Raw genomic sequence first — 54,968 nt, 5'->3', positions numbered from 1 at the left:
CGTGATAAACATCTTCGAACCCGTTATGGCGCATCCAGGCGCTGGCTTTTTCACAGCGAATCCCCCCGGTGCAGTACATGACGATTTTTTTATCCTTCTTATCCTTCAGCATGTCCACCGCCATCGGCAACTGGTCACGGAACGTATCGGCAGGCACCTCAAGCGCATTATCAAAGCGCCCGACTTCATACTCGTAATGATTTCGCATATCCACGAATACCGCATCGGGATCGTCAAGCATAGCGTTCACTTCCGCCGCTTTCAGATAGTTGCCGACGTCGCTGGCATCAAAAGTTTCATCGTCGATGCCGTCCGCGACAATGCGGTCACGTACTTTCAGACGCAATACCCAAAACGATTTGCCATCGTCGTCGAGCGCGATATTCATACGCAGATGATTTAACGCCGGATCAAAACCGTACAAATAGGCCTTCATCGCCTCGTACTGGCTGGCGGGCACGCTCAGTTGTGCGTTGATGCCTTCGTGCGCAACGTAAATACGCCCAAACACCTTCAATGCGGTTAACCCGAGATAGAGTTCGTCGCGAAACGCTTTTGGATCGGCAATAGTGAAATACTTGTAAAAAGAGACTGTGGTGCGCGGCTCGGTTTCCGCCAGCATGCGCGCCTTCAGCTCTTTATTGGAAACAAGGTTGTGTAACACTGGCATGGTGTTCGTTCCTGTTATCAATAGAAGAAATTTAGCGCGCACATGATACCTGAATTGAAAAAAATGCGAAGCGTATAAGAAAAATTGATAGTTTAACCTGTACATTTTCGCCGGTCCGGGTATTCATACTTCTCTTTTTGCTCCCGACAACAACCTGCGAAATGCTGTAACATTTCAGCAGTGGGAAAAAAATGGCACAATAACCGCAACTGACGAAAAACAGCACCGCTGGTGCACGACGCAGGATAATAATATTTAAGATGACCCAATTGCCCCAATTTTCACGCGCGCTTTTGCATCCCCGCTATTGGTTAACCTGGCTGGGCATAATTCTGTTGTATATCCTGGTATTGCTGCCCTATCCACTACTCTATGCACTTGGTTGCCGTATTGGTCGCCTTGGTATGCGCTTCATGAAGCGACGCGTGGCCATTGCGCGCCGTAATCTGGAGCTCAGCTTTCCCGAGATGCCGGAAGTCGATCGCGAAGCCATGATTAAGCATAACTTTGAATCGGTAGGGATGGGGCTGATTGAAACCGGCATGGCCTGGTTCTGGCCCGACTGGCGCATCCACAAATGGCACAAACCTTCTGGTCTGGAACATATTCAGCAGGCCCATGATAGCCAGCGCGGCGTGCTGTTAATTGGCATGCATTTCTTAACGCTGGAGATCGGTGCTCGCATGTTTGGCATCCATAATCCCGGCATTGGCGTCTACCGGCCTAACGACAATAAATTAATCGACTGGCTGCAGACGCGCGGTCGTATGCGCTCAAACAAAGGGATGTTAGATCGTAAAGATCTCAAAGGCATGATTCGGGCGTTAAAGCGCGGCGATATCATCTGGTACGCGCCCGACCATGATTATGGCCCGCGCAGCAGCGTATTTGTGCCCTTCTTTGGCGTGGAAAAGGCGGCAACAACCGTGGGTACGCATATGCTGATCCGCACCGGTAAACCCGCCGTCATCCCCTTTGTTCCACGTCGCCTGCCCGAAGGACGCGGCTACGAACTGATTATTCTGCCTGACGTCAGCGCGAATTTCCCCCTGACCAGCGACGAAGACACGGCTCTGCGCATGAACAAGGTGGTTGAAGAAGGCGTGCTCATCGCCCCTGAACAGTACATGTGGCTGCACCGCCGTTTCAAAACCCGGCCAGAAGGTGAGCCTTCACGCTATTAGATCCGCTGCTCAGCCGCTGTTCGCGTTTACTGCGAGCAGCGGCTGCCGGGCGATAACGGACTGAACAGTTCCAACGTAATCAGGCGATGAATATGATTATCCGAGGCGGCGATGTCCAGCCCTGGCATGTTGAGTATGCAAAGCCCGTCGAGCCCACAGACCAGACTAATTAGCCGCCAGGCAATATTGTCCGCTTTATCAAGTAGCCTGAACTCACCGGCTTCCTCCCCCGCCTTGATGACGGCGACGGTTTCCTGCTGCCACATCTCCATTGCAACGATATAGGCGCCGCGCATTTCTGCATCGCGTCCTGCCAGGATCTGGGCTTCGCGCCACAACCGAATGTAGGGCTCAAACCGGCCATCATCGCTACCCAGCATGGAGAAGAGTCGCTCACGCCAGCTGGCGTTTTTCGTTACGGTTTCGGTGTCCAGTATTCTTCGGCTCAGGCGAATAAACGCCTGGGACTTAAGCTCGCCAATACCCGAGAAGTGATGGTGCACCTGACCAACGGCAACCTGCGCCTCTGCGGCGATACGTCTTACCGTCATGGCCGCATAGCCTTCCTGAAGGGCAACGGTCATTGCGGCCTGCAGTATGCCTTCCCGGCGCTCATCGCGACTTAAATAGTTCATCTCAACCTACCTGAAACGGTAAAGCAACGAGTCTAACAAAAAGTTGGACAAGCGTTCAACATTAAGTAGGATCCGTTTTGGACATGTGTTCAACTTTATTTCAAAGGGATCGTAATGCTTCGTCAGTGGGTCGCGTTGGTGATTATCGTCATGCTGTATATCCCGGTCGCAATCGATGCCACGGTGCTGCATGTTGCCGTACCGACGCTGAGCATGACGCTAAACGCCAGTGGCAACCAGCTGCTGTGGATCATTGATATCTACTCACTGGTCATGGCCGGTATGGTGTTACCTATGGGTGCACTGGGCGATCGTATCGGATTTAAACGCCTGCTGATAACGGGTAGCCTGCTGTTTGGCCTGTCATCGCTGGCGGCGGCGCTGGCCCCTTCGGCTGCGTGGCTGATAGCAACCCGCGCGTCACTGGCCATCGGGGCAGCCATGATAATCCCGGCAACGCTTGCCGGGATCCGGACACTGTTTGTTGAAGCGCGCGATCGCAATATTGCGCTGGGCGTCTGGGCCGCCGTCGGTTCCGGTGGCGCCGCGTTTGGCCCGCTGATTGGCGGTGCCGTACTGGAACATTATGACTGGGGGGCGATTTTTTTCATTAACGTCCCGCTTGTCGTGGTGATAGTTGCGCTCGCCGTCTGGCTGATTCCGGGACAGCCGGGGCGACCGGAGCAAAAACTGAATCTGCCCCATGCGCTGCTGTTGATCGTCGCCATACTGCTGTTGGTCTACAGCGCCAAAACGGCGCTCAAGGGTGATGTATCGCCGTCGCAGGTCACGGCAGCCCTGATCGCAGGCGCCGCGATGCTTGCCTTGTTTATCCGTCTTCAACGGCGAGCGGAACAGCCGATGATCGATTTGCAGCTGTTTTGCCATCGCATAATTTTAAGTGGTGTGGTGATGGCCCTGACCGCGATGATCGCGCTGGTGGGGTTTGAACTACTTATGGCGCAGGAGCTGCAGTTTGTCCATGGCTTCACGCCCTTCGAAGCCGGAAAATTTATGTTGCCGGTCATGATTGCCAGCGGTTTCAGCGGCCCCATCGCAGGGATACTGGTCGGCAAGCTGGGTCTGAGGCCGGTCGCAGTTGGCGGCATGGGATTCAGCGGTATCAGCTTTCTGGGGCTGTCGATGCTGGACTTCAGTACCCAGCAGTGGCAGGCCTGGAGCCTGATGGTGCTGCTGGGCTTTAGCGCATCCAGTGCCCTGCTGGCGTCGACCTCTGCCATTATGGCGGCCGCGCCAAAAGAAAAAGCCGCCGCAGCCGGCGCCATTGAAACCATGTCCTATGAGCTGGGTGCCGGACTGGGCATTGCCCTCTTTGGTCTGCTGCTGACCCGTAGCTTTACCGCTTCGATTGTGCTGCCGTCGGCACTGGACCCTGGGCTTGCAGAAAAAGCCTCATCCTCCATCGGTGAGGCCATTAAAGTGGCACAGACGCTGGAGCCTGCACTCGCCGGGGCAACGATTCAGGCGGCAAAAGCGGCCTTTATCACCTCTCACAGCGTGGCGCTGGTCAGCGCGGCTGTGCTGTTACTCCTGCTGGCTGCGGGTATTGGATTTAGCCTGGCAAAGAGCGCGCAGAAGTAACCGATGCGTTGCCGCGAACCGGCGCTGCAACGGGAGAACGATCCCGCAGTAACGATCGTGATAATATTCGCGATCGTTACTGCCTGAAGCCCTGTGATCAGGCTGGCGATAGCGCCGCTGAGCGGCTCAACAACGGAAAAATCTATGCTCTGGCTTATCTCTAAATATGCGATAACTGCCCTGATGGTGGTGATTATTTCTGAAGCGGCTAAACGCAGCGATCGCCTGGGTGGGCTCCTGGCCGCCCTGCCGCTTGTCACCATCCTGGTGTTGATCTGGATGAAACTTGAAGGACAGAGCCAGACAAAGATCGCCGCTCATGCCTGGTATACATTCTGGTATGTGGTACCGACCCTGCCAATGTTTATCCTCTTCCCGTTTTTGTACCAACGTACCGGCTTCTGGCTCACGCTGGGGCTGAGTTGCCTGATCACGATCGTCCTGTTCATGCTGTGGGCAGGTTTTCTGAAAAGGTTTGGTATTGACCTGTTGTAGCCTGCCGATATGGCCAGCAGGTGTTCAGCTATAGCAGCTAACGGATGCGATTCAGGACTGGCTGTATGTGCAGAACGTTCGTCCGCTAAAGTGGCCCGACTTTCCCTCCTGAGATTTTCGTCTATTCTTCACTGAAATCACGTTAATCAGGCAAGGAGAGAAGCATGAGTATGTTCACTACACTGGAAGAAGCGATTGATGCTGCGCGTGAAGAGTTTCTCGCCAGCCATCCGGATATTGAGCAAGACGATGCGGCCATCAACCAGTTTGGCCTGCAAAAATATGTGATGCAGGACGGTGACATCATGTGGCAGGCAGAGTTCTTCGAAGACGAAGGGGATTCGGGCGAGTGTTTGCCTGTGCGCAGCAATGAAGCCGCTCAGGCTATCTTTGACGGCGATTTTGATGAGATTGAACTGCGTCAGGAGTGGTTAGCAGAAAATACGCTGCACGAGTGGGATGACGGTGAGTTTCAACTTGAACCTCCGCTGGACAGCGAAGAAGGTAAAGCCGCGGCGCAGGAATGGGAAGACGATAACAGCGACTCTGACCGCAGTTACTCATAAGGTCCATGGCTGGCATCTACCGGAATCAGCAGCGTGTCGACCACCAGTGACAGCGGCAGGTCGAGAATGGTGATAACCCGCCATGCGCCATCACGGATATCCCACTTTACGCCGGGGTAAAACTGATTACCGTGTCCCTGCCCGGGCACGGTGCGGCTGATGATACTGCCACAGCCGCTCAGCGTAACGACGGCGAGGGATAACAGGATGACTTTAGCGAATGTATTCACAATAGCGACTCAGGTTAAACAGGCGCTATTTTAATCATGAGTTGAGCCGGGTTGCCATCCCCATTCGTGCAAAGTGCAAAATAATGTTGCCGTCTGTAACCGGCGACGGGCGTAAAAAAAGCGGCATTTCTGCCGCTTTCTTCGTTGCTACGCCTGATGCGGTAAGGCATCGGGGTTGAGAGGCATTTTTTGATAGCTCTCTACCCACTGATGATACTTTTCACCACTTTCCCACAGGCGAGTATGTACACGCGCCAGCACCACCGGATCGCTGATCAGCTGCAAGCGCTGCTCTCGATTCAGTTTTTCCGGCGCATCGCTCAGTGCCTGATCGACGCGGCGATCGCGCGCATGATCAAGTAACTGACTCTGCTTGTGGCGTGAGGTCGCAAGCGCGGTCGCCAGGGCGTTAAACGCAGGATGGAACAGCGCATGCATAAAGCCATTTTTCAGCACGCGCTGACGGTTGAGTTCCACATAGCGATCGGTATCCACCAGCTCTTTCGGCGGATCGTACTCTTCCGGGATCAGGAACAGCTTCGCTTTCTTACTCTTGATGCCGAGGCCAGAGCGGCTCGACATCACCGATACAAACGGCGACAGAATAAGCGAGAACACGATTGGCGCCAGCCACCACAGGAAGTTGAGATCCAGCCACCCCATCCCGGCAGCCCAGACAATGCCCAGGGCCATCTGCGAACCGTGACGCTTGAAGGCTTCGCTCCAGGGTGTGGCATCATCGTCACGCTGCGGTGAGTTCCAGACCACTTCCCAGCCCAGGAACGCGCTTACCACAAATACGGTGTGGAACAGCATACGCACCGGTGCCAGCAGCACCGAGAACAGCATCTCCAGCAGCAGCGAGACGAACAGACGTAGCGCACCGCCGTAGGGTTTCGCCCCCTTACACCAGATCAGCACGACGCTGAGCAGTTTCGGCAGGAACAGCAGCACCAGCGTGGTCGAGAACAGCGCAATCGCCAGTTCAGGACGCCACTGGGGCCAGACCGGGAACAGCTGCCTTGGCTGCAGGAAGTAAGTGGGCTCCATGAGCGTATGCACCACCTGTAACGCGGTGGACAGTGCCAGGAACAGGAACCACAGCGGTGCCGACAGATAAGACATCACGCCCGTCAGGAAGACGGCACGGTGCACCGGGTGCATCCCTTTCACCAGAAACAGGCGAAAGTTCATCAGGTTACCGTGACACCAGCGGCGATCGCGCTTAAGTTCGTCCAGCAGGTTTGGCGGGAGCTCCTCATAGGAACCCGGCAAATCATAGGCGATCCATACGCCCCAGCCAGCACGGCGCATCAGTGCCGCTTCCACGAAGTCATGCGACAGGATGGAACCGGCAAACGAGCCTTCACCCGGCAGCGGTGCCAGTGCGCAGTGCTCGATAAACGGCTTCACACGAATGATGGCGTTATGGCCCCAGTAGTGCGACTCACCCAACTGCCAGAAGTGCAGACCGGCGGTAAACAACGGGCCGTAAACGCGGGTCGCAAACTGCTGACAACGCGCATAAAGCGTGTCCATGCCCGAGGCTTTTGGCGAAGACTGGATGATACCGGCATTAGGGTTAGCATCCATCATGCGCACCAGGCCCGTCAGACATTCACCGCTCATGACGCTGTCGGCGTCCAGCACCACCATGTAGCTATAGTTGCTGCCCCAGCGACGGCAAAAGTCATCGATGTTGCCGCTTTTACGCTTCACACGGCGACGACGACGGCGATAGAATATCTTGCCCGCGCCACCGACGTCACGTACCAGCTCCATCCAGGCTTTCTGCTCAGCGATAGCGATATCGGCATCGTAACTGTCACTCAGGATGTAAACATCAAAGTGCTCAGCATTTCCGGTACGCACCACTGATTCCCAGGTCGCCCGTAAACCAGCAAAAACGCGTCCTACATCTTCATTACAGATCGGCATGATCAGCGCGGTACGGTGCGCAGGATTAAGGGGTTCATCGCCGACGGTAGAATAGGAAATGCTGTATTTATCCCGACCAATCAGCAGTTGCAGGAAGCCCATCAACGCCGTCCAGAAACCCGCCGACACCCAGCAGAACAGGATCGCAAACAGGAACAGAATCCCGGTCTGCAACACATAAGGCAGAATCTGCATAACAGACTGCTGCCAGTTCTGGTTGATCATGTCCATGGGATCCAGCAGCGTCCAGCCCTGGTAAGGCAAAATGGTTTTCATGTACCACGTCGCCACCACGGTCTGCATAATCGTGAGGATCAACAGAATATAACGACGAATGGACCCCACGTGGCGCCACTTCTCTTCCGCGCGCTGCTCTTCGGCCGAAGCATAACGGGGAACAGACTTGTGTCCCCGTAGCGAGTCCCAGGCGCGAGCCAGCGGGTTAGTGCGCCAGGCTTCCGGGAACATCAATGAACGCTTCACTTTTGGCATCGCCTTTAACGTGGTGCGATCAAGATAGTCCTTGCCTAGCTGCTGTCCCCCGGCAAGTGAATCGGGCCAGGCCATTTCCACTCGCGACGACACCGATTTTAAAGGTGCATCCTCAGGGCGATCGCTGGCAGCCACATCCTGGCCCAGCGATTCGTGTAACTGGTGAAACGTCTGCGCATTTTGCAACGAAGCGGCCAGACGCGTTTTTCCTGCCGCATCCAGCGGCAGGGCTTCTACATAGCGTTGAGGTGTAAAAGTCAAATTATTCATTGGCAGGTAACTGATAGCTCCAGGTTTCCGTCAATGTCTTGTCACCGCTGACCAGCGCTGCACGCATCTCTGTCGCCTGCTTGTTATCTTTCACGCGCAGACGCAATACCAGACGCCAGCCTTTGGTGACCGGATTGTAGCGAACGCTTTGTTCGACCACTTCGGCGTTCTTGCCTACGCTGACCTGCGGCGCAACCTGACTGTCGGCAGGCATTTCACTCATGTCTTTGCCGACGAAATCGATGGTGAAGGCAACAGTGCCATCCGGTTGACGGACTAAATTCGACTGCTTCACATCGCCCGCTGAACGCAGCGTATCTTTCACCCAGGCAACATCGTCAGAATGCAGTTTGTTTTCATTACGGCCAAAGTGCAGACGGTATTTGAAATCCATCGCTTTACCCGGTTCCGGCAGGTTTTCCGGTGTCCAGAACGTCACGATGTTATCGTTCGTCTCATCTGCGGTAGGAATCTCAACCAGCTCAACGCGTCCTTTACCCCAGTCGCCGATTGGCTCAACCCAGCCGCTTGGACGCAGGTCGTAACGGTCATCCAGGTCCTGATAGTTATTGAAATCACGTCCGCGCTGTAACAGCCCGAAGCCTTTTGGATTTTCAATGGTATAGGTGCTGACGGCCAGGTGACGCGGGTTATTCAGCGGACGCCAAATCCACTCACCGTTGCCGCTGTGAATCGACAGACCGTCTGAATCATGCAGTTCAGGACGGAAATTAGACACTGGCGACGGCTGATTGCGACCAAACAGGAACATGCTGGTTAACGGTGCAATACCCAGTTTACCTACGTTGTCGCGTAAATAGACTTTGGTCTGCACATCAACCGTGGATTCCTGGCCTGGATGGATGGTAAAGCGATAAGCACCGGTCGCGCGTGGAGAATCCAGCAGTGCGTAGATCACCAGCTGTTTGTCCTGCGGTTTGGGTCGTTCAATCCAGAACTCTTTAAAACGCGGGAACTCTTCGCCTGATGGCAGCGCGGTGTCGATAGCCAGACCACGGGCAGACAGGCCATAAACCTGACCGGCACCGATCACGCGGAAATAGCTGGCACCGAGGAAGCTGGCGATTTCGTCATCTTTCTTGTTCTTGCTGTTCAACGGATACAGCACTTTAAAACCCGCAAAGCCGAGGTTTTTCACCGCATCGGCATCGTGTTTCACATTGCCGAAGTTGAAATAATCAGGACTGTATTTGATTTCGCGAACGGTATTGGCGGTGATCTCGTTAATTTTCACCGGCAGATCAAAGTACATCCCCTGATGGTAGAATTCGAGTTTGAACGGCGTACGCAGTTTGCCCCAATACGCTTTATCGTGGTTGAACTGAATCTGCTGGTAGTCAGCAAATTTCATATCACGAAATTGAGAGGGTAAATTGCTTTTTGGCGCTTCGAAGCTTTTTCCGGACAGATCTTTGGCTTGTTTTGCCACATCATCAAAATTAAACGCCCAACTGTTGTTGGCATACAAAGCCAGCAGGACTGCCGCGCCAATCCAGCGCATTTTCGTCAGCCCAACATTATTTTTTTCTTTAGTCAGCACATCCCCCCCTTTCGTGTGCTTAATACAAACCCGCTTATCTTAATGGATAATTCGGCTTTCCGACAGCACATGCACAACAATGTTCCCGATAATCCTCTGCTCGAGGGGTGATTTTAGGACAATTAAACGTTACGGGCTCAACTGAGATTCAACTGATAGTATACTCTGTTATCTGCAGCTAGAATTTCCTTCCGACATAATACGGTTTCAGGGCGAAACCGGCTAAAAACGTACTAACGAACTGGAACTTTATGAGTACAACAAAAACTGAGCGTGAGTATTTTCTCGACTCGATCCGGGCCTGTTTGATGTTATTGGGCGTGCCGTTTCACGTTTCCCTGATCTATTCGTCGCAGAAATGGGCCGTCAACAGCAGCGACGCTTCGTTATGGCTTACGACCCTGAATGATTTTATTCATGCGTTCCGCATGCAGGTGTTTTTTGTCATCTCCGGCTACTTCTCTTACATGCTCTATCTGCGCTATCAGCCCCGACGCTTTCTGAAAGTTCGTCTGGAGCGGGTCGGCATTCCGATGCTGACGGCGGTGCCCTTAATTACGCTGCCACAGTTCTTTATGCTGAAGGCATGGACAAGCAAATACGCGGACTGGAGCGCCCTGCCGCCCTACGCCAAATTCAACAACCTGATGTGGGAGCTGATCTCCCACCTGTGGTTTTTACTGGTGCTGTTAATTCTTACCACACTCGGCATGATCACGTTCCGCTGGTTGCGGGATCAAAAGCGTAACATTGATTATCAACGCGTGGGCTGGGGGAAACTGGCGCTTGGCCTGTTGATCTGGGGCCTGATGTGGGGCGCTTTTCGACGTGTTGTCTTTTACACGAATCCAACCCTTTTAAGCGATGCGCTGTTTAATTTCGTGGTGATGCAGTCCCTGTTCTACCTGCCCTTTTTTATGCTGGGCGCACTCAGTTGGAAACATCAGGCGCTGAAACAGCTGTTCGTGCGAGTGAATCCCGTGCTGTTCATTGGCGCAGTGCTGCTGCTGGTGGCATATATTGTCAATCAACGCACAAGCAGTGGTGAAGGCTGGTTGTATGAGCTGGACGCGTTAATCAGCAGCATGATGGGACTTTGCATGCTGAACGTCTGTTACAGTCTGGGACATAAACTGCTTAACTCACATTCGCCAGGCATTATGTATCTGGTTAACGCCTCGCTGTTTATTTATCTGGTGCACCATCCCCTGACGCTGCTGTACGGCATTTATGTGACGCCTGTACTGCATAACAATACGCTGGGCTTCCTGCTGGGTCTGGTCATGGTATTTGGCGTGTCATTCACGTTGTATGAGTTGCACCTGCGTATTCCTCTTCTGCGTTTTCTGTTTTCCGGTAAGCCGCAGAAGCGCTAATGATAAGGCGATCGCTGCCGATCGCCTTGCTTCAAAGCAGCCACTCAATAGGTAATCGCCACACCAGTCGAACCTGCAGACGCTGCCACCAGCTACAGCCGGGTTCATGCTTGTGAACAACTTGCTGCGCCTCGCCGGGATACTCCAGCCAGTTTACTCTTCCCCACTTGTCCAGCCGCAACGTCCAGGCCCGATCGCGCATCGAGTCGCTAAAACGCTGATGGGTTTCGGCGGCCAGTTTTTCACTTTCAATGACCAGCCCCATTTCGGTGTTGAGCACCGCCGAGCGTGGATCGAAGTTAAATGAGCCGATAAACAGGATTTTTTCATCCACTGAAAAGGTTTTCGCGTGCAAACTTGAGCCTGAATTACCGGTCAAGCCGCGATCGTGCGGCGTATCATTCAGGCCGGCCTGGGGTTTTAATTCGAAAAGCGAAATGCCGTGCCGCAACAGTTTTTTCCGCCATTTTGCATAGCCCGCATGCACAATGGACACATCGTTTGCCGCCAGCGAGTTCGTTAACACCGCGATCTTCACCCCTTTGCGCTTCATCGCCAGCAGTTGGGCAACGCCCGCGCGGGTCGGCACAAAGTAAGCGGAAATGATGTCGAACTGATGCTGAGGCGCACCGATCACTTCCATCATACGCTGAGGCAGAAGTGACTTGCGTCGGGCTTTTCCCAGGCCCTTGCGCGGATCGTCACTCAACAGGCGCGTTTTGGCCCAGACAAAAGGCAGATCGTCCTGAGTCAGTTGATCGATCAGCGAGGACTTATTCAGGCGCTGAAGATAATGCTGTACGGTCTCGCTTTCACGCCACTCCGGCGGTAACACCACATCCGGATGCGCCGACATCGGCTGATCCAGCACCTCGCTTAGCGGCGAAACGGGTTTACTGTTCCAGTAGCGTTCAAAATCTTCGGCCACTTCGTTAACCACCGAGCCGATAGCCAGCACGTCGAGATCGGCAAACAGGGGTTCGTTGCCCGTACCAAAATATTCGTCGCCAATGTTACGTCCACCGACTACCGTCGTGACGCCATCCGCCGTGAAGCTCTTATTATGCATCCGCCGGTTGAGGCGGGCGAAGTCGGTGAGATAGCCCAGCGCGCGCAGGGTACGAAAGGAGAACGGATTGAACAGCCTGACGGTAATGTTGGGATGGTGATTCAGCTGCGCCAGCGTATCATCCAGCCCTGGCGTATTGTTATCGTCCAGCAGCAGCCGTACGATCACCCCGCGATTGGCGGCCTCCAACATGGCACTGAACAGCAACCTGCCCGACATATCGTTTTGCCAGATATAGTATTGTATATCCAGCGTCTTCGCGGCTTTCTCCATCAGCAGGTAACGTGCGGCAAAAGCATCCAGCCCGTCACTGAGTGGATGAATGCCGCTCAACCCCGGATGGTGCAAACAAAGCGGAACCAGCCGCTCTTCAAGCCAGCTCTGCCGTGATGGGCTCTGGGGCAAATCAAACGCTTCGGTCATGGATATTCCCTGAATCATACTGTCATTTATTATTATTCCTCCGGGCGCCAGAGTATGCCAGCGCCGGTTGCACATCAGCCATGCTGATGGCACCGTTTTTTAGTCTAGACTTAGTCGAACGATCTGTGACTGTCATTTGCCCGGCAGGAGAGGAATATGAGTCAATCGCCCTTAACTGACGACCGTTTACGCCATCATCCCCGCCTGTTTCAGAGCTTTTTTCAGGGCAGCTTCCCCTGTTCCACCGCCTGCCGCACGCCGGGCAAACGGCTGGATATGGTGATCAGCAGCGGGCACGATATGCTGCTTAAAAAAGACTATGCGGCACTGGTCGATCTGCATCTGTTGACCGCGCGGGATGGTGCACGCTGGCACCTGATTGAAAAAACGCCTAACCAGTACGACTGGAGCAGTTTCCTGCCAATGGTCGAAGCGGCACGGGATAACCAGTTGCAGATCATCTGGGAACTGGCCCACTTTGGCTATCCCGATCATATTTCTGTCTGGAAAGCCGGGTTCGTCGACCACTTCGAACGTTATGCCCGGGAAATGGCGCGCATTATCCGCGATCAGGGCATTCAGCAGGCTTTTTTCACGCCCGTAAACCAGATCTCATTCTGGTCCTGGGCAGGTGCCGACGTGGCCTGGTTTAATCCCCATGCCAGTCAGCGTGGTAAAGAGCTTAAGCGGCAACTGGTTCGTGCTTCTCTGGCTGCCATGAAGGCAATTCGTGAGGTGATACCCGACGCCCGTTTTGTGCTGACCGATCCTTTGGTGCAGATTGCCCATCATCCCGATAACCCCGACAGTAAACCCGGGGCTGATGCACAGCATCAGGCGCAGTTTGAAGCCTGGGATATGTTAGCCGGACGTGTCGATAAAGAACTGGGCGGGCACGAAGATTTTCTGGATATTCTGGGCCTGAACTACTATCCGGATAACCACTGGTTCTTCCCCGATCGGCCAATGGACAGAGACGACCCGGTACGCGCCCCGCTCCATATTTTGCTGGCGCAATACTGGCAGCGTTACCAACGTCCCATGCTGATAGCCGAAACCGGTGCCGAAGGCGAAGCTCGCGCGCCCTGGCTACAGGAGGTCAGTGAAAACGTTGCCGTTGCCCTGGATCAGGGCATTGCGATGGAGGGCATTTCGCTCTATCCCGTGGTGGAGTACCCGGCATGGGCAGACGACAGGCGTTCTCCAGGGTCACTGCTGGGCCTCGCCGATCCCAATGGCAACCGCACCGTGCATGAGGACCTGGCACTGGTGCTGCGCAGTCAGCAGATAAAGTTCACTAAGCGCGATCAGAGCTGACGCGAGGGCGGTTTGGGATAACAGGTTTGCGTATCAAGGCGCTCCGGCGGCGAGGCAAGGCGGCTGTCGTTTAGCCACGTCACCACAAACAAGAAAGTGACACCGATCAGGCAAGCGGTCAGCAGGCCAATAATCGCAATCAGTTTATCATCTCTCGATTCCATCCCTCACTCCTTTCAGGTCCGGTTGATAAACACTAACTCATCCAAAGCGTGACGATCAAAACGAAAATAATCAGCGTGACCGAGGTTACTGCCAGCACCACAATCGCAAAGTGAGCATCGGCAAGGGGCTGAACCACAGGTTCATCGTGCTCTTCTGGTGGGCTGGGTAAAAGCATGCTCTTCCTGGTTAACGCGTGGCTCAAAGGTGCATTTGCGGGCTACAGTGTAGAGCAATCTTATTCAGGAATCCGTTATTTTACAAACCCGCCCTGATGGAGCGGCACGACCGGAATGTGCCGCCCTTCAGCCCCTGCCATACCGGCTAGTGCGGCGCTATTTCCCGGCAGACCAGCCGCCGCCCAGCGCGCGATACAGCTCAATTTGCGCCTGCAGTAGATTATTTTTGACCGTCACCAGGTTCAGTTGAGTCGCAAACAGGGTGCGCTGTGCATCCAGCTCGTCCAGATAAGAGGCATAACCGTTTTGGTAGCGTTCGGTCGCGATGCGCAACGCGTCGGCGACAAACTGTTCCTGTTGACGAAGCGCTTCCTGTTGCGCCTCGCCCTGGCGAATCGCATCCAGTGCATTATTCACCTCTGAAAAGGCGTTTCGCACCACTTTCTCATAGCTGTACAAAGCCTGATTACGCGAAGCCATGGAGACATCCACCTGCGCGGTTAACGCTTCACGATTGAGTAAGGGGGCCAGAATACTGCCGCCGACGCTCCACAGGCGGAAAGGATCGTCCACCAGCTGATGCAACACGGAACTCTGAAGCGTGCCTGAGGCAGTGAGGTTAATTCCCGGCAGCAGCTTCGCTTTGGATGACGCCAGCGTGGCATCGGCGGCCAGCAGTTGACGCTGTGCCTGCACGATATCAGGACGACGATTCAGCAGTGCAGACGGCAGTACGCCCGGCATAACCTGCGGCATGATAGCCGTGAACGCCCGATGGCGTGCGATTTCACGTGGATTCATCCCTACCAGGATGCTGAGCGCATTTTCCTGTTGCGCAATTTGATGCTGGAGTTGCGGAACCTGAGCTTTAGCGGACTGATACTCAGATGAAGCCTGCATCCACTCCAGCCGGGAGGTATATCCCGTTTCGAACTGGCGCTGCGCCAGTTTGAGCGAGTTGTGCCGCGTTGCCAGCGTAGCCTCGGTAACGCGCAGTTGCTCATCCAGCGCGCACAGCGTCATATAACCGGATGCCACCGAACTGGCGATGGTCAGCTCGGCTGCCGAGGCGGCGGCCTGCTGTGCCTCCAGCGTCGCCTGCGCCGCATCGATCGAACGGCTGCGCGCGCCCCACAAATCCACATTGTAGCTGGCCTGTAGCTGCCCCTGAAAAACCGAGGTGTCATTAGGCTGTCCCGTCGCCGCGGATAATGCGCGCTGACGCGTCGCCGCGACGCCGCCGCTGAGCGTCGGAAAATTGTCCCCTTCCGTTGCTCGTAGCTGGGCCCGATACTGATCAACCCGTGAACGGGCGATCAGGATATCCGGATTATTACGCAATGCCTGATCCACCAGGCGATTAAGATCGGCGTCGCCAAAGGCCTGCCACCATGCGGCTTCCGGTGGCGCAGAAGGCCCAACCCGATCGCGCCACTGTGGGGGAATGGGCAAGGCGGACGGGGCTTTGTCGACCTGGGTGCTGCACCCTGCCAGCACGACCGCCAGCAGGGCAGCGGCTATACGCAAGCCCTTCATGGCGTTTTCTCTCCCTCTCCGTCCACGTGTGCGGCCGTGTCAATGCTGACCTCAACCGACATCCCGGGACGCAGCTGTTGCTGGACCTCTGGCGCCACATCAATACGTACCGGAATACGCTGAGCGATTTTAACGAAGTTGCCGGTCGCATTGTCCGGCGATATGGCACTGAATTCTGAACCTGCAGCAGGTGAAAGATATTCAACGCGACCCTGGAAGGTTTTACCGTCCAGTGCATCCACACGAATCGTTACCGGCAGCCCCGGACGAATATGCGCCAGCTGCGTTTCTTTGTAGTTCGCGATAATCCACTTATGGTTGGGCACCACCGACGTCAGGCGCGTACCGGCCGTCACGTAGGCGCCTTTACGCACGGATAGCTGTCCGAGTTGCCCTTCGTCAGGTGAGGTAATGCGCGTGTTGGCCAGATCGATTTCCGCCAGCTCCAGAGCGGCCTTCGCACTGGCCACGTCCCCTTCAAGCGAGGCACGGTTAACAATGACCGTTTGCAAGTTTTGCTGGGCCACCGCAACCTGCGCTTCCGCCTGATGCAGCTGAGCCAGCCCCTGCGCATTCGCCGCGCGCGCCGCATCGCGTTCGCGCACCGAGAGCGAACCGTCTGCGGCCAGATTTTCAACACGTTTTAGATCCAGACCGCTTTTCACCGCCTGGGCTTTGGCGTTTTCCAGCGCCGCTTTATTACTCTGAATCGTGGCCTGCGCGCTGAGGCGCTGCTGCTGATTATTATTGAGTGCAGCCTGCTTCATGGCCAGCTGCGCCTGCGCCTGGTGCACGCGCTGACGATAGATACGATCGTCAATGGTCATCAGTAACTGACCTTTTTTAACCGGCTGTAGGTCAACCACATCCACCTGGGTCAGATAACCATTTACCTGCGGACTGATAAACGTGACCTGCCCGCGGACATAGGCATTTTCCGTGCTCTGAACGGAACTGGTGAAAGGCCAAAGCTGCCAGGCATACAGAATAACCAGCACGCCTGTCACCACAATACCGCTGCCTAAAGCAATCGAGAGAATACGACGGCGGTTGGCCCGATCGCGTTCTGCTGCCTGAAGTTCATCCTGTTGACTCATTGTTGCTCCGTTCGTTCTTGTGCGGCGGCAAGCTGACGCTGCTCTGCCAGATTGAAGGTGGCCTGTCGCCAGTCGAGATAGCGCCGACGCGTTAAGCGCCACAGCACCCACATCAGGGTAATCAGCGCCAGAGCCGCCGTCAGCAGATAGGTATCGTTATAGGCCAGTACGTTGGCCTGCAAGGTTGCGACTGACTGAAGCTGGCTGGTGCTTTGTGCACTAAGCAGGGCGCTGTCGCTGATCTGACTGGTAAACAGGGCGCCATATTGGCTAAGCCGTTCACTGACGTTGGGATCCAGTAACGATAATTGATCGCCAAGAAGACTGGAGTGATATTTTTCACGCCAGGTTTGAAAGGTGCCCAGAATCGCCGAGCCGATTAAGCCGCCCAGATTTTGGCTCATGCCAAACAACACCACAAAACTGACCAGATTTTTCGGCTGGGTCACCACGCTACCAATGCCCATCAGCATGGCGGGCGCCATAAAAAAGGCGCTGCCGAATCCCAGTAAAAACTGGCTTAAGTACATGTTGTTCGCACGAGTAACCGGGCTGGATTGCGCGTCCATCAGTGAGGCGATGATCATCACGATGAGTGACACCACAATCGGCCAGTTGAGATGCGTTGGCTTAATAGTTAGCGCACTGGCTGCAATGCCGGCAATCACTCCGGCGATGATCGCCCAGGCTAAGCCGTGCAGCTGATCGTTTTGTAGGCCAATCTGCTGCAAAAAACCTATCGCACCGGTATTCTGCTCCGCCAGCACGATACGAATCATGATCATCACGATGCCCAGACGCACGATCATCCCGTTGCTGAGCCAGCGCGTATTGATCAGCGGATTGCGGCGGTTATGCTCGATCACGAAAGCCGTGACGATGAGCACCAACGCCAGCGCAGCACAAACGCCGAGCCAGGGCGTGCTAAACCACCATTCAATTCGGCCGAGTGACAGTACGCCGCACAGCAGTGCCATGCCCGGTGCCAGCAGCATAAAGGTGACGAAATCCATCTTCTCAAACGCCTTAATACGATCGCCCGGCGGCAGCTTAACCACTAACACCGCGCCCAACGCAATCAGCGCTAACCCCAGCTCAAACAGATAAAGCCCGCGCCACTCCTCAAGCTGGAGCAACTCGCTGGAAAAGAGTCGGGCCAGCGGAATCGCCAACTGCGAAACGGTCAGGCCAATAACCAGGGCCTTCAGCCGATGTTTCGCCGGCCACGCCTGCACCTGATAATAGATCCCCAGCGAGCTCAGGGCAGCGCCCACCATGCCATGGGCGGTGCGGACGATAATCGCCGAACTGAGATCGTTGGCAAAGAGATGGAAAAAGGCGACTAAGACATAAAGCACCAGAAAGGCTTCGGTGAAAACCCGCAGTCCAAACTGCTGACGAAATTTCACCAGCAGCAGGTTGATGGAGATATTCCCCATCACATATACCGCCGGTAGCCAGGCAATTTCATTGGAGTAAGCGGCAAAGGTTCCTTGCAGATTCGTGAGGTTCGCACTGACCAGCGCGTTGCTCAGTGCACCGGTCAGGGAGATCAGCAGGCCAATCAGCCCAAACGCAATGCGTTTAGGCGTTGAGTGCAGCGGCGTCGAAGGTGACCCCGGCAGCATAGGTTTTTCATGTGGCAACCATTCACGCGCAGCGTAGGGATTGCGCCGGGCCATAATTACATCGTTCCCATTCGGATCAGCAGTGTCTCTAAAATTCGCTCAACCACCGCGAGCTCCTGAGGATCGATATCAGCCAGCAGCTCAGCACGTAAGGCATCCGCGTGGGTTTTAACGTTGGCGAACGCGTCATTCCCTTTTTCGGTCAGCACCAGGTGACGTTTGCGGCGATCTTCGGCTGGCTGCACGCGCGTCAGTAAATCCTGCTTCACCAGACGATCCACCAGCGGCACCATACTGGCATCCTCCAGCCCCATCCGTTGCGCCAGCTCCGTTTGCGTAAGCCGCTGAGGTTCGCTGGCAATAAGCCCAATCGCCATCCAACTGCTGGTACTTAAGCCACTGTCTTTCAAATGACGATCGACGGCCAGACGCCAGGCATGAGCAGTAAGATGGAGCAAGTGCGTAAAGGTACGGGTAGATGACATTTAAATAGCAACCTAATGATTAGAGTTCTAATTAGTTGAATAAGTTATTATACGCAAAGCAAATTGCGAATGAAAAGTGTCTGCTCTGTTAAATACTGGATAATCGCGGCAGAATGTCCAGGTTGATACTGTCGTAAAAGTTTCGTGGAGTAAAATGCGTGTGAAAGACTCAACAGACAGCTGGGTGGATTTGCGTCGCGACCCAAACAGCGGTATTGAATCTCTGCGGGCGCATTTTACCGGTCATGCCTACGATCCTCACTGGCATGACAGCTATTTAATTGGCGTGACTGAGCAAGGCGTACAGCAGTTCCATTCCCGACGTCAGCGTCATCACAGCCGCCCCGGCACCGTCTTTATGTTAGAACCTGAAGAACTGCATGACGGCGATGCCGTTGATGCCCAGGGTTTTACCTACCGTATGCTGTATCTTTCGCCTCACCAGCTACATCAGCAGCTTGCGCCAGCCTGTCTTGATGGACTCCCCTGCGGAGAGCTACGCTTTGCCAGCACGCTGAAAGACGATGGTCAACTCTCCTGGGCGGTCTGGCACGCGTTTGACGCTTTCTGGCACGATCATCCCCAGCTCATTAAAGATGCAGCGCTGGATCGCTTATTCCAGCAACTCCGTTATTCTCCCGTCTTGCGCGGCGCCCGGGCAGAGACAGCACCGTCGCTGGCGCATCAGGCGCGCGACTGGTTGATGGCTTATCATGCGGAAAATCCCGGCATTGCCGAGCTGGCGCAGGCGCTCAACGTCGATCGGTTCCGCCTCTCCCGGCTGTTTCAAAAACAATGGGGCCTGCCGCCGCACGCCTGGTTAGTGCAGTGGCGCCTGAGCCAGGCGCGCCGTCGGCTGGCCATCGGTGAATCGCCCGCACAGGTTGCAGCCGAGCTGGGTTTCGCCGACCAGAGCCATCTGGGGCGCTGGTTCAAACGCGCCTGCCAACTGACGCCCGCGCGTTACCAGCAACTGTGCACAAATCTTCCAGACGCCTGAGCTGAGCCTTGCCACAATGGCTTTTTGCCTCAGGAGATGAAAATGACAGAACCACGATGTGTAATGATATTGAACAGCGCGTTACCCGCTGGCAAAGCAACCAATGCCGCAGCCGTTATCGCCCTGACCGTGGGTCAGCGGCACCCTTCCCTTGCAGGCGAAGCCCTTGAGGATGCCGCCACCCGGCGCTTTCCCGGCCTGATTCCGGTAGGCATCCCCGTGCTAGCCGCTGATGCACAGCAGCTCAGCGCATTATGGCCGCAGGCTGAGCAGGCGGAATGCGATATTGTGGTGTTTCCGGAAGAAGGTCAGTCGACGACAGACTATGGCGCCTTTACTGCCGCCATGAAGACACAACCGGCAGCGGAATGGCGTCTGCTGGGCGTGGCTATCGTCGGGGACAAGAAGAAGGTCCGTAAACTCACCGCGAAACTTCACCTGTTTGCTTAATCTGCTGTGAATCGTGCTGCTCACGCGCCGATTTTTCAACTTGTACACATTTCCCTGTACAGATTAACGGCAAATAATTTACCTAAAATGCTGATTGTTAATCATTAGCATTTTTTGCTTAATAATTTACTTGTACAATCAAAGTTACATTGTATAACTTTACAGCCAACGAGTTGTGATCACGACTCTGTAACGAATGATGCATCTGCGTCGCCTCTGAAGGTGTAATGGATTTCCACCCTCAGAGGTTTCTTTTTTGATTATCTCGACCTGTTTACGGCGTTGGGTTCCATTGTATTTTATGCGATGGCTTTTAGGTCTGTTTGTCCTGCTGTCCGCCCGGGTAGCTGGCTATTTGAAAGGCTAACACATGCAAAACACACTGCCCCAAACTGATAAAGAGATTGCTGACTACTTTACCGTTGCTGGTAACAAGCCTGAAAGTGATATGGAAATTCTTGGACTGGTGGTTGCAGAAATTCTGCAGTCAGGCATGGCTGTGAATAACAAAGCGATAATTTCTAAGCTGATTCATCGTCTTGAACTGGAAAGTGACGAAGTTTCACTGGATGTTTATCGTCACCTGCTGGAGATGGTGGTGTATAAAACCCCTGACGACTTAACGGTATAGTCCTTTCTCCATGGATGGAGTCATTTCGCTTTCTCTGGCTTCTTCTTTTATCCATCGGTAACATCTGCCCCTCACCATATCCAGTCCTCCTTGCCTTTCGCGCAAGATATGAATAAAAGAGCCTGCACAACATTATGATTCAACAAAACGATGTCGCCACGACCGCCGTTGTGGAAAACGATATCAGTGTGGGGCGCGTACTGCGCTCGCCTGCACTGCTTACCCGAGAATGTCTGGCTGGCGTCATTACGGCCCTGGCACTGATTCCTGAAGTGATCTCTTTCTCTGTTATCGCGGGCGTCGATCCCAAAGTCAGCCTGGTCGCCTCTGTTGTACTTTGCCTGACGCTGTCCATTCTTGGCGGACGGCCGGCCATGGTGACCGCGGCGGCGGGTTCGGTGGCGCTGGTGATTGGCCCGATGGTACATGCCCATGGCGTGGCCTACATTCTGCCTGCGGTCGTGATGGCCGGACTGATTCAGATTCTGTTTGGTGTCACCGGGATGTCACGGGCGATGCGCTATATCCCACGTTCGGTGATGATCGGCTTTGTGAATGCGCTTGGCGTGTTGATTTTCTTTGCTCAGGTTCCCCATGTCTGGGGTCAGTCGCCTGTAGTATGGGCTCTGTTCGCACTCACTCTGGCGATTGTGCTGCTGTTGCCCCGAGTGCTTAAAAGTGTTCCTTCCCCTCTGGTCGCCATTATCGTTGTGACCGGCGTGGCGCTGCTGATGGGTTACCGGGTACCGGATGTGGGGGATGAAGGTCCGATGAGTGCCGGCTTACCTGACTTTACGACCTTAGCCGTACCGCTCGATCGCCACACGCTGCAAATCGTCTGGCCCACGGCGCTCAGCATTGCGTTTGTCGGGCTGATGGAATCGCTGCTGACCGCCAAATTAGTTGATGATCTTACGGACACGCCTTCCAGCAAACGGCGCGAATCCTGGGGGCTGGGCATAGGCAATATTTTTGCTGGCTTTTACGGCGGCATCGCCGGCTGCGCCATGATTGGCCAGACCATTGTCAACGTAGAACTCGGCAAAGCGCGCAGTCGGGTATCAACGATTGCGGCGGGCCTGGTCCTGCTGCTTCTCGTCACCGGCCTGAGCCACATTATGGCGAAGATCCCTATGGTTGTTCTGGCCGGAATCATGATGGTGGTCGCCGTCAAGACGGTAAACTGGCACAGCCTGCAACCGGCAACCCTGAAACGTATGCCCTGGTCAGAAACGCTGGTGATGGTGCTGACGGTAGGCATTACGGTACTCACCGGTAATCTCGCGCTTGGGGTACTGGCCGGGGTTATCGTTGCGATGATGTTATTTGCACGCCGCGTTGCGCATGTCATTCATGCCGAAAGGCAGCTAAGCGAAGACGGGCAGTCGGTGCGTTACACCGTGCGCGGGCCGCTGTTTTTTGCCAGCAGCAACGATTTGTTTGAGCACTTTGATTACGCGCAGGATCCGAAATCCGTCATTATCGACCTCACCCACGCGCAAATCTGGGATGCCTCCAGCGTCGCCGCGCTGGATGGAATCGAATATCGCTACCAGCGCTATGGTACGCACGTGACCATAGAAGGACTGGATCTGCGCAGCAGTGATTTCCATCGCCGCTTGACCGGTAATCTGAGCTGAGTCACTGGCCTGCTGCCTGAGCGCAGCAGGCAGAAGTCAGGCTTGCTGGCGGCGGGCTTTGTAGCGGGCCACCATGGTGATGAGTGCCTGGTATAGCAACCCGGCATACAGGCTCATTAAAATGGCCAGTCCAATCTCTTTGCCCTGCGCCTGCCATGACATAAACCACATGAAGACGCCCCACAGAACCGAAAAAATCAGCCAGCCGCGGACGAATTTCAAAATGCCATTCATAACATTACTCCTCTACATTGATGCGCTACCTTAACCGGAGTGAAGACAAAAAGCCGAATCATCATCGTGAGATGAGAAGTATCTCAAAAAACAAACAAATGGCCTTCCTCGCTTCGCTTTTCCCCTTCGCCACCCTATTTTTAGTTACGGGTGTCTACAATTAGCTTACTGTTAATTTCATAAGGGAAATAGCATGAATCGTCGTCTGACCTTTTTAGCCGCTGCTTTTGTCGTTTCCACGCTCAGCGCCTGCGCACCGCCGCCGCCAGGTCCGGGTTGCGGCGCGCCACCGCCGCCGCACGATCGTCGTCCACCACCACCGCCTCCACCGCCAGGACAGGCTTTAGCGCCACCACCTCCTCGGGCTGACGCCCCTCCTCCGCCCCCTCCACCCGCAACCGGCGAACAACCGCCTCCGCCACCGGCTCGCACCTGGTAACGTTTTAGCAGCGATGTTAAGTCTGACCGCCTTACAGCCGGGCCGCAGAATAGCGGCCGGGCTGACTCATCTGAACCACCTATCTCAGGCTGTCACCGCGAAGTGGCAGGGCGAGAGCGATAAACACGTTTGACATGAATAAGCTCTGCCAGGGTTATCGCCGGGCGTAACAGAAGTTGAAGGCTGCCGACCACAAATAACCAGGTACCGCCAGTCATTAGCGAATCAAAGAAAAAAAGAACGCTTCCTGTCAAAAACCATATCGCGATAAAGAGATCGTTCAGTGCCCCAAGGGCCCGGTAGCGGCGCGCTATGATGATGTGGTCTGAACCGAAATCGATTTCTGCTTGATGTCCGGGCACGGCTTGTCCTTGTCAGTTTGGTCGGTATGTATTGACAAGGTTAGTGCACTGAAAGGGGTAAGTACGCCTTTGTTGATTTAAGATCGCGATGACAGGAAAGCATTCTGTGCCAGAGCGAACAGTCGGCTGTTTTCATTTCGAAAGACGCGCGCCAACGCCACTTAACGGATCGCTGGCAACACTCTGGTTTAATGTTAAAAACAAGATTCGAAGCTTAGCTCGTTGTTTTAGCGAAGCGCGAAAATTCATGCTTGCGCTTTAACGGCATCTGTCGAAACACTTTTGTATTTCACGGCGCAAGAGGCCGTGAAGGCATGGCAGGGATACGCATTCGGAAGAGAGATTTTGGGCACACCGATGGATGAAGAGGACGGGCGAAATCACTATCAGAAACAGGCTCTGCAAAGCGCGCAACTTAGAGAGCAAATGGTTGAAATATAAATATTTTATAAAATAATCTCGTCGACCTGGTTTTATTCTTACTCATGTCTGAAGGTTTCTGCTTCCCGGCCGATAATCAAAATGTAATCGATAGTACCTTATCTTTATAGCCCTGTTCGCTATGCCCACATCCGAGTGGGCTTTTTTCTCTCTGACACAGGCATATCGTGCCTTTTATCGATCAAATCTCATTCAGTTGTATCTAAAAAGCACGATCACTGTATGCTTCCACAGTCAGTCAAAATTGACTGCTGGATTTTCCCTTGTAACAGTTTCTGCCTGTGTAACGCAGGCCTTTTTAATTTACTGCCTTCCCTGCCCTGACAAACTCCGCCGCCATTTTGTAAACCTCCGCCTGAAGTGGATTCGTCTCCTCTTTCATCCAGTCTTCAAGTATTTCAGCAAGCTCTAAATCAGAAAAACCTTCTTTTACATCAAGCAGTTCCAGCACGGCTTTACCGATTGCGGTAAAGATAATATAGGGCCGTTCATCATCGTCGTCCATGTGAGCCTAAGTTGTGAAACGGAAATTCAGCATAGCACATAAAATGAGCAATTAATTTTATTCCTGCGGTTGAAGGCTTCCCTGCTCTTTTGGCTGTTGCCCATTAAGCTCAAACGCTAGCGCTGATGCCGCTGACTACAGCCTGCACGCATCTGTTTTCCTTTTCAGTTCGTGAACGACCTGGCCTTGAGTTTTCGACGCGGGCCTGAAGCTGAGGGATGCCAAAATGCAGGTTTATGCAAGTCAGGAGAGTACGAGGATAAGGATGGGCTGACGGTCCGTGATGAAAGATGGCAGCAAAAAATGTCATCGCCAATTCATCGCCATTTCATCGCCACTGCCGAATGTCAGATACAAAAAAACCGCCCAAAGAGGCGGCTTAAACGACATTGCTACTGATTGATTTTATTGGTGTTTCAATATGGTGCCCGGGGCGGGACTTGAACCCGCACGACCTTGCGATCGAGGGATTTTAAATCAGTGATAAGTTGCCACAAAATCAACAAGTTAATCTTATTTTTCATAATATCACTGCAATAATAATTACTATCTTATCAATAGGTTATGAAAAAAAACATCTCCGTATTATGAATAAATACACTAAAAACATAAGCACTGATCATCTATCAGGATTTCTTAATCAATCTCTACCGGATAAGATAAATCTTAATCAAAGGGTAGTATTCATCGCCCCTGAACACGTCATTTTAATAAACGTTGAGGCTACAATGGCAATCAATTTGAGGGGCAAAGCATTGGATAATGAAAATTTACCTCAAGAAAGTAAAAGACCTGAACAAGGTTATCTTTTTGAATTAGAGTTTAATAATTACACCCCTTCAAACCTCTCCACCGCACACTTGTCAGGCTTCGCTGTAGCTTCTGATGAGATGGAATATGCTGTAAAAGGAACGAAAAGCAGTATCCCATTTCAGGTACAAAACCCTCTTCAAATCCCTGCAGCTGAATGGTTTTGCACAAAGCTGGCAGAACTTTGCGGCATAGCCACACCAGTGTGTAAAGTTCTAAAATGCATATCTGATGGTGAATATGTATTTGGCTCTAGAATTGAACATGCTGCCTGGAAAAACGGCCTAAACAGCGCTCAATGGCTTCAGCTGCTCGCAACAGCAACTGAATCATTGAAAAGGCAATTATGGGCAATTTATGCTTTCGATCAGTTTGTACATAATATCGACAGACACCTTAACAATTATCTTTACATGGTTAATTCTCAAAACCACGTAATCGTCAAAACCTTTGATTTTAGCCTAAGTTCGTTTGTCATAGGCTGGCCGAGAACTACGTCGAACACTTTACCTACGGACTCGACTACAGTCACCAATTGGACTGTTGCAAAACTTTATATCGGAGATACGCCCGAGTTAAGGCAGGTTGCTCTGAACGTGCTTGACAGGATAGAAAGAATTGGTGTAGAGACGATTTCTGATATACTTTCATCTATGCCGGAAGAATGGCTACCACCACACCATAATGATTATTTTGTAAATTGGTGGACAAGTGAAGATAGAAAGCAAAGGCTTGAGGCCATAAGGGTTGAGATAACAACATGAAAACATTCAAGTATAGCTTGATCAGAGTCACTCCAAATCTTGAGAAAGGTGAGACTATTAATGTTGGCATGATTGTATATGATGGAAACGAAATTGATGTAAGAATGATCAGCTCAGTTTCTAAGCTAAAAGCTATTGATAAGTGCTTAGACATTAACTACTTAGATGACCTTACTAATTCCCTGAATGAACTTGCCAACGCTCTTGACGATGTATACCTTTTACCTAAGCTTTTCAAAGGTTCATTGTCTCTTTCTGATTTTGGCATATTCACTATCGATAATAACTCAAATTATGATAAAAAAATAAATGAGTTGATGAATCGGTTAGTAAACCCTCATAAAAAACCATATAAGAGAGCTCACCGGAAAGTATTTTTTGATATTAAAGAGACTTTTATTCAACATGGTATTTTCAGTAAGTATGATGAAGATTTATTTAATCATAAAGTCGTAGCTAATTATCCTATTAGCGACGAAGAAGGACTTCGTGCTGATTTCTTGTTAAAAAATGGAGCTTACCATCTGACTGAAGCTATTGATTTCAGATCAGAAAACATGAAAAAACAAATGGGTGAAGCGGCTTTAAGCGCATTAACAATTAGTAAGGCACAAGAGATTTTTTGTGGAAACATAAAATCTTTTGTAATATATGCGGCTGAAACCATAACTCAAGAAATGAGCGCAAAACAACAATTGACTTTGTTAGAGAAACATTCAGACAACTTAATTAATGCGTTTAGCAAAGAAGATATGAGTCAATATTATGAACACATTATGAATGCAGCCTCTACACTTCAATAAAATAATAGCCTCAGCAAATTGCCGAGGCTTTATTTCATTCAAAAATAATTTTTATCACTCAGTAAAACAGGCTGAACAAGCTCATGAAATATTATAACCTTTTCTTTTCAGATTTCGTAAAAAGAACGTTTTCTGACAATTGACCGAGAGTATATTTTTCAATTCTAACATATAATAAAATATAAAAATCGTTATAAAATTCGCGATTATCAAATAAATACTCTCTCAAATCAATACAATTCAATTTAGCATAAAATACAATAAAATCAAAGGCATATGCAACCTCGTCATCTTTCAACCCCGTAAAATCCAAAGCGACCGAAAAGAAGGCTTTACATTTTTGAGGTGTTGGACCCAAATCCTCAAGCAGTTTAATGATACCGAAGTACTGAGATTGCTCGATTTCATAAGTCATAAAAGAAACCCATTACAATAAAAAAAACTGTCGCAATTACTTAAAATAACCCTATTTAATAAAAATTAAAAGCTTTTAAAAAAACACTAATTAAAAGTGCAATATACTCCCTTGCTACAATAAAATTTTCTCTTATTTTGCTACCGGTAGATCTGCAAAACGGGTCGTGTAAGCAGGTGAAAGCATCTCCCGCTTCATTGCCCAGGACTTTTCAATTCCCTGCCCCGCAAAAAAAAGACTGGCTTTGCCACTTTGGTTAAAACCATCCACTACCCGCATAAGGGCTTCGCTGTTTGGCTGTGGCCGGTATTCATCAAAAAGGTTGAGCTGAGACACTCCCTGACTGAAGAAATCGCCTAGCATCACGCCTGCTTTCATATAGCGGTGACCGTCGAGCCATATCTGATCGAGTGCGTCCATAGCCACCCGGATAATGTCGCGGGTATCGTTAGAAGGCGTGAGCAATTTCCCGTTGGCCTGATTGCCGTAAAACACCTCACCCTCTGCATGCGGGCTGGTACGGACAAATACAGCGATCTGTTTGCAGTACTGCCTTTCCTTCCTCAGCTTCTCTGCAGCTCGTTCTGCAAAGGCACAGACGGCCTGACGCATGTCCATGTATTCGGTGATACGTGAGCCAAAAGAACGTGAGCACACTATCTGCTGTTTGGTTGGTGCGAACTCTTCAAGCTCTAAGCAGGTCTCGCCACGCAGTTCCCTGACGGTGCGCTCAAGCACAACGTTAAAATGTTTACGGATGATATACGTACTTTGTTCGGCCAGGTCTTTAGCCGTGGTGATACCCATATCATTCAGCTTTTTGCTGATGCGCCGCCCAACTCCCCAAACATCCTCTACAGGAACAAGGGCAAGCAACTTTTTCTGCCGGTCAATGTTGGACAAGTCCAGAACGCCGCCTGTCTTACTCCACTTTTTAGCGGCATGGTTAGCCAGCTTCGCGAGCGTTTTTGTCTGCGCTATGCCAACGCCAACAGTGAGGTGGGTTTCTTGTTTGATTCTGGCTCGTACCTTTCGCCCGAGATCATCAAGTGAGGTAAGACGTTGCATGCCATCCAGACACATGAAAGCTTCATCAATTGAATATATTTCGACTGCCGGGGCCATGTCCTCCAGGGTCGTCATGACGCGATTACTCATATCGGCATAAAGCGCGTAATTGGAACTGAAGACCTGAACGTTATGCCGCCTGAAATCATTCTTAAGTTTGAAATAAGGCGCTCCCATAGGTATCTGCAACGCCTTGGCTTCTGCGGACCGGGCAATTACGCAACCGTCGTTGTTGCTGAGAACAACGACAGGTTTTCCGCGCAGGTCAGGTCTGAACACTGTCTCACAACTGGCGTAAAACGAATTAACGTCAACCAGGGCGAACATCAGAAGCCACCATTGGGATTGAAAATCTGAAACACGCGTTCCTCGCCTTCAGAAGTTGAGATGTCGCGGAAGGTTGTAGTGTGCGTCTCTATCCACTTGTTAGCGGCACGAAGCGTGTAATGCCAGTTGAGGGCATCAAGTTCGCGTACAAAGTCCAGAGTGCTGAGTGTGTAGCGGCCTTCGCTATCGCGCTTAATGGCCTGACGAAAGGCAATCATGATTTCGTAGTCACGGGGCATTTTTTTAACCTCCGAATTTTACTGTATATAATCACAGTAATATCAACCTATGAAATTGATCAAGCCAATGTGGATGTGAGATTTGTAAAGGTGTTGGTAGGAAAGGGATTTTATTTTGAAGGGTACAGGGTGAGTGACTAAGGTTTAATCACCCATCCCGTAAATTTGCTGAGACAGGAGCGTTTCAGTCATTGCCCGGTCGCCGGGCTTTTTATGACCCTTGATTTTGTTTGTCAGCGCCTGACAGGGGCTGAGGAATAATCCAGTCAGGCTTCCAGTTTGGATCAAAATCTGGATCATCTTTACCGTGTGGGTTAGTTATGCTGATGGCGGTTCCTGCCAACTGCAGATAGCTTTCCTCACTTATTTCATATGCATCCTCAGGTATTGCACCAAGCACATCAATGAATAGTCCGCGTGATTCAGGTTGAAAATAAAATCTCATATCAATAGCCCACCGCGCTGAAATTAAAATAAGGATACCATCCGGTAAAAGGTGTGGTTATCGCAACAGTCACCTGGTTAGTTGATGTACCACCACCATTTTTATCGCGAGTGCAGCGCACAATCGCTGGGTATTCAGCAGTTTGCTGGTCTCCTCTTGCGCTAACTACTGTCATGGTGCATGAAGTTAGAGCGGTTGCAAAAGAGCCAGGCAGAGTAAAACTGTAATAGTGAGTATACCAGCCTTGATTGGGGTTAAACGCTCCAACCGGCTGCTGAGCCCCTATAATTCCCTCAATTCTTACAACCTTCCCGCCCGAAGTGGTTATAGTGGCATCTCCGATACGTAGAGTTTGATTGCCCAGGGATGCGTTTGCAGTAGCCGGGCTGTTTCCTCCGGTTCCACCCTGAGTTACAGACAGAGCTGTGGTTAGCCCGGTGAGAGATTTTATATCGCTATTGGCACCTTTTGCCGCAAATGCATCCAGCGCCGATTTATCAGCCTTGCCAGAAAATTGGTTTGCCATGTAGCCCCAGCTCGGGCCAGTGAAGATCGTTCTGTCTGGGCGAGTTACATCAACTGACGGCGAATCGCTGAAAATCTTCTGCCAGTTCTGAAAATCAAGAATGCGGCCACGCGCAACACTGGCAAAATCATTGAGGATTTTTTGTGTGATCGCCACCTGCAAAGATGCCGGCACAGCATTCCAGGCTAACCCGCTGGTTGACGGACCATCAAAAGCAACAGCCAGAGTTAACTGCGTGTCTGAGGTGATGTTTGCGGCCACAAGCGTATAAGGTGCGCCACCCACATTGACGTATACGAAATCCCCCGCCTTTAACTCAGTGGTGAAGCTGGTACCAGTACCGGCAACTGTGGCTGATTTGTTGGTTAGTGCGATAGTGCCTGCTGGCATGATGTTCTCCGGGTAATAAAAAACCCGGCTCAAGAGCCAGGCGGGTTATATACATGATTTTATTGATTTAATTCTCTTATCAATCCCATTCCATGGGTCTAGAGAACCACGAACTGAATAATAATTAACTTTTGTGGTTTCGCCTTCTTTGAAGGCATCTAGATTGTCTGTTATAGCTAAAACGCTAAAGTAGTCTCCAGCTTGTTGGGGCTGGACTGTGTTACCTAGGGGTTGCTTCTGCCACTCCATCAAAATGCATTCTTGTACTTTTTGAGGTGCTTTCAGAGATGTAAAAGTATCAATTGGTTTTTGATCTTCCCTATATGTGTATGTGTTTGTGCAACCAATAAGAAGAAGGGTAGGTAATATTATAACAGCATGATTTTTCATAAGTTATTCCATTCAATCTTTTTTTGTAAAGATTAAGGATAACTTGTAATTATGAAAATAGAATCTAATTTCCGTTCACGAATGTAATTTTTAGACATCGGCCTGAAAAGAAACCTGAGCGTTTGTCCAGGCCGAGAAATGATTTATAACTTCACTTTTCACATGTAGATTGTGAGAAGTTGTTTTTAGAAACCCATTTCCAGCCGAACGGATGCCCTGCATAGTACTGGGTTTGATTAGCTTGGGTCCTAACCCCGTAGATCTGAACTGTTGTATCTTGCCCTCCAATTTTAGCAGTCGCAGTGCATTGGACAGGCGGTAAGCTTTGACAGCCAGAGGTTATAAAAAGCACAGCCAACATTATGATTGCTCTCATCAGATATTCCTTTAATTTGCATCCATCACTTATATTTTCATTGCTAAACTATTTCAAATCAAAACTTAGATCATAACGATCAAATTTAATACCTTGATACATCCACAGCAAAAATTCTGTTCCTGAAATTTGAGTAGGTTATATTGCCAACGTCACCGCCTGGTGGTCCCTTATCTAATATTGAGGCAATTGCAGACTGATTTCCATCAAATAATGACCTTGCATAAAAAGTTGACTGAAATGGTCGTGGCTGGCTGCCTTGGCTAATAACACCGGTAATATACCCTGTCATGACAGGGCTTATGGCCCATCTTCCAGTAAACGTGGTTGAAATTTTATACCCTGAATTTTCATCACCCTCTGTTCCAATGTTCTGGACATTACTCAAGACTTTTGACTTGTTGTGTATTATACACCTGCGCGGATTTGAGTTATCGAAAATAGCTATACCAAAAGCAGGGGGTGTCTGGTATTGGTAGCCAAACGTATAAAGATTAATGACAGTTGATGTTGAGTTGCTCCCGTAAGATAAAACCCCCTGACCTTGAGTGTTCCTTGAATAAAATGCATACCCATCGGCACCAGTTACATCGTAGTAGAAAAGCCTGACGACACTGTCATTATCATGAATTACCGATGACCCTAATCCGCCAGAAGGTACGGAGAAAGATTGTCGGCCTATTAAAGTCAGTGGCAGTGTTCCTTTGATGTAAAAGGGATTTCCATACTCGTCATTAAGTGCTAACCCAAATTCCATGCTTATCTCCTGACAAAAAAAAGGAAGGTGCCTGCATAAGCTGGAACGGTGCCTGAAGAGTAATCAGTGTCACCAGCATCACTCAAATTCGCATTGTTACCGGATATAATGACCCTCCTTCTTCCTGCAGGAGAGGCACCCATGTTTGCCTGAAATGTATAATCCAGCCTGTATCCTGAAGGCACAGAAAATGAAAACGAACCACTCTTCTGTCCATTTGCAACAACCATGGTTCCTGCGACAAGTATCCTGACTATGCCTGTGTTTGTGTCTCTTCCCTGAGGGTCCCAAGTACCGAATCCCCATTTAGCCATTAGAATCTCCCAGTGAGGCGACCAACCTGAACCAGCGAACCATCAGAAGACAAAACTGAAAGCCCGGTATTTTCAAGTTTGCACTGCCCTTCTCCAGCAACTGAGCCGTTCATTGAGAAAGTCCCGTTCTTATCAAGGTTCCAGCCAACAGAGCCTGCAACATAATTGTTAGACTGGATAAAATTTCCGATCATTGCGTTATTGATCCAGCCCTCGCCAATAAATGCCTGGCTGATTAGCACCTGTCCGTCTTTGATAACGAAGGGTGAATAAACGTTTTTACCGCTGCCATTAATGACGACAAACTGATTGGCATTGACCGCGAAGCGTGTATCAACTGAACTGCCATTGATGGTGACCGCAACAGATAAACCGGCATCATACTGCGTGCCGCCGTACTGCACTCCCGCCTTGAGCGTATAGATTGCAGAGCCGCCATTTGCGTCCGCATAGGCCGTCAGTTTTTCCTCGATAGCAGCCTGCTGCTCCGCGAATTCTGCCGTGACAGTTGTATTTAGCTCGGCAACCGAAATCTGTGCATCAGCGGCTACCTTTTTGGCCTGAATGACACCTGCTTTATTGTCTCCATAGTTGGCCCACTGCTGCTCAACATCGTCATAATTCGCGAGAATGCTCTCAGCCAGGGCGTTCGGATCGGTAATGAGGGGTGTGAGTAACGCCTTTCCGTCATCAGACTGAAGGTATTCTTCAACCACGCTGCCTATGAGGTCATCGGCGTTGACGTTTGACATACCCGCCTTAAAGTCTGTCCAGTCACCGGTATTCCCGATTTTGTCCACCAGCCGGGCGCGATACCAGCGACGAACGCCAGCAGGCATAGGGCCGTGCTGATAGCTGACACCCGGATAAGGAACATAGGCAAGGAACTGAGGATTGAGGCCGTCTGCCGTAGTGGCAACCTGAATTTCGGTGTAAGCCGTATCGCCAGAACCGTCAGGAAAACCCCAGGTGACATCAATAGCCCATACCACGTTGTCTGTGGCCATCAGGTTAACAGGCGTGCCGGGCTTACCGACTTTACCCGTCAGCGCTGTTGAATCTGCGTACCCCCAGGGTGATGACACTTCAGCAGCATTGACCGCTCTTACCCTGACATCGTAAACGCCAGTATAGATGCCCCGAATGCTGAAGCCCTGAGCGCTGGTCTGGCTGACGTTAACCCAATCGCCTTTATCCTTACGCCACTGAGCCACATAACTGATCGCACCCTCAACCCTGTCCCATGTCGCCTGCATTGATGCCACAGACAAGCCCTGCTCAACATAGCTGACTTCTTCCAGCTTAATGTTGGACGGGGCTTTAAGAACGTTGATAGGCGTTACAGTAATGGGCGCAGGCTCAATGCGTACACCGTCATCAATGTAGCGGTACTTGTTCGGGTCATGCTGGACGCCTGCGACAGTAAACGTGCCATCGTCATTGCCTGAAATTGACGTAACGCGGAAGTACTGAATAGCCAGCTTGTCACTGTCAATCGCCCAGACGGCACCTGCAACAGGGTCAATCTTGAATGAAGTGGCTACTGTAACCGTTTTTTTGTCCGCACTGACGGCGGATATGGTGCGTGTCTGCGCCGTTCCGTCTGGCAGATTAACCACAAGCCTGTCGCCAGCGGCATAATCGATGGCGCGGTCCAGCCCGAAACTTCGCCCGTTAACCGAACTCAGCCGACCGCCGTTTTGCCTGCCACTTCTGAATGGGTCGGCTACGCCGATAATTTCGGCCGGAACCGGAATATAACCATCCAGGCCAACGCCAAATGAAACAGTGCCGTCTTTGGCATTCGACAGAATAGCCCAGCGTCCACGGCGGTGAGCCTCGCTTTGCGAAGTACAACCAATCGCCGTCAGGCTCATTTCGCGCACACCATAGCGCTGAACCAGATCGGAATCGTAAACGCCTTCAACCGTATCCGAGTAGTGATTGATTGGGTCTGACCAGCTCACCTGACAGGATGAATAACGATTCTTATAGCTGCCACCTGCATAGGTAAACAGCCCGTCAATCACGTTTGATGCGTGATAAACAAAATCCACATCGACGTTGCCGTTTGAATCGACCTGCGGCACGTCTGCGTTGACGAAAATCTGGTTGTTTCCCCAGAAGGTAATGCCACGAAATATTGCCGCTATATCCTTCAGAACGGCGTAGGCATCCTGCTGACTCTGGATGAAGACGTTACAGGTAAATCGCGGCTCAGTACCGCCAGCGCCATCTGGTACAGGCTGATCGCAGTATTGCGCGATGCTGTACAGCTCCCACTTGTCAATCATGGAAGCGTCAACACGCGTTCCCATGCCATAAATTTTGTCCAGAACCAGATCGTAAAAGACCCATGCCGGATTGTTGGTGTAGGCATACTTAAAATCACCTGACCATGTGCCATTATAGCTGCGGCTGACCGGATCATATGTTGTTGGGACGCGCACCAGTTTGCCTTTTGGCTTACAGGTGATTTTTGGGGCCTGCCCGTTGAACTGGCTTGAGTCAACTTCGATATAAAGCAGTGCGGTATTAGGGCAGCGCAGCTTACTGTCAATGACTTCAGCAAAAGAGAAAACGCGAAAAGCATTAAGCAGTTTTGATGAGGTTGAATCAGCGGTAATGCGACGAACCCGGATTGACCAGCCGCTGCTGGCCCGAGGCAAATCAATGCGGTGATCGCGCTGATACTCGGATGTCGTTTTACCGCTGAAACGGCCATCAACCACCTGAACCCAGCCTCCGCCGTCAGTAGACAGGTCTATAGCGTACTGCGTCACAGTGCCCACCATGTCGGCGTTGTCTTTATACTGATACTGAACAGGCAGACTCAGTTTGATGCGCACGGCATCCAGAGACAGGTTGTTATACTGGCGCGTCCAGGGCAGTGACTGCGTAACGGTAACACCAACAGACAGCTCGTTATCAACCTCTGGCATGCCAGAAATGTAGGTCTGGTCCTGTGTGCCTTTGCGCCAGTCCCAGATAACGCCAGTGAAATTGTAGCTGCCGTCGTTATTCGCGAGCTGCGTATCATTAAGGAAAATTTGCTGTGCGGTTAAATCACCCTGAATTTCACCTTCAGAGATTGCCAGCAGCATTTTGAGTTTCGCGACTGAAAGCAGATCATCAGCCTGCTCTACCGGAGTGTGCGCACTGCCCCCGCCACCACCTTTGTTACCCTGGATAGTCACACCTTCGAGAAGCCGCATATTTCACCCATAAAAAAAGCCACCCGAAGGTGGCCTGTGGTAATCAAAAAGTTTATTGCTGATCGCTGGTAAAGCTGCCTGCGCTGATTATCGCCCCGCCAATTTCACGCTCGCCGTAGAGAACGGGAACCGGATAGCCCATCGCAACGGTGTTAACAGGCGCACCGAATGCATAGTTGGGCTTGTTGTCCGTGCTGGATGATGCGCCAACATTAAATTTGGGCTGCGGCGTCAGCATCTGAACCACTCCGCCCAGCAACATGCTGATACCGAGGCTTGTCAGTGCGGTTGTGGCTAAACCTGCTGCCGTTGCGGTGCCAAGCGCCGCACCATATGCTGCGAGAGATGCACCCGCTGTAAAAAATGCGGCCACAATAGCAACAGCACCAATGATGATTTGCAGCGTGCCGCCGCGCTTTGAACCTTCGATGATGGGCTCCATTTCAAACTCAGCAGACGCAGAACACATATCAAACTCCTGAAGCGAGATATTGTCTTTGCCACTGAAGAACGCAAAACGAATGCCGTTAAGATGCGCATTAGATACGTACTTTTTGAAGCCCGGAACCTGTGAACACATAGCGCGAATAAGCTCGCGAAGGTCTGCAACGTGGAAGCGGTGAACCCGCCCAAACTTTTTTGCCATGATCCCTTTTAAACGCATCGTTTTAAGCATCAGCCAGCTCCTTACGCCTGACAACCCGGACCGTTCGGTTACGCCAGTAGTCGCCGTAAGGAACGCGTGTCGAAAGATTGCCCGAGTTATGATGAAGAATGAGGTTGTCGCCGAGATAAATAGCGGCATGGTTTGTTACCGGGGCCTGAATGCGCATCATGATCATGTCACCTTCGCGCATTTCAGGAGGTGGAACCTCAATAAAACCTTCAGCCTGCCAGTTTTCGTCATAGCGGTTTTCTTTGCCGTCAATCCACCATTCGTAATCCACCGACCAGTTATTCAGCGTAATACCATGTTCCTGACGGTAATAGTCCATGATGAGCGTCCAGCAGTCCGCGAAGCCAAGCACCCACTGACGCCCAACCAGCTCTCGTTCACCTCTCGGGCTAATCGTGCAGAAATCGCCGTCCGGCCACGACATGATCCCCCACTCCACGCCAGAATAATCGCACTGCACGCGATCACGTTCAGACGGTATAAGCTGCGGCACGTCAGGGTGAGAGTGAATGACCATCAGCACTGCGCCCTTCTTTTCCGCTTCCCGCTTTTCTTCGGGCGAAATGGCAAAATGCTCGGTTGGATTGTCTGAAATATTTTTGCAGGGGATATAGATTTGAGCCCTGCCCGCCTGAACCACCAGCCCACAGGCTTCTTTCGGATACTCAGCGGCCACATGTTCTGTGATTGCCGCCATAATTTTTTGGCGCATCGCTATTTCCCCTGAAGATTGGCGGCAGGGAAGCCCCCGAAAGGTAGCGGCTCGTTATCTCCAAAACGCGCCTTACAGTCTGCCAGGCGACCGCCGCATACGTCCTTTGACGGGTCAGAAGTCGGTGAGCCGTCTTTGGCAAAATAGCGATTACCGGCATAATCACAGCCGGTTCCCGTCCGGTACCAGCCACGCATGCACCATGTGCAGACGGGTGTAATCTGACGCGAGGGCAACTGCAGGCTCTGAATGTCGAACGGTGAACACAGCTCAAAATCCACCTGAACGCGGGTTTCTGCTGTCTTTGCGTTAACATAAAAAAGCTGAAGGCGCTCTTCCTGCGGATTGGCACTGGCGTTGCCTGCCGTCCAGTTAGCCGCATCCAGATACTTGACCATCGTGGTATGTATTTTGACTTTGGCTTTTACCAGGTCATCAAACTGCAGGCAAAGCGCGGTGACGTAGTTACCCACGTTCCCGACAGAAAGTTTTGGTGTCGGCTGCGTCCCTGAACTGGTCATTTCAACGCCTGTCAGCTCGTAAGGGTGCGGATCATACTCATTACCCTGCCAGATGATTGAAGGCAGGTTTTCAGCCGCAAAGGATTTCCACCCGTCTGACGCAATGTTGTAGGCGTGAAAGCGAAGCACGGTATCAAGCCCAAAATCAGTGCCGTCAATTTCAATCAACTGCACCAGACTGCCAGGCTCCAGCGTCTGTACATCCTGATTAAAACTCATTTTTCACCCATAAAAAAAAGGACGCCTGAGCGTCCTGTAATATCGTGACATGTCACGGCGCAAAAGCCTGCTCAAAGGTGAAAGTGATCTCCACAAAATCACCGTTGATGAATTTGGGATTAATTGAATCAGCCTTTACCCTGAACAGCTTTTTCTCACCCCATGGATTTGTCCACCAGAATGAACGGGCAACGTGTGCCTTAAGAAAGGCCCTTAGCTCGGCGATGACAGCCTTCCTGCCGTTACAGGTCAGCGACCAGGTTTCAGACTCATCATTGATACCGCGACCGGACACCTGCTTATAACCGTCCCCAAACTGCGCATTATTTGTTGAGACGTTAACCTGCTCACTGGCCTGCAGCCTGACTTCCCATGTAAAAGTGTCTGTCGCCATTGTTACTGCCGCCCGTTGTAGAGAACCCCGCCAGGAGTCATTTGTGATTTAGCCCAATCATTAACTTCTTTGCGGATTATTCCCTGCAGCTGTTTCGCTGCTGATGCAGTTTTTTCAGTACCTGCGTCACCACTGTCAGACGATCCGCTGATATGAACAACCGTATCGCCAATATTGATTACCGGAGTACCACCACCAGAACGCGCCACGCCGGACGCTACAGGCCGCTCAGTGGGTGCAGTAACCAGCCCGCCGTCAGCATATCCGCGCATCATGTCGTAAAGGTTTGAAACGCCAATGCGCTCCGTTGCCTCTTTGGTGAAAACGAATTCACCTTTATGAACCACACCTGCCGGATCGTTCTTCCCGCCAACTCCCGTGAAGCCGCCACTGTCAAACCCCTGATAACTGGTACTCATGCCCATCGCGCCGGTACTGCCAGCAGATGCCGCCACACCTGACCCGACGGCACCTAGTGCGGAACCGCCGAAGCTCATGAAGGATGACAGCACTGTTTTGGTGAGCAGCGCCTGTGCGGTCATTTCAACCAGGCTTTTAATGACGCTCTGAGCCAGCGACGCAAACAGGTTTGAAATGCTCTCCTTAAAAGACTGTGTACCAGTAAGCAACCCTGTCAGGGAGTTGGTCACTCTCTCCGACGCTGCTTCCGCCAGGCTCACAATCCCTTTATTCAGCGTGCTTTGCCCTGCATAAAGATTAAGAGCAGCCTGATACTGCGCATCAGCTGAATCCCTTGAGGATTTCTGCATCAGCGCTTCATAGGTTTCCTTATTGAGTTTGCCGTTGGCGTAATAGGCATCGTAAAGGCTCTGCTGCTGCACAAGCTGATTCTGGAGCTGCGCGACCGGGTCAACTTCACCCGCTATGTTCAGTTTCGGTGCTGCCGTACGGCTGGCCTGTGCCTGAATAAGCTTTTGGGCAGAGTCATTTGCAAGCGTAATACGGGCTGACTGATACTCCTGCTCAGTCATCAGACGTGCCGCATAAAGCTGTTTAAGGTCGCGGCTTGCCTCTGACTCCTGACGCATAACCGCCTTAGCCGGAGAATACTGCTCAGCCAGTTCCTGACGCTGCTGTTGATAGTTTGCCGCGTTGAGCGTCATCACGCGCTGGACTTCAGCCTGACTCACACCAGAGGATTTAGCCTCCTTCAGGATTTTTTCCTGCGATACCTTTTCCTGAAGGTTGATTTTTTCCAGGCTGGAAGCGTGCGCCTGCTCTATCTCATTGCGAAGGGACTTAAACTGCTTGAGCGCCTGCGCCGCCTTTTTGTCTGCTTTAGCAGGGTCCTCTCCACCCCAGGGGGATTCGACTTTTCCCGCATCAGCCGCTGCGGCTGTCGCCGCCTGAATATCGCTCTGAAGAGCTTTAGCCCGGTCAGCAACGCCTGTTTTCACAAGGAAGCGGGCATTAGTTGCGTTAGTGATGTTATCTCTGGCTGTTGATGCCGCTGAATCAAGGTCTTCGAGCTGCCCCTTTAGCTGACGCTTTTCTTTCTCAAGCGTTTCAGCAGAGGGGAAAAGAAATCCAAGCGATGAACCTTCGCGGCTTTTAGCAAGGCTGATCCGCGTGTCGCTGTAACGTGACAGCTCATCTTTCACTTTTTCACGCTGCGTGTTGATGTTGTTCAACTGCTCAGTGTAATCGTCTAATTTAACCGACAACTTCACATCTGAGAGTTGCATCAATGCCGCAGTTGTTTCAACTACCGCGCCTTTCAAATCAAGCGCTGACTGACGGGCCTGCTTGGCCTGCTCATGGAAATAAAGCACAGCAGAACCGGCCAGCATGGCTGCACCTACGGGACCACCAATGAGCGAGAGTGCGCCACGCGCCAGCCCGGAAGCAACCGATGCTGCCCTCGTACTGAGAGAAAGTTGTGAATTAGCCCCGGCAAGCCGCTCAGTAGCCGCTGCTTCAGCGATTCTCGACTCTCTGATCGTGCGACTTAGCGCAACCTGCTCTTTCTGATAGCCAACATTGATGCCCGCTGCCGCGTTTGCCGCTGTACGCGTGCCAAGATAACGGGCCTCTTCCTGAGCCTGTGACCGCGTGGCCTGTGCCGCTGCAATGGTCTGCCTGGCGATTTCGGCCTGCTGTAATGCGTTTCTCCTGACTGCCATTTCGTTAGCGGTCCAGGATGTCACACTTTCCCTGAGCCCCGCGGTCAGTTTGGTTGAGATAACCGGAATCAGGGTATAGAGCGCGACTGAGGCAACGGTATTAAAGTTATCAGCCAGGGCGTTTACGGATTCCGTAATGCTCTGAACACCGGAGCGAAGAGGACCGTTACCAGACTGACCGACCTTGATGATCAAACCTTCAAAGGCACTCGTCAGCCCCATCAGATCGCCGTTCAGGTTATTCACCCTGACAGCGGCCTGCTCATGGGCCGTCTGTGTGCCAGTAAGCGATTTGGTCAGCTCATCAAGTTTTCCTCGATTGCTGGTAAGAATGGAGGCGGCGTTGATGTTCTCTACGCCAAACAGCTTAACGGCCTGCGCCGTAGAGAGGTTTTTGCCTGCAAGATTCTCCAGCGCTTTGCTCAGCCCGACAACAGAGGGCTTGAGCGTCTTGTCCGTACCTTTTTCGAGGTTCAGGATGATGTTACGCAGCGCAGTACCCGCTTCACCGCCTTTGATTTCACGCGATGCCAGCACCTGAATAGCAGCATTGAGCGTTTCAAATCCTATCCCGGCCTGCGCTGCGGCCACACCACCATTTTTAATCGCGGCGGCGGTGTCGTTAATTTCAGACGCACCGAATTTGGCACCTGCAGCCAGCACGTTAATGTAACGGTCTGCCTGCTCAGCGCCCGCGCCGAACTGATTAAGTGACAGCGCCAGCGTGCGCGTTGCATCAGGCAGCGTACTGCCGCCAGCCTGAGCTAACAACAGGGCGCTGTTAGTGGCCTTTTGCAGTCCGTCCGCCGTTTCAAGCAGTTCCGGCTTAGCCGAAGCCATCAGCTTCAGTGCTTCAACCGCCTGACTGGCACTGTACTCTGTGGTGCGCCCCATCTGTTGCGCGGCCTGATCGAGGGCGCGCAGCTTGTCACCCGTTGCGCCGGTAATAGATGACAGGTCAGACAGTGCCTGCGAGTACTGCCGCGAAGTCTGGATAATCGCACCCAGCGAAAAACCCACACCAGCCAGCCCGGCTATGCGACCAGCAAGTCCGCTCACAGTGGAAGTTACGCGCTTATAGGCCTCTTCAGTCTTTTTGGCGTCATCCTGTGCCTGTCGGTTGAACTGGCGCGACTGCTTGTTAGCATCGCCATACGCGCCAATAAGCTGCGTTTTGAAGTTAGCCGCATTGAGGTGAAGCCCTACGGCAAGGGAAGCGACATCAGCCATTACATTAACGCCCTCATGACAGCATCACACTGCTGACTGACGTCAGGCGCAGTTACGTTACCTGCCGGGTGATGCGGGGTTGCGACAGAAGAAATGTTTTCAGGGCCAGGCTGTTTCAGAATTCCCTGTTGAAGAAAGTACGCCCGCCAGTGGTTCAGCACGTCACAGGGCAGCGCCGCTATGACGGAGGGGTCAGGTTCGCCCCACCTGTCAGCCAGCCAGAAAATAAGCTGGAGCCACGGCGAGCCCGTTAGTTTTTTTCCGCTTCTTCCAGCTTGCCGATAGCGTGCGTTTTGACGCGCTCAATCGCTTCCATAAGGGCTGGATTGTCATGCGCATCAATCAGCTCAGCCGCCGTTGGCAGCATCTCAGCGGGAATGGCTGAGCCGTCAGCATTCACCAGGCTGTCGATGATCAACTGAACGCTCATTTCTGAGATAGAACGGACGTTGCCGCTTTCCTGCGCCTTATCAAGCGCCTCTTCATAGCTGATAAGCTCGCCCGCAGTACGACGGCGGATATAAACGGCGGTATCGAACATTTCAGTTTTTACGGCGGTGTTCTTTGGCTGCAATAACAGTGATTTGAGCTTTGAAATATCGAAATTATCTGACATCAGATTTTACCTGCTGAGTAATTAAAGCCGCCATGACAGCGGCACTGTTAATGAACTAAGAGCCGGAAGCAACGCCCCAGTCGATATTGTTTTGCTTGCCCTGGACGGTGATCTGAATGACTTCACTGGCAGGTGCGGTGATTTCATTCATCTGCCAGCCAGACAGCGCCAGCACCATGTTAGCGGTGCGACCGTTCGGCAGTTCGACGTAAAACTGCACCGTCTGACGGTTTTGCGCAGCGTTGAGGAAGGCCGCAAAATCGGTGTTAGACGGGTCGTCCACAAAGCCGAGTGATTTTTCAGGCCCTTCAGGCAGGTCAGAAATAAACTGCTTGCTCTTATCAATGAGCGTGGTGCAGTCAACGAAGCCGCCCGTCTGGCCCGTTGCGCCGAGCGCTTTACAGTTAATCAGCGGTTTCATCGCGGAAACCGCAGCGCCAGCCGCGCCCCACATAACCACGGTGCCAGCAGGCAGCATCGCGTATTCTGGCGAAGTTTTATCAGCCATGACTTTTCTCTCTGTTGAAGTGGTAGCGGCTGCTACCCGTTGTTTTGAATGCGGTCCCTTATTTCAACCGCGAGGATTCTGAGGACGCGGGACTTGTTGTAATCCAGCGCCGGGCGAATAAAGGGGGAAGGAACCTGTTTCACTGTGCCGAACTCCTGAGCCAGCGCTTTAATGAAGTGCTGCTTACTGGGTCCGACACGAAGCACGACGACTGCATTACCTTTGGATCGGGTTGTGGAACGAATTTTGATAGAGTCGCGCATGTGAGGGCCCTTTGCGGACTCGTCGTAACCTGCATGCTCTTTCATGTCCTGCTCAACGATTTCAAGTGCAGCGCGGCCAGCGTCACGCAAAACTTTTGTACCGGCTTTTTCACCCAGGGCGATAAGCTGACGTTCAAGCTCATCAAGCCCTGTAACCTGCATACTCAGCACATTCACACCTCACTGAAATAGATAATGAAATCTCTGCTCAGACGGTACTGCACTGCGTTATTAGGCAGCGTGAATTTATCCTGTCGCAGAGAGCCGCGCTCAACGTACTGAACCGGATAGCCGCCAATATCACCGTGCCTTATGCCCTTCCATATCTGCCAGAGCTGATTGTCCAGCGCCAGAAGGCCCGTATAGTCAGAGACTTTGACAAAGGAAATCTGGAAACGCCCTGCCACCAGCGACGTTCTGACAAGACCACTTTCAATCTCGGGGTCAGAAATGCGCTGATAGGTAATACCTTGCTGCTCAGTGTCAGGAATGAGTAAGGGGTAAACCTGCAGTTCGGACAGCGCCTGAAGGGCTTTGTAAATGCCTGACTCAATCATGACGCACGTCCCTTTCAGCAGTGATGACGGCACGATCACGCCTGCCGCGATCAACGGCCCTGATTGTATAAACCTCATTCCTCCAACTTATTTTCCAGTCCGTCTGAACATCAATACGCGGTCGGATAGTGAACTGCCATGTCTCAACAATCTGTTGCTGGTCCAGGCTGCGTATTTTGCGGTTTGAAATGTTTTCAGCTTTAGCCCAGATAAAGGGAGAACTGATAACAATCTGACCCGGCAATACCTCACCAAGCGGCCCGCGTTCTGATTCAGTGCGCTGTACCCTGATGCGTTTATCAAGCTCGCCAGCAGCCAGGGCTGTCATAGACCATAAACCCTGTAAGGCTGAAGAAGCGCCTCGACGGCCAGAGGCATTTCACTGGTTTTTTGTTCACTGACCGCTTCGCGGTTTGCATACCAGTGACCAACCAGAAGCAATATGACCAGACGGATGTCATCATCAAGCAGCAGGCGATCATCGTCGGTATCAAACCCCGCATCAGCGTTGGTTTCATAAAGGTTTCGGCGCGTCCATTTTTCAATGTGTCGCTTTGCTGCACCAATGTAGATGGTTAACAGTGAATCTTCGCTGGTATCGTCAGCATCAATACGGCAATGCTCTCTCACCGTTTCAAGATTGATAATCATGATGAGAATCCCGAGAGAAAAAGCGGCCCGAAGGCCGCTAATGGTTACGAACCGCTTTCGGCACCGCTGAAGTTGCCAAAGACAAACGCTTCAGGACGCTTAACAGCAAGCGCAAGTCGCTCTTCGCAGCGAATTGAGATCATGTTCTCTTCGAAGTCAGTGCCGTTTTCAGTGGAGATAACAACGTTAGAATCTTCACGGTCAAAGAGCTGAGCGGCCACATTGAACGCACCCGTCAGGAACTTGCCAGCGAATTTAGCTTCTTCAGTCGCCACTACCGGCAGTCCCCAAAGGGTCGGTCCGGTCAAAGCAGAAGGGTTAGCCAGGATATAGCGGCCCAGGCTGTCTTTGGTCAGTTCGATCTTTGCCCAATCAATAAAATGCAGAACGTGACCTGATGCAGGGAAACGAGCCAACTGAGCCTGCAGCATAGCCAGGCGCAAATCATCGATACCGCTCTGCTGAGCAACCTTAAAGGCAGGGTCAAACTTGGATGCCTGCGGAACGATGCCTTTCAGGTGAGCACCGCTGCCGTCGCCAAAGAGAATCTCCTGCTCTTCAACGTACTTCAGCCCGTAACGCATCTCTGCATCAATGGTTGACTGAAGTTGCGCAAAGTCATCAAGAATCTGTTTCGACGCTTTGAACATGTGCGCAATGGTTGTGACAGGCGTGATTTTGGTTTCAAACTTGATGTCGCTGTAAGGCTTTTTCTCACCTTCTGGCACCACTTTGGCAGAGTTAGTGAAGCCGGTTTGCTGAACCCAGAAAATTGCTGGCGAACCAGTACGACCCGGCGCAATAAGATCGCGAATAAAAAGTCGCTGCTTAGGCGCTGTATCGATACCGGGCAGTCGCTGTGGTTCCACAGCACGATCCGGCAGGTCTGGTGAAGTCAGCGCTGAGTTGACGGGAATACTCAGTCTCTTTCCTGATTCAACGCTGGAAGCAAACGTTTTGAGCGCTTCGCTCGAAATGACAACATGGCCTGCAGACTGCGCGACCTTCACTGCATTTTGCAGAGGCATGTTAGCGACATGCTGCTCCAGGTCACCCAGAGCAGCTTTCAGCGTTTTTTCAGCTTCACGGAGCGCATTAAATTCCGAAGCCATTTTATCAACAGCCGCTTTTGTCTCTTCAGAAAGGGTGCCTGACTTTTTGGCCTCTTTCAGCGCCTCCTCCGCTTTAGCACTGAATTTGCCATTGGCTTCTTCAATGCTTGCAGTAACTTTTTTCAGGATTTCATTTACTTCTGACATGGTAATTCCTTATTTGCCGAACGCCGCCAGGGCGTCCTGGAGTTGTTTGAGATTTTCTGGGTTTACTTCATCGGTAGCGCTCGGCGTACCCTCTGTACTGGCAGCAGCGCCCGGCGTGCTGCCTGATAAAGCTTTGAGAAGTTTTCGCCGCTCTGAACGTGGCGTTTCGGCCTTGGCTAACAGAGCGTCGAGCTTACGTAATGCAGCTGCCGGACTGTCATCGTCATCGGATATTTCGTCGGCAGACAGGAGACGGTCAGCGAAACCTTTATCAACAGCATCACTGCCGCCGATATAGGTTTCACCGTCCATCATTTCAGCAATATCTTCAGCGCTGAGGCCTGAGCGATAGGAGTAGATATCACCCATTGCTTTATCGAATGGCTCCATATCCGCTGCTATCTGCGAAAGGTCATGACGATTACCCATCGCATAGACCCAGCAGTTATGGATCATCAGGAATGCACCACGACCTATCTGGATATCATCGCCAGCCATCGCAATAATTGAGGCCGCTGAAGCCGCCAGACCAAGGACTTTTACGGTCACTTTCCCTTCGTACTCACGCAGAAGGTTGTAGATGGCGAGTCCTTCAAACATGTCACCGCCGGGCGAGTTGATGTTCACTGTGACGTCGGCACCATTCATAGACCGCAGTGCGCCCGCGATACGGCTGGCTGTCACTCCTTCCCCCCAATAATCAGCACCAATCACGTCAAACACGGAAATGCTGTTTTCATCTGGCTTAGCGGCTTTGATACCGCCGTTCCAGCGTTCCATAGCAGCAGAAGGCAAATCGCGATTTGAGAGCGCAGAAGGCCGTCCTGCCGGCGCAGCCGGAAGGCTTTTCAGTGTCATTTTGGTAGCTCCTAAGCCGCTTTCTTAAGCGGGGATTGATCGAAAGGAATATCCGGGAAAACGTAGTTATGTATCTTCAGAAGGTTAGCGGCCTGAGCTGCCTGGCTGTTTTGCTTCAGGTCTTCCAGTGGCGTGAGATTCAGCTGTACGGTGTAAATCTCACCCCCTTCAATAGGCGGCATATTCTCCAGGCGACGAACGTCATTACGAGACATCCATCCGTTCTGAAGCGCTGTTGTGTAGTAGGCAGAGCGCCCGGCACTGTCTGCACGCAATAACCCCTCAACAGAGAATTCCGCAAATAACTCTTCGTCACCATCGAGCAGGCATCGTGAAATTTCCTGCTCGATATTCACAAGAAGCGGCCTGAGAGTATTCGTCAGGAACTGAAGGTTCATGCCTTCAACACTTGAAGCCCAGCTGCTTTGCTTGTCTGCATGGCCCACCATAAAAGGCGGAACCCTGAACCAGCGGCATATTTCTTCGATACTGAAAGCCCTGGACTCAAGCATCTGCGCCGCTTCGGGATTCATTGTCACATTCTGGTATTTAAGGCCGCCTTCAAGGACCATAATTTTTCCGGCGTTACGGGAACCGGTGAATGCCTGCATATAGCCACGAAGCCTTTCACGCTGATCTTTATCAAGGGCTGTTTCAGCAGAGAGAAACCCCGAACTCTGAAGGCCGTTTTCAAAAATTTTTGCGGCTGACTCTTCCACTGCCATAGCTGCGCCGATGACATCACGACCCGCCATCATCGGCATCATGCCGCAGACACCATCAAGCCCGAATCCACGAATATGCATGATGTTTTTAACGGGTATCACGCGTTGGGATGATGTTTCGGTGTAGGTGTACTGCAGAGAACCATCATCAAGTCGCTTAACAACCATGTTTTGCGGCAGTAGCGGAACCAGTGAAACCAGTTTGTTGCCGATCATCTTTTTTTCGACAAAACCATTACCACGCAGGCAGATACTGGCAACCAGCATCAGCATAAAGCGCGACGGCGTCATCTCCAGATTAGGGCGCCGACAAAGTACCTGATAAGCAGGATGCTGCGTGGCGGGCTTGCGTGAACCATCATCCTGACGCTGATAGATTTTGAGCGGAAGCGTCGAGACAGATTCACTTAAAAGCCGCACGCAGGCCCATACCGCTGAAAGCTGGATAGCTTTATCGGCTGAGACAACCTTTCCACTGCTGCTCATCCCCATCCATTCCTGCCAGAAAGTACCCGTTGTTAATCCAATCGGTACGCCTAACCAGTTCAGCAAGGCTGATTTAACCTTGCCAGGCTGCTTTTGTTTTTTCATCAGACGCCTATCATTATCGGGTTTTCGAAGAATCCACTCAGGTCCTGCGAATCCTCACCACCATTTACCAGCATTCGGCTTTTGGCAGTGAACAGCGCGACCGGCCCGTCAATCTTGTTTTCAGGCGTGGACTTGTTTGGGAAAATGTTGTCGTTTTTGTCAGGCTTAACCGTGACGTTTGACATCATCCAGGTCATGACAGGGTTTTCGTCATGGTGGAATTTATTACCGTAAATTTCTGCCTGAACAGACTTCATTGATTCTGATAAGTTTTTTACCGTCTGAGCCACCTCTACCAGCGGTAAACCCTCTTCAGCAAGAGACAGACTGAACTGAACAGCACTCCAGGGATCGAACGCAATCTCCTTAATATTTTCCCCCTGGACCCACTTCACTATGTCCGCTTTGATCATCGCGTGGTCGATAACGTCACCATCGGTCAGCTCAAGATAACCGGCTGCTGACCACTTCCTGTAAAGCTCAGCAATGTGAGCAGGTGCGGTTTCAAGCCTTCCTTCCGGTATCCAGAAACGTGACTGCATGTGAGTTTCACCGGATGGGTCACGCCATGTCTTAACCGCTGCGCAGATATCAATCTTGTTGGCGAGGTCAACGCCCACCCACATCGGCCATGTTTTACGGTCTTCATCAGCGCCGAGTTTCGGCATTTTTGACCAGCGATCCATGTCCATCCAGGCGCTTTCAGCCGTAACCCAGATGTTAAGGTGTTTGGTGAAAAAGTTTGGACGAGCTGCAACCTGCTCTTTTGCCTTTTTGGCAAGGCGGCGCATGTCGTCCCAGCGCTTACAGATACCGAGTCCGGGATTAGCTTTAGGCCAGTTCGTCTCATCAAACGGGTCGTCTTGCTCATCAAGCGTGTAAATCACGGCAAAATACGTGTCATCATCAACCACACCGCGCAACACTTTTATGGCGTAATCACGCTGCTCGAAACAGATGCCCTCTTTGTTGGTCCCTGCTGTGGTAATGGCAAACAAAAGCGACTGAAGACGGGCTCCCGTCGCCGTTTCCAGTACGTCCCAGACATCGCGGGTCCGGTGAGCATGAAGCTCATCAACAATTCCGCAGTGAATATTGAGGCCGTCGAGGTTGTTAGCGTCGCTCGAAAGGGGTTCAAATTTGGATGCTGTTCGCTCCTGATGGATGTTCAGCTTCACATGACCGAACAGCCGCCCCAGCGTCCGGGGCGCTTTCTTAATCATGTTTTTGGCATCGTCAAAAACGATGCGAGCCTGATCGCGTGTTGTGGCCGCAGAATAAACCTCTGCGCCACCTTCCCCGTCAGCCCCGGTCATATAAAGACCAACCCCTGAAGAAAGGGTTGATTTGGCGTTTTTACGGGCAACTTCGTTATAAGCAGTGCGAAAACGGCGAACCATAATCACATCGCCATCTTCATCAAAAACGTGCCCGCCCGTCACCTCATCGACCAGTGGGATGACAAAGCCATACAAATTAATGAGGATGAAAATATGCCAGGGCATCAGCTCTATCGGCTTACCCGCAAGAGCGCCTTTGACATGAGGAACAAAATTATAAAAGTCGAGAATATGCTGAGCGCGGTCCTCGCTGAAGTAGATACCGCGTTCCGGCCCATGCTCTAAATCATTGAGAAAACGCTGACACGCCAGGCGCACCAGTTCGCCAGCAACGATCTCGCCAGACAGCACGCTCTCGGCGTACTGAATACCAGCCTGAACAGTTGCCATTCATCATTTGCGCTTTTTAAGAAACTCTTCAAGGGGATCGGCTTCAGCAGGGCCCTTAGCGCCAACCTTAGAACGGCTGGCCGGGGTCATGCCAAATTCAGTGAGCATCGCCCGAATGCGCTTCCACGCATCGGACTTCATTACTGCTGCCGGATGAGCTTTAACAATATCCTCGCCGGTTGCTGACACCGTCTTATAGGTGTAGCCCTCTTCAGCCAGGACATCGCAGTGTTGACGGTACTCGGTGTAGGCCTCAATCAGCAGCTCAAGGGCTTTCCCGTCGAGCGTGGTCATGACACCAACGGCATCAAGCTCTTCGCCAATTCGCTTGAACCAGTACTTCCCCATCTTATCCAGATGCTTTGGAATTGGGGGTACCCCTGACTTAGGTTTTGGCTCGTTTTTGTTTATAGCGCGTTTTGATGGGTTCCCCTTCACCAAAGCCAGATGTGTCGGGGTTTTCGGCGGTCCTGGCATAATCGAAAACTCCTATTAATCACTGGTTGGGTCACCCCAAAAAAAGTTTTCTAACCTGCGGCGATGCGAAAAAAGGTTAGGCGGCGGTCCTTAAAGGTGAGAGGGGTGAACTTTCGACCCGCCCTCCCCCTGACAAATGATAATTGCTCTCATTTGAGGTGAGATAGTTACATTTGAAACCACTTTGATGATATTGATTATCATTTAAGCCTTTCTTTTGCGGTTTTGCGGCGGTGGCAGGGCCAGCACAGGGCCTCAAGGTTGGTGTCATCATCGGTACCCCCATGTGCTTTGGGTGCGATGTGGTCAACGGTCTTGGCTGCTGTTGGCCTTCCGCTTCTCAGGCAGTTCTGGCAGAGATGCCGATCACGCTGCAGGATGCGGGCCCTTATCACATCCCACTTGCTGCCGTAGCCGCGCTCATGCCTGCTCTGTCCCTGCTGATGCTGCTCCCAACCATGATTGCGGTGAGCTTCACAGTAACCTGAGCGGTCAGTTGTGGTCTTGGCGCAGCCGTGCTTCCTGCATGCTCTTGGTATCAGTGCTGGCATCAAGTCTCCACGCCCTGCGGCGCTGTGTGCGTTGCTCATTGTCCGGGTGCTGCTCAACGGTGTCTGAGTCTGCATGGTCAACAAGTGAATAGCATGGATAGATAACGTCGCCGCCATAGGCATCACCAACGGCGTAGTCTGCTGGCTTTGCGCTGTCCCATCTGGTCAGCACATCACTGATACGATGTTGCGGCATGCTGTAACAGACGCCGTGAATCAGCCTGCTCATGGTGATGTAGTCAGTCTGGCGCTGGTCGCTGTCGATAAGCTTTGTTGCCACCTCAAGCTGATACTGCGGAGGCCTGCCGGTTCCAAGATAGAAAGACAGGAGATCGTCAGGGAACCGCTTGAACCAGGCTTTAACCTTATCAGCGAACCCATCAACCAGTAGCGCATCATCTTCCATGATAACCACCCGACAGTTCTGCTGGCCTGCCCACTCGATAGCGCGGCGATGGTTCCAGTTCGCACCATGATCTTCATTATCAATAAGCAAATGAGCTTTGAGAGATGATGCCAGTTCGTCTGCCTGCTTTCGGCGTGAGTGATGGCCGACAACTACGAACTTAATATCTGTCTGCGTCATTGTGTGTGAAAACCTTATTGCGAGCCTGCCGCGCTGCCTCAGCTGCTTCATGCCTACATTCGAAGTAGCCAATGTGATGACTTTTCCCATGCTCTTTATAGTGAGCACACCATTTACGCATGTCCCTGTTCCACGTTACGCCACGATATCCAGATGAGGCATTGGAATGCCTCTTTCTGTTTTCAGCATTTTGCTTTGGGGTTACTACGCGGAGGTGTGCAGGGTTGACGCAAAGTGTTTTATGGCAGGTATGGTCAATTAAATATCCTTCTGGGATAGGGCCGTTGTGCATTTCCCATGAGGCGCGGTGCGCAAGTATCATTTTACTGGTTTCCCCCGGCTTTGCGCTGGTTTTGAGATGACCATAAAACAAAAACTTTCCACCGCCAGCCCGACTTTTCCGCTTAGCCGCGGTCCATATCCAGCACTCATGAGGTTCAGCCATAACAACTTTCTCCCAGAATCTTTCAATGAAAGTTCTGGTTTTGGTCATATTTGACTACTTATGTTTAAACCAAGCAAACTCACTACCAATGCCGTCAGTTTTAAAAACGGTATTGATCCTTGGACCGATAATCACCCTATCTTTAAATCGATTAACTACCATTCCAAAACAAATCATGTCGCCAACGGACGATGCTGACTGCTCTTTGCCCCAGAAGCGCAACGATTCGATGTGGTAATACAGCCGGACAATGCCATGCGCTATTGCCATCACATCATCGCGAGTACCACCCAACAGGCCAGCGTTTAACATCACGTCGTTGCGATGCTCATCAATGAATGCCTGACAGATGGCTTCAGGGTGCGACTGCTTAGCCCAGGTGTCTGCGTAAGTCTTTGGCTCTGAGCCAACGTAAATCTTGCCCTGCTCCATTTCCTGCCACGGCTCCTGAAGCATTTCTACATCGGTGCCATCGGTACACCAGACAAAGTGGTATTCAGGATGATCGCGTAAGTGCTGCCAGATATGCAGCCAGCGCCGGAAGTAAACATTCATCTTCACATCGGGCACACGAAATAACTCGGCATCAGCCGGAACAGTCTCCAGTTCATCAGCCAGGACGATGCGGCCACAACCACTGAGCGATGCCGCCCACTTAGCCAGCAGGTCAGGTGAAGGTGTTATCTTTGTTCCGCGCTGTGGGTCCGGCTGGCTGGTCAGTAACGTGGTGATGACGACATTGCGCTTGTCGCGGTAATCTGCATATCCGGTGTAGCCACTGTTACGGCGCTCATTGTGGATAGTCACATTGCGCTTTACCTGTGCTTCACGGTCTGGCTTTGGTACGGAACGCTCAACGGCCTGATGCTCATCAAGCGAGTAAATAAGTTTTTCCGAACCGACGACATCAGCGAACGCCCATGATGTAAGCCCGGCATTGTGGATGCGTAACGCTAAATCCGAGTGCTCATACATGCCGCGCTGATAGATGGGATCAAAACCGCCAACCTTCTCAATCACGCTGCGATGGTAGTAAAGCATCACACCGCGCTGGCCCGTGTAGGCAACGTGTTTATCGTCGCGGTAAAGCACGGCTATGTCGTTTAGCTTCTGGCCTGTCGCGAAGTCCTGAAACTGATAGGCAAGATGCGGCTCAGGTGAATCAATGTAGGGCTGTTCCCACCCACCAGCGACAGGCCATGCGTCATCATCCCAAAGGAACAGGTGTTCACAGCCAGCGTCGATCAGCGTCTGCAAGCTGGCGTTCTTTGATGCCACTATGCCTCGTGACACGTCACGGCGAATAACTTTGACGCCAGCCGGAACAGAAACCGGAACGCCTGAACCGTCATCTATCACAACCACCAGCGCACCAGCAGGAAGGAATTTAAGCTGATGCTCAAGGGCACGAGATAAAACGTCATGGCGGTTGTGTGAGCTGATGGCTATACCAATACTTGATGCCCGATCAGTCAGTGGCGCATAGGCAATTCCATCAATCACGACTTCCATTCAGAGTTTCCTGCTGGTCAGATAGATATAACCCTCGGCAATGGTGATACCACCAGCCGATGATTCATTGTGTTTATGCTGAAAATTGAACTCACTGAATGCATTTTTCAGCACAAAATAAAAAACCTCCAGATGGAGGCTAATTTTTGTAAAGCTTATCAATCTCGCCTTTAGCTAGAACATACCGTTCGGATGATTTAACTATTAACGTGTAAAATCCTGCATCTTCACCATCAATAAAAGCATTCAATGCAGAGAACTTAGGAATGTCATTGAAGGTAATAAGACTTTTTAAATCAATTTCAATGTCAAGGTATTCAATATCAAAATCCTCTTCTTTCCATCTATCTGCTCTCATAGGGCAATTCTTCGGGGATATAACACTGACGATTGCATCTGACATCTTCATCTCCTTACTGATTATGAGGAGGTCATTTTAACATAATCAAAAATTTGATGTTTAGGTCGGACTCGCAACGCTTCACAGCGTGGCTAACCGTTATCCCTTGTCGGAGGATTAGTGCTAACTTTCTAATCAGTGATGCTGTTTCTGTGCTCTTGGCACTTCTCCCACATGTAACCTTCGAATGAAGGAGGGGAAGAAGACGGAACAGATTTCTGAAAGCCACCCATCCCATAAACTGATTGATATTCAGAGCGGGTAAAATCCAACGATTCTAGTTCGACAATAGAGCCAGGCTTGGAAAGTCCCCGCTGCTGATCATCCCAAACTTTTGCAACATAGGTATCTGAATCAATTTGAATCAGGTCGTACCTTACAAGTCTGCTGCTCTTCCTACTGGTTATGTAGCGTGTATGGATATTTGAGTAAATCATTTATTTTTCCTTAAGGTTTTTGCTTACCTCTTGGATAATAGCCAAACACGCTTCTGGTTTCATTGCCTCTCACAGGTGCTTTTCTTTAGCGGGATGCTTCAATCTGCCTTATTGCTGCCCTGTCGATATTGCACTGGGCCACTATGCCGTATAGCTCTGCATTGAGGCTTACGCTGTCACCGAACAGCATTGGATCGGGCGGCACTGGCGCTTCAATCGGGCTTGTCAGTTCTGCCGGAAGGTTTAGCCGTGGCTGGCTGATTGTCCGGTACTCCACTTGCGGCTTTTGCTGCACTCCGCAACCTGTCAGCAGCATCAGCGGGAACAGGAGCAACAGCGCACTTATCCGCTGCAAGATATTGCTTGATTTCATTCTGTAGTTTCCGGTTCTGCTGTGCTGTTACGGCGCGTTGTTCGGTGACCTGCCCCATTACTTCATTCTGGTGCTTAACGGCTGTCACAAGCTCGTTAACGCTGGTAGCAAGGCCGTCATTCTTGGAACGCAGGTCGTTAATCTGCTCGTCTTTGCTGTTTGCCAGCTTCTCAAGGCGCTGATTGGTTGCCTCAAGCTGTGAGCTACGGGCATTAAGCATCCAGAGTGCCAGGCAAATCAGGCCAATGACGATGAGAGGTGAAAAAGTTTTAACGAGGTTTAATGGGTTCATGAGATAAACACCTCTCGCTCTGCTGCACGGCGTTTAACAAGGCCTGCTAATTTCTTGCCTCCTGCGTTAACCCACTTACCGAACTCATCTGCTGCGCCAGCGAAGTCGCCTGCGTTAAGCTTTTTAAGCAGCGTTGATTTAACGAAGTTGCCGGAACCCAGGTTGAAAACAAATGACGCCAGCGCATCGAACTGGTTTTGTGTCAGTTTCACCTTAACGTTGGTGTTGATGGTCAGCTCTGCCACCAGCAAATCTTCACGCAGATATTTGTCAGCCTGCTCGCCGGTAATCACATCACCCATCTTTACACCATGGGTATGCCCGTAGCCGATAGTGGGAATGCCTACGCTGTCGCGATATGCCTCAAGCTTCAGGCCTTCGAAGCGCTTAATCAGGTCCATGCCATTATTGCTGGTTTGCATCAGTATCCCCTGTTTTTCTGGCTATCCACCCGCGCAACTTGTCGCTGATGTAGTCATTACCCACATACCCGATATAAACCGCGAATACCTGTGCGGCAGCGTCAGGGATGTTCCAGTTAAATAAAGCGCCCATTACCTGAAGCGTCGGACCAGCGAAGAACGCCAGCGCACTACAGGAAACAGCGTCGAGAACCCGCTTACTCCACGGGCTTTTTGCATAGGCACTACGTAATAGTGAAAACATGCCTGCTACCCCGGCATATCCCCATTCTGTTTTGTGGGCATACAGCCACAGCAGCACTGTGGCCCAAAAGCCCGGGTCTTTTTCTGGAGGCATGCGCTTAGTTCCCGCCACCGAAATGA

The 54,968-nt window shown here is 51.6% G+C and carries 64 protein-coding genes (1 of these 64 only partly in view); 12 read left to right on the top strand and 52 right to left on the bottom strand.

Annotated features, from left to right (window positions below; translation table 11 throughout):
• Nucleotides 1–670, bottom strand: the 5' portion of a protein-coding gene (locus ACPXSQ_RS03550) for a rhodanese-related sulfurtransferase (protein ID WP_028715005.1). The gene continues 380 nt to the left of window position 1, outside the view; only the first 670 of its 1,050 coding nucleotides appear in the window; it begins with the start codon at nucleotides 668–670; its stop codon lies off the left edge, out of view.
• Between the two features lie 260 nt (nucleotides 671–930).
• Between ACPXSQ_RS03550 and ACPXSQ_RS03545 the strand changes: the two genes are divergently transcribed.
• A complete protein-coding gene (locus ACPXSQ_RS03545; protein WP_013025329.1) occupies nucleotides 931–1,854 on the top strand; it encodes a Kdo(2)-lipid IV(A) acyltransferase in 924 nt (307 codons plus the stop codon).
• Nucleotides 1,855–1,880: 26 nt separating this feature from the next.
• Here the strand turns inward: ACPXSQ_RS03545 and ACPXSQ_RS03540 are convergent, their stop codons facing one another.
• A complete protein-coding gene (locus ACPXSQ_RS03540) occupies nucleotides 1,881–2,489 on the bottom strand; it encodes a TetR family transcriptional regulator (protein ID WP_014593406.1) in 609 nt (202 codons plus the stop codon).
• 114 nt (nucleotides 2,490–2,603) lie between these two features.
• Here ACPXSQ_RS03540 and ACPXSQ_RS03535 point away from each other — a divergent pair, with 114 nt between their 5' ends.
• From ACPXSQ_RS03535 to ACPXSQ_RS03525, 3 genes are all read left to right on the top strand, one after another.
• Nucleotides 2,604–4,091, top strand: coding sequence for an MFS transporter (locus ACPXSQ_RS03535; protein ID WP_014593405.1), 1,488 nt, complete (start codon nucleotides 2,604–2,606; stop codon nucleotides 4,089–4,091).
• Nucleotides 4,092–4,235: 144 nt separating this feature from the next.
• A complete protein-coding gene (locus ACPXSQ_RS03530; protein WP_013025326.1) occupies nucleotides 4,236–4,586 on the top strand; it encodes a DUF3147 family protein in 351 nt (116 codons plus the stop codon).
• 164 nt (nucleotides 4,587–4,750) lie between these two features.
• Nucleotides 4,751–5,152 carry a MysB family protein gene (locus ACPXSQ_RS03525; RefSeq protein WP_013025325.1) on the top strand — a complete coding sequence of 134 codons (402 nt, stop codon included), beginning with the start codon at nucleotides 4,751–4,753 and terminating at the stop codon, nucleotides 5,150–5,152.
• Here the strand turns inward: ACPXSQ_RS03525 and ACPXSQ_RS03520 are convergent.
• From ACPXSQ_RS03520 to ACPXSQ_RS03510, 3 genes are all read right to left on the bottom strand, one after another.
• On the bottom strand, nucleotides 5,143–5,382 hold the full coding sequence (locus ACPXSQ_RS03520) for a YceK/YidQ family lipoprotein (RefSeq protein ID WP_013025324.1): 240 nt from the start codon (nucleotides 5,380–5,382) through the stop codon (nucleotides 5,143–5,145). The two genes, ACPXSQ_RS03525 and ACPXSQ_RS03520, sit on opposite strands and share 10 nt — an antisense overlap.
• 147 nt (nucleotides 5,383–5,529) lie before the next feature.
• Nucleotides 5,530–8,082, bottom strand: coding sequence for a glucans biosynthesis glucosyltransferase MdoH (gene mdoH, locus ACPXSQ_RS03515; RefSeq protein WP_013025323.1), 2,553 nt, complete (start codon nucleotides 8,080–8,082; stop codon nucleotides 5,530–5,532).
• Nucleotides 8,075–9,613: a glucan biosynthesis protein G gene (locus ACPXSQ_RS03510; protein WP_041457564.1), complete on the bottom strand. Its 1,539-nt coding sequence runs from the start codon at nucleotides 9,611–9,613 to the stop codon at nucleotides 8,075–8,077. The genes mdoH and ACPXSQ_RS03510 overlap by 8 nt, the downstream gene beginning before the upstream one ends.
• A gap of 281 nt (nucleotides 9,614–9,894) precedes the next feature.
• On the opposite strand from ACPXSQ_RS03510, the gene mdoC reads away from it, so the two are divergent.
• The gene (gene mdoC, locus ACPXSQ_RS03505) at nucleotides 9,895–11,019 is read left to right on the top strand and encodes a glucans biosynthesis protein MdoC (protein ID WP_014593404.1); all 1,125 of its coding nucleotides are present in this window, start codon (nucleotides 9,895–9,897) and stop codon (nucleotides 11,017–11,019) included.
• Between the two features lie 31 nt (nucleotides 11,020–11,050).
• Here mdoC and ACPXSQ_RS03500 read toward each other — a convergent pair whose 3' ends face one another.
• Complete coding sequence (locus ACPXSQ_RS03500) at nucleotides 11,051–12,511, bottom strand: phospholipase D family protein (RefSeq protein WP_019105718.1); 1,461 nt, start codon at nucleotides 12,509–12,511, stop codon at nucleotides 11,051–11,053.
• Nucleotides 12,512–12,667: 156 nt separating this feature from the next.
• Between ACPXSQ_RS03500 and ACPXSQ_RS03495 the strand changes: the two genes are divergently transcribed.
• Nucleotides 12,668–13,828: a beta-glucosidase gene (locus ACPXSQ_RS03495; RefSeq protein WP_014593402.1), complete on the top strand. Its 1,161-nt coding sequence runs from the start codon at nucleotides 12,668–12,670 to the stop codon at nucleotides 13,826–13,828.
• On the opposite strand, the gene ACPXSQ_RS03490 is transcribed toward ACPXSQ_RS03495, so the two are convergent.
• The 6 genes from ACPXSQ_RS03490 to ACPXSQ_RS03465 form a co-directional block, all read right to left on the bottom strand.
• Entirely contained in the window at nucleotides 13,819–13,992 is a 174-nt protein-coding gene (locus ACPXSQ_RS03490; RefSeq protein ID WP_014606151.1) for a hypothetical protein, read from the bottom strand. The two genes, ACPXSQ_RS03495 and ACPXSQ_RS03490, sit on opposite strands and share 10 nt — an antisense overlap.
• Before the next feature lie 32 nt (nucleotides 13,993–14,024).
• A complete protein-coding gene (locus ACPXSQ_RS03485; protein ID WP_014606152.1) occupies nucleotides 14,025–14,168 on the bottom strand; it encodes a hypothetical protein in 144 nt (47 codons plus the stop codon).
• 157 nt (nucleotides 14,169–14,325) lie between these two features.
• Nucleotides 14,326–15,705 carry an efflux transporter outer membrane subunit gene (locus ACPXSQ_RS03480; protein ID WP_013025316.1) on the bottom strand — a complete coding sequence of 460 codons (1,380 nt, stop codon included), beginning with the start codon at nucleotides 15,703–15,705 and terminating at the stop codon, nucleotides 14,326–14,328.
• A complete protein-coding gene (locus ACPXSQ_RS03475) occupies nucleotides 15,702–16,802 on the bottom strand; it encodes an HlyD family secretion protein (protein ID WP_013025315.1) in 1,101 nt (366 codons plus the stop codon). The genes ACPXSQ_RS03480 and ACPXSQ_RS03475 overlap by 4 nt, the downstream gene beginning before the upstream one ends.
• Nucleotides 16,799–18,484: an MFS transporter gene (locus ACPXSQ_RS03470; protein ID WP_014606155.1), complete on the bottom strand. Its 1,686-nt coding sequence runs from the start codon at nucleotides 18,482–18,484 to the stop codon at nucleotides 16,799–16,801. Before ACPXSQ_RS03470 ends, ACPXSQ_RS03475 begins: the two co-directional genes overlap by 4 nt.
• Nucleotides 18,485–18,486: 2 nt before the next feature.
• Nucleotides 18,487–18,915 carry a MarR family winged helix-turn-helix transcriptional regulator gene (locus tag ACPXSQ_RS03465; RefSeq protein ID WP_014593399.1) on the bottom strand — a complete coding sequence of 143 codons (429 nt, stop codon included), beginning with the start codon at nucleotides 18,913–18,915 and terminating at the stop codon, nucleotides 18,487–18,489.
• 154 nt (nucleotides 18,916–19,069) lie between these two features.
• Between ACPXSQ_RS03465 and ACPXSQ_RS03460 the strand changes: the two genes are divergently transcribed.
• The 4 genes from ACPXSQ_RS03460 to ACPXSQ_RS03445 all read left to right on the top strand — a co-directional run bounded on the left by ACPXSQ_RS03460 (nucleotide 19,070) and on the right by ACPXSQ_RS03445 (nucleotide 22,636).
• Entirely contained in the window at nucleotides 19,070–19,915 is an 846-nt protein-coding gene (locus ACPXSQ_RS03460) for an AraC family transcriptional regulator (protein WP_013025312.1), read from the top strand.
• 42 nt (nucleotides 19,916–19,957) lie between these two features.
• Nucleotides 19,958–20,365 (top strand): DUF2000 domain-containing protein, encoded by a 408-nt coding sequence (locus ACPXSQ_RS03455; protein WP_026020997.1) that lies wholly within the window; start codon nucleotides 19,958–19,960, stop codon nucleotides 20,363–20,365.
• 370 nt (nucleotides 20,366–20,735) lie between these two features.
• Complete coding sequence (locus ACPXSQ_RS03450) at nucleotides 20,736–20,996, top strand: biofilm/acid-resistance regulator YmgB/AriR (RefSeq protein ID WP_426142805.1); 261 nt, start codon at nucleotides 20,736–20,738, stop codon at nucleotides 20,994–20,996.
• A gap of 134 nt (nucleotides 20,997–21,130) precedes the next feature.
• Nucleotides 21,131–22,636 (top strand): SulP family inorganic anion transporter, encoded by a 1,506-nt coding sequence (locus tag ACPXSQ_RS03445; protein WP_064373499.1) that lies wholly within the window; start codon nucleotides 21,131–21,133, stop codon nucleotides 22,634–22,636.
• A gap of 36 nt (nucleotides 22,637–22,672) precedes the next feature.
• Here ACPXSQ_RS03445 and ACPXSQ_RS03440 read toward each other — a convergent pair whose 3' ends face one another.
• The 4 genes from ACPXSQ_RS03440 to ACPXSQ_RS03425 form a co-directional block, all read right to left on the bottom strand.
• The gene (locus tag ACPXSQ_RS03440) at nucleotides 22,673–22,870 is read right to left on the bottom strand and encodes a DUF6404 family protein (protein WP_013025308.1); all 198 of its coding nucleotides are present in this window, start codon (nucleotides 22,868–22,870) and stop codon (nucleotides 22,673–22,675) included.
• 242 nt (nucleotides 22,871–23,112) lie between these two features.
• Entirely contained in the window at nucleotides 23,113–23,292 is a 180-nt protein-coding gene (locus ACPXSQ_RS03435; protein WP_019105724.1) for a hypothetical protein, read from the bottom strand.
• A 109-nt stretch (nucleotides 23,293–23,401) separates the two neighbouring features.
• Nucleotides 23,402–23,671, bottom strand: coding sequence for a YrhK family protein (locus ACPXSQ_RS03430; RefSeq protein ID WP_013025306.1), 270 nt, complete (start codon nucleotides 23,669–23,671; stop codon nucleotides 23,402–23,404).
• Nucleotides 23,672–24,410: 739 nt separating this feature from the next.
• The gene (locus tag ACPXSQ_RS03425) at nucleotides 24,411–24,617 is read right to left on the bottom strand and encodes a hypothetical protein (RefSeq protein WP_104933297.1); all 207 of its coding nucleotides are present in this window, start codon (nucleotides 24,615–24,617) and stop codon (nucleotides 24,411–24,413) included.
• A gap of 488 nt (nucleotides 24,618–25,105) precedes the next feature.
• Here ACPXSQ_RS03425 and ACPXSQ_RS03420 point away from each other — a divergent pair, with 488 nt between their 5' ends.
• Nucleotides 25,106–26,191: a hypothetical protein gene (locus tag ACPXSQ_RS03420; protein WP_426142801.1), complete on the top strand. Its 1,086-nt coding sequence runs from the start codon at nucleotides 25,106–25,108 to the stop codon at nucleotides 26,189–26,191.
• The gene (locus tag ACPXSQ_RS03415; protein ID WP_426142799.1) at nucleotides 26,188–26,994 is read left to right on the top strand and encodes a DUF3037 domain-containing protein; all 807 of its coding nucleotides are present in this window, start codon (nucleotides 26,188–26,190) and stop codon (nucleotides 26,992–26,994) included. Before ACPXSQ_RS03420 ends, ACPXSQ_RS03415 begins: the two co-directional genes overlap by 4 nt.
• A 91-nt stretch (nucleotides 26,995–27,085) precedes the next feature.
• Here the strand turns inward: ACPXSQ_RS03415 and ACPXSQ_RS03410 are convergent, their stop codons facing one another.
• The 36 genes from ACPXSQ_RS03410 to ACPXSQ_RS03235 form a co-directional block, all read right to left on the bottom strand.
• A complete protein-coding gene (locus ACPXSQ_RS03410) occupies nucleotides 27,086–27,409 on the bottom strand; it encodes a hypothetical protein (RefSeq protein ID WP_426142797.1) in 324 nt (107 codons plus the stop codon).
• 132 nt (nucleotides 27,410–27,541) lie between these two features.
• Nucleotides 27,542–28,804 carry a translesion error-prone DNA polymerase V subunit UmuC gene (umuC, locus tag ACPXSQ_RS03405; protein ID WP_426142795.1) on the bottom strand — a complete coding sequence of 421 codons (1,263 nt, stop codon included), beginning with the start codon at nucleotides 28,802–28,804 and terminating at the stop codon, nucleotides 27,542–27,544.
• Nucleotides 28,804–29,043, bottom strand: coding sequence for a DNA polymerase V (locus ACPXSQ_RS03400; RefSeq protein WP_426142793.1), 240 nt, complete (start codon nucleotides 29,041–29,043; stop codon nucleotides 28,804–28,806). The genes umuC and ACPXSQ_RS03400 overlap by 1 nt, the downstream gene beginning before the upstream one ends.
• A gap of 211 nt (nucleotides 29,044–29,254) precedes the next feature.
• Nucleotides 29,255–29,488 (bottom strand): hypothetical protein, encoded by a 234-nt coding sequence (locus tag ACPXSQ_RS03395; protein WP_426142791.1) that lies wholly within the window; start codon nucleotides 29,486–29,488, stop codon nucleotides 29,255–29,257.
• A 1-nt stretch (nucleotide 29,489) separates the two neighbouring features.
• Nucleotides 29,490–30,404 carry a hypothetical protein gene (locus tag ACPXSQ_RS03390; RefSeq protein ID WP_426142789.1) on the bottom strand — a complete coding sequence of 305 codons (915 nt, stop codon included), beginning with the start codon at nucleotides 30,402–30,404 and terminating at the stop codon, nucleotides 29,490–29,492.
• Nucleotides 30,405–30,449: 45 nt separating this feature from the next.
• Nucleotides 30,450–30,794: a hypothetical protein gene (locus ACPXSQ_RS03385; protein WP_426142787.1), complete on the bottom strand. Its 345-nt coding sequence runs from the start codon at nucleotides 30,792–30,794 to the stop codon at nucleotides 30,450–30,452.
• A 151-nt stretch (nucleotides 30,795–30,945) separates the two neighbouring features.
• On the bottom strand, nucleotides 30,946–31,155 hold the full coding sequence (gene cor, locus ACPXSQ_RS03380; protein WP_426143764.1) for a phage exclusion lipoprotein Cor: 210 nt from the start codon (nucleotides 31,153–31,155) through the stop codon (nucleotides 30,946–30,948).
• 100 nt (nucleotides 31,156–31,255) lie between these two features.
• Nucleotides 31,256–31,927 carry a hypothetical protein gene (locus tag ACPXSQ_RS03375; protein WP_105087480.1) on the bottom strand — a complete coding sequence of 224 codons (672 nt, stop codon included), beginning with the start codon at nucleotides 31,925–31,927 and terminating at the stop codon, nucleotides 31,256–31,258.
• 2 nt (nucleotides 31,928–31,929) lie between these two features.
• Nucleotides 31,930–32,241 (bottom strand): hypothetical protein, encoded by a 312-nt coding sequence (locus tag ACPXSQ_RS03370; RefSeq protein ID WP_426142785.1) that lies wholly within the window; start codon nucleotides 32,239–32,241, stop codon nucleotides 31,930–31,932.
• A complete protein-coding gene (locus ACPXSQ_RS03365; RefSeq protein ID WP_426142783.1) occupies nucleotides 32,241–35,456 on the bottom strand; it encodes a host specificity protein J in 3,216 nt (1,071 codons plus the stop codon). Before ACPXSQ_RS03365 ends, ACPXSQ_RS03370 begins: the two co-directional genes overlap by 1 nt.
• A gap of 52 nt (nucleotides 35,457–35,508) precedes the next feature.
• The gene (locus ACPXSQ_RS03360; protein ID WP_029570382.1) at nucleotides 35,509–36,132 is read right to left on the bottom strand and encodes a tail assembly protein; all 624 of its coding nucleotides are present in this window, start codon (nucleotides 36,130–36,132) and stop codon (nucleotides 35,509–35,511) included.
• Entirely contained in the window at nucleotides 36,125–36,844 is a 720-nt protein-coding gene (locus ACPXSQ_RS03355) for a C40 family peptidase (RefSeq protein ID WP_029570381.1), read from the bottom strand. The genes ACPXSQ_RS03360 and ACPXSQ_RS03355 overlap by 8 nt, the downstream gene beginning before the upstream one ends.
• A gap of 2 nt (nucleotides 36,845–36,846) precedes the next feature.
• Nucleotides 36,847–37,584 (bottom strand): phage minor tail protein L, encoded by a 738-nt coding sequence (locus tag ACPXSQ_RS03350; RefSeq protein WP_014593389.1) that lies wholly within the window; start codon nucleotides 37,582–37,584, stop codon nucleotides 36,847–36,849.
• 52 nt (nucleotides 37,585–37,636) lie between these two features.
• Nucleotides 37,637–37,978, bottom strand: coding sequence for a phage tail protein (locus ACPXSQ_RS03345; RefSeq protein ID WP_210448165.1), 342 nt, complete (start codon nucleotides 37,976–37,978; stop codon nucleotides 37,637–37,639).
• Nucleotides 37,979–37,980: 2 nt separating this feature from the next.
• Complete coding sequence (locus tag ACPXSQ_RS03340; protein ID WP_426142780.1) at nucleotides 37,981–41,352, bottom strand: phage tail tape measure protein; 3,372 nt, start codon at nucleotides 41,350–41,352, stop codon at nucleotides 37,981–37,983.
• Between the two features lie 250 nt (nucleotides 41,353–41,602).
• Entirely contained in the window at nucleotides 41,603–41,968 is a 366-nt protein-coding gene (locus ACPXSQ_RS03335) for a phage tail protein (RefSeq protein WP_426142778.1), read from the bottom strand.
• Nucleotides 41,969–42,023: 55 nt separating this feature from the next.
• Entirely contained in the window at nucleotides 42,024–42,476 is a 453-nt protein-coding gene (locus tag ACPXSQ_RS03330) for a major tail shaft subunit (protein WP_019106811.1), read from the bottom strand.
• 32 nt (nucleotides 42,477–42,508) lie between these two features.
• Nucleotides 42,509–42,901, bottom strand: a complete 393-nt coding sequence (locus ACPXSQ_RS03325; RefSeq protein ID WP_246871791.1) for an HK97-gp10 family putative phage morphogenesis protein — start codon at nucleotides 42,899–42,901, stop codon at nucleotides 42,509–42,511.
• 11 nt (nucleotides 42,902–42,912) lie between these two features.
• Nucleotides 42,913–43,296: a hypothetical protein gene (locus ACPXSQ_RS03320; protein WP_426142776.1), complete on the bottom strand. Its 384-nt coding sequence runs from the start codon at nucleotides 43,294–43,296 to the stop codon at nucleotides 42,913–42,915.
• Nucleotides 43,289–43,624, bottom strand: coding sequence for a phage head closure protein (locus ACPXSQ_RS03315; RefSeq protein WP_024471885.1), 336 nt, complete (start codon nucleotides 43,622–43,624; stop codon nucleotides 43,289–43,291). The genes ACPXSQ_RS03320 and ACPXSQ_RS03315 overlap by 8 nt, the downstream gene beginning before the upstream one ends.
• A complete protein-coding gene (locus tag ACPXSQ_RS03310; RefSeq protein WP_426142773.1) occupies nucleotides 43,621–43,947 on the bottom strand; it encodes a head-tail connector protein in 327 nt (108 codons plus the stop codon). The genes ACPXSQ_RS03315 and ACPXSQ_RS03310 overlap by 4 nt, the downstream gene beginning before the upstream one ends.
• Nucleotides 43,948–43,991: 44 nt before the next feature.
• On the bottom strand, nucleotides 43,992–45,206 hold the full coding sequence (locus tag ACPXSQ_RS03305; RefSeq protein ID WP_210448171.1) for a phage major capsid protein: 1,215 nt from the start codon (nucleotides 45,204–45,206) through the stop codon (nucleotides 43,992–43,994).
• 9 nt (nucleotides 45,207–45,215) lie between these two features.
• The gene (locus ACPXSQ_RS03300) at nucleotides 45,216–46,064 is read right to left on the bottom strand and encodes a head maturation protease, ClpP-related (RefSeq protein ID WP_426142771.1); all 849 of its coding nucleotides are present in this window, start codon (nucleotides 46,062–46,064) and stop codon (nucleotides 45,216–45,218) included.
• A gap of 11 nt (nucleotides 46,065–46,075) precedes the next feature.
• Nucleotides 46,076–47,380, bottom strand: a complete 1,305-nt coding sequence (locus ACPXSQ_RS03295) for a phage portal protein (protein WP_024471889.1) — start codon at nucleotides 47,378–47,380, stop codon at nucleotides 46,076–46,078.
• The gene (locus ACPXSQ_RS03290; RefSeq protein WP_426142769.1) at nucleotides 47,380–49,110 is read right to left on the bottom strand and encodes a terminase large subunit; all 1,731 of its coding nucleotides are present in this window, start codon (nucleotides 49,108–49,110) and stop codon (nucleotides 47,380–47,382) included. Before ACPXSQ_RS03290 ends, ACPXSQ_RS03295 begins: the two co-directional genes overlap by 1 nt.
• A 3-nt stretch (nucleotides 49,111–49,113) precedes the next feature.
• On the bottom strand, nucleotides 49,114–49,587 hold the full coding sequence (locus ACPXSQ_RS03285; protein ID WP_014593381.1) for a phage terminase small subunit P27 family: 474 nt from the start codon (nucleotides 49,585–49,587) through the stop codon (nucleotides 49,114–49,116).
• 200 nt (nucleotides 49,588–49,787) lie between these two features.
• A complete protein-coding gene (locus ACPXSQ_RS03280; protein WP_426142766.1) occupies nucleotides 49,788–50,138 on the bottom strand; it encodes an HNH endonuclease in 351 nt (116 codons plus the stop codon).
• Nucleotides 50,080–50,724, bottom strand: coding sequence for a hypothetical protein (locus ACPXSQ_RS03275; RefSeq protein ID WP_426142764.1), 645 nt, complete (start codon nucleotides 50,722–50,724; stop codon nucleotides 50,080–50,082). Before ACPXSQ_RS03275 ends, ACPXSQ_RS03280 begins: the two co-directional genes overlap by 59 nt.
• Complete coding sequence (locus ACPXSQ_RS03270) at nucleotides 50,705–51,046, bottom strand: HNH endonuclease signature motif containing protein (protein ID WP_426143761.1); 342 nt, start codon at nucleotides 51,044–51,046, stop codon at nucleotides 50,705–50,707. Before ACPXSQ_RS03270 ends, ACPXSQ_RS03275 begins: the two co-directional genes overlap by 20 nt.
• Nucleotides 51,047–51,223: 177 nt before the next feature.
• Nucleotides 51,224–52,681 (bottom strand): glycosyltransferase family 2 protein, encoded by a 1,458-nt coding sequence (locus ACPXSQ_RS03265; RefSeq protein ID WP_426142762.1) that lies wholly within the window; start codon nucleotides 52,679–52,681, stop codon nucleotides 51,224–51,226.
• Nucleotides 52,682–52,820: 139 nt separating this feature from the next.
• Nucleotides 52,821–53,084, bottom strand: coding sequence for a hypothetical protein (locus tag ACPXSQ_RS03260; protein ID WP_426142760.1), 264 nt, complete (start codon nucleotides 53,082–53,084; stop codon nucleotides 52,821–52,823).
• Nucleotides 53,085–53,212: 128 nt separating this feature from the next.
• The gene (locus ACPXSQ_RS03255; protein ID WP_426142758.1) at nucleotides 53,213–53,518 is read right to left on the bottom strand and encodes a hypothetical protein; all 306 of its coding nucleotides are present in this window, start codon (nucleotides 53,516–53,518) and stop codon (nucleotides 53,213–53,215) included.
• Nucleotides 53,519–53,603: 85 nt separating this feature from the next.
• Nucleotides 53,604–53,834 (bottom strand): Rz1-like lysis system protein LysC, encoded by a 231-nt coding sequence (gene lysC, locus ACPXSQ_RS03250; protein WP_426142756.1) that lies wholly within the window; start codon nucleotides 53,832–53,834, stop codon nucleotides 53,604–53,606.
• Nucleotides 53,731–54,183, bottom strand: a complete 453-nt coding sequence (locus ACPXSQ_RS03245; RefSeq protein WP_116584607.1) for an Rz lytic protein — start codon at nucleotides 54,181–54,183, stop codon at nucleotides 53,731–53,733. The genes lysC and ACPXSQ_RS03245 overlap by 104 nt, the downstream gene beginning before the upstream one ends.
• The gene (locus ACPXSQ_RS03240) at nucleotides 54,180–54,605 is read right to left on the bottom strand and encodes a lysozyme (protein ID WP_019105757.1); all 426 of its coding nucleotides are present in this window, start codon (nucleotides 54,603–54,605) and stop codon (nucleotides 54,180–54,182) included. The genes ACPXSQ_RS03245 and ACPXSQ_RS03240 overlap by 4 nt, the downstream gene beginning before the upstream one ends.
• Nucleotides 54,589–54,942, bottom strand: coding sequence for a phage holin, lambda family (locus ACPXSQ_RS03235; protein ID WP_024471897.1), 354 nt, complete (start codon nucleotides 54,940–54,942; stop codon nucleotides 54,589–54,591). Before ACPXSQ_RS03235 ends, ACPXSQ_RS03240 begins: the two co-directional genes overlap by 17 nt.
• Nucleotides 54,943–54,968: the final 26 nt, after the last annotated feature.

The sequence above is a fragment of the Pantoea sp. EEL5 genome (assembly GCF_049892805.1).
GTDB classification, from domain to species: Bacteria; Pseudomonadota; Gammaproteobacteria; order Enterobacterales; family Enterobacteriaceae; genus Pantoea; species Pantoea ananatis.
This window is presented reverse-complemented; position numbering and strand designations above follow the sequence as displayed.

Coding starts and splice junctions, on each gene's coding strand:
- ACPXSQ_RS03545 (WP_013025329.1), top strand. CDS start 931: ATGACCCAATTGCCCCAATTTTCACGCGCGCTTTTGCATCCCCGCTAT.
- ACPXSQ_RS03540 (WP_014593406.1), bottom strand. CDS start 2,489: ATGAACTATTTAAGTCGCGATGAGCGCCGGGAAGGCATACTGCAGGCC.
- ACPXSQ_RS03535 (WP_014593405.1), top strand. CDS start 2,604: ATGCTTCGTCAGTGGGTCGCGTTGGTGATTATCGTCATGCTGTATATC.
- ACPXSQ_RS03530 (WP_013025326.1), top strand. CDS start 4,236: ATGCTCTGGCTTATCTCTAAATATGCGATAACTGCCCTGATGGTGGTG.
- ACPXSQ_RS03525 (WP_013025325.1), top strand. CDS start 4,751: ATGAGTATGTTCACTACACTGGAAGAAGCGATTGATGCTGCGCGTGAA.
- mdoH (WP_013025323.1), bottom strand. CDS start 8,082: ATGAATAATTTGACTTTTACACCTCAACGCTATGTAGAAGCCCTGCCG.
- mdoC (WP_014593404.1), top strand. CDS start 9,895: ATGAGTACAACAAAAACTGAGCGTGAGTATTTTCTCGACTCGATCCGG.
- ACPXSQ_RS03500 (WP_019105718.1), bottom strand. CDS start 12,511: ATGACCGAAGCGTTTGATTTGCCCCAGAGCCCATCACGGCAGAGCTGG.
- ACPXSQ_RS03495 (WP_014593402.1), top strand. CDS start 12,668: ATGAGTCAATCGCCCTTAACTGACGACCGTTTACGCCATCATCCCCGC.
- ACPXSQ_RS03490 (WP_014606151.1), bottom strand. CDS start 13,992: ATGGAATCGAGAGATGATAAACTGATTGCGATTATTGGCCTGCTGACC.
- ACPXSQ_RS03485 (WP_014606152.1), bottom strand. CDS start 14,168: ATGCTTTTACCCAGCCCACCAGAAGAGCACGATGAACCTGTGGTTCAG.
- ACPXSQ_RS03480 (WP_013025316.1), bottom strand. CDS start 15,705: ATGAAGGGCTTGCGTATAGCCGCTGCCCTGCTGGCGGTCGTGCTGGCA.
- ACPXSQ_RS03475 (WP_013025315.1), bottom strand. CDS start 16,802: ATGAGTCAACAGGATGAACTTCAGGCAGCAGAACGCGATCGGGCCAAC.
- ACPXSQ_RS03470 (WP_014606155.1), bottom strand. CDS start 18,484: ATGGCCCGGCGCAATCCCTACGCTGCGCGTGAATGGTTGCCACATGAA.
- ACPXSQ_RS03465 (WP_014593399.1), bottom strand. CDS start 18,915: ATGTCATCTACCCGTACCTTTACGCACTTGCTCCATCTTACTGCTCAT.
- ACPXSQ_RS03460 (WP_013025312.1), top strand. CDS start 19,070: ATGCGTGTGAAAGACTCAACAGACAGCTGGGTGGATTTGCGTCGCGAC.
- ACPXSQ_RS03455 (WP_026020997.1), top strand. CDS start 19,958: ATGACAGAACCACGATGTGTAATGATATTGAACAGCGCGTTACCCGCT.
- ACPXSQ_RS03450 (WP_426142805.1), top strand. CDS start 20,736: ATGCAAAACACACTGCCCCAAACTGATAAAGAGATTGCTGACTACTTT.
- ACPXSQ_RS03445 (WP_064373499.1), top strand. CDS start 21,131: ATGATTCAACAAAACGATGTCGCCACGACCGCCGTTGTGGAAAACGAT.
- ACPXSQ_RS03440 (WP_013025308.1), bottom strand. CDS start 22,870: ATGAATGGCATTTTGAAATTCGTCCGCGGCTGGCTGATTTTTTCGGTT.
- ACPXSQ_RS03425 (WP_104933297.1), bottom strand. CDS start 24,617: ATGGACGACGATGATGAACGGCCCTATATTATCTTTACCGCAATCGGT.
- ACPXSQ_RS03415 (WP_426142799.1), top strand. CDS start 26,188: ATGAAAACATTCAAGTATAGCTTGATCAGAGTCACTCCAAATCTTGAG.
- ACPXSQ_RS03410 (WP_426142797.1), bottom strand. CDS start 27,409: ATGACTTATGAAATCGAGCAATCTCAGTACTTCGGTATCATTAAACTG.
- umuC (WP_426142795.1), bottom strand. CDS start 28,804: ATGTTCGCCCTGGTTGACGTTAATTCGTTTTACGCCAGTTGTGAGACA.
- ACPXSQ_RS03400 (WP_426142793.1), bottom strand. CDS start 29,043: ATGCCCCGTGACTACGAAATCATGATTGCCTTTCGTCAGGCCATTAAG.
- ACPXSQ_RS03395 (WP_426142791.1), bottom strand. CDS start 29,488: ATGAGATTTTATTTTCAACCTGAATCACGCGGACTATTCATTGATGTG.
- ACPXSQ_RS03390 (WP_426142789.1), bottom strand. CDS start 30,404: ATGCCAGCAGGCACTATCGCACTAACCAACAAATCAGCCACAGTTGCC.
- ACPXSQ_RS03385 (WP_426142787.1), bottom strand. CDS start 30,794: ATGAAAAATCATGCTGTTATAATATTACCTACCCTTCTTCTTATTGGT.
- cor (WP_426143764.1), bottom strand. CDS start 31,155: ATGTTGGCTGTGCTTTTTATAACCTCTGGCTGTCAAAGCTTACCGCCT.
- ACPXSQ_RS03375 (WP_105087480.1), bottom strand. CDS start 31,927: ATGGAATTTGGGTTAGCACTTAATGACGAGTATGGAAATCCCTTTTAC.
- ACPXSQ_RS03370 (WP_426142785.1), bottom strand. CDS start 32,241: ATGGCTAAATGGGGATTCGGTACTTGGGACCCTCAGGGAAGAGACACA.
- ACPXSQ_RS03365 (WP_426142783.1), bottom strand. CDS start 35,456: ATGCGGCTTCTCGAAGGTGTGACTATCCAGGGTAACAAAGGTGGTGGC.
- ACPXSQ_RS03360 (WP_029570382.1), bottom strand. CDS start 36,132: ATGCTTAAAACGATGCGTTTAAAAGGGATCATGGCAAAAAAGTTTGGG.
- ACPXSQ_RS03355 (WP_029570381.1), bottom strand. CDS start 36,844: ATGCGCCAAAAAATTATGGCGGCAATCACAGAACATGTGGCCGCTGAG.
- ACPXSQ_RS03350 (WP_014593389.1), bottom strand. CDS start 37,584: ATGAGTTTTAATCAGGATGTACAGACGCTGGAGCCTGGCAGTCTGGTG.
- ACPXSQ_RS03345 (WP_210448165.1), bottom strand. CDS start 37,978: ATGGCGACAGACACTTTTACATGGGAAGTCAGGCTGCAGGCCAGTGAG.
- ACPXSQ_RS03340 (WP_426142780.1), bottom strand. CDS start 41,352: ATGGCTGATGTCGCTTCCCTTGCCGTAGGGCTTCACCTCAATGCGGCT.
- ACPXSQ_RS03335 (WP_426142778.1), bottom strand. CDS start 41,968: ATGTCAGATAATTTCGATATTTCAAAGCTCAAATCACTGTTATTGCAG.
- ACPXSQ_RS03330 (WP_019106811.1), bottom strand. CDS start 42,476: ATGGCTGATAAAACTTCGCCAGAATACGCGATGCTGCCTGCTGGCACC.
- ACPXSQ_RS03325 (WP_246871791.1), bottom strand. CDS start 42,901: ATGCAGGTTACAGGGCTTGATGAGCTTGAACGTCAGCTTATCGCCCTG.
- ACPXSQ_RS03320 (WP_426142776.1), bottom strand. CDS start 43,296: ATGATTGAGTCAGGCATTTACAAAGCCCTTCAGGCGCTGTCCGAACTG.
- ACPXSQ_RS03315 (WP_024471885.1), bottom strand. CDS start 43,624: ATGACAGCCCTGGCTGCTGGCGAGCTTGATAAACGCATCAGGGTACAG.
- ACPXSQ_RS03310 (WP_426142773.1), bottom strand. CDS start 43,947: ATGATTATCAATCTTGAAACGGTGAGAGAGCATTGCCGTATTGATGCT.
- ACPXSQ_RS03305 (WP_210448171.1), bottom strand. CDS start 45,206: ATGTCAGAAGTAAATGAAATCCTGAAAAAAGTTACTGCAAGCATTGAA.
- ACPXSQ_RS03300 (WP_426142771.1), bottom strand. CDS start 46,064: ATGACACTGAAAAGCCTTCCGGCTGCGCCGGCAGGACGGCCTTCTGCG.
- ACPXSQ_RS03295 (WP_024471889.1), bottom strand. CDS start 47,380: ATGAAAAAACAAAAGCAGCCTGGCAAGGTTAAATCAGCCTTGCTGAAC.
- ACPXSQ_RS03290 (WP_426142769.1), bottom strand. CDS start 49,110: ATGGCAACTGTTCAGGCTGGTATTCAGTACGCCGAGAGCGTGCTGTCT.
- ACPXSQ_RS03285 (WP_014593381.1), bottom strand. CDS start 49,587: ATGCCAGGACCGCCGAAAACCCCGACACATCTGGCTTTGGTGAAGGGG.
- ACPXSQ_RS03280 (WP_426142766.1), bottom strand. CDS start 50,138: ATGCCAGCACTGATACCAAGAGCATGCAGGAAGCACGGCTGCGCCAAG.
- ACPXSQ_RS03275 (WP_426142764.1), bottom strand. CDS start 50,724: ATGACGCAGACAGATATTAAGTTCGTAGTTGTCGGCCATCACTCACGC.
- ACPXSQ_RS03270 (WP_426143761.1), bottom strand. CDS start 51,046: ATGATACTTGCGCACCGCGCCTCATGGGAAATGCACAACGGCCCTATC.
- ACPXSQ_RS03265 (WP_426142762.1), bottom strand. CDS start 52,681: ATGGAAGTCGTGATTGATGGAATTGCCTATGCGCCACTGACTGATCGG.
- ACPXSQ_RS03260 (WP_426142760.1), bottom strand. CDS start 53,084: ATGTCAGATGCAATCGTCAGTGTTATATCCCCGAAGAATTGCCCTATG.
- ACPXSQ_RS03255 (WP_426142758.1), bottom strand. CDS start 53,518: ATGATTTACTCAAATATCCATACACGCTACATAACCAGTAGGAAGAGC.
- lysC (WP_426142756.1), bottom strand. CDS start 53,834: ATGCTGCTGACAGGTTGCGGAGTGCAGCAAAAGCCGCAAGTGGAGTAC.
- ACPXSQ_RS03245 (WP_116584607.1), bottom strand. CDS start 54,183: ATGAACCCATTAAACCTCGTTAAAACTTTTTCACCTCTCATCGTCATT.
- ACPXSQ_RS03240 (WP_019105757.1), bottom strand. CDS start 54,605: ATGCAAACCAGCAATAATGGCATGGACCTGATTAAGCGCTTCGAAGGC.
- ACPXSQ_RS03235 (WP_024471897.1), bottom strand. CDS start 54,942: ATGCCTCCAGAAAAAGACCCGGGCTTTTGGGCCACAGTGCTGCTGTGG.